General features: G+C 58.6%; 38 protein-coding genes. 10 read left to right on the forward strand and 28 right to left on the reverse strand.

Going from position 1 to position 45,576, the window contains the following annotated elements; translation table 11 throughout:
* Nucleotides 1-517: 517 nt before the first annotated feature.
* The 6 genes from ACSQ25_RS25720 to ACSQ25_RS25745 all read right to left on the reverse strand — a co-directional run bounded on the left by ACSQ25_RS25720 (nt 518) and on the right by ACSQ25_RS25745 (nt 6,787).
* Nucleotides 518-1,123 (reverse strand): hypothetical protein, encoded by a 606-nt coding sequence (locus ACSQ25_RS25720; RefSeq protein WP_436108577.1) that lies wholly within the window; start codon nt 1,121-1,123, stop codon nt 518-520.
* A 180-nt stretch (nt 1,124-1,303) separates the two neighbouring features.
* A complete protein-coding gene (locus ACSQ25_RS25725; protein ID WP_436108578.1) occupies nt 1,304-1,891 on the reverse strand; it encodes a flavodoxin in 588 nt (195 codons plus the stop codon).
* A gap of 13 nt (nt 1,892-1,904) precedes the next feature.
* Nucleotides 1,905-4,112, reverse strand: a complete 2,208-nt coding sequence (paoC, locus tag ACSQ25_RS25730; protein ID WP_436108579.1) for an aldehyde oxidoreductase molybdenum-binding subunit PaoC — start codon at nt 4,110-4,112, stop codon at nt 1,905-1,907.
* Entirely contained in the window at nt 4,109-5,068 is a 960-nt protein-coding gene (locus ACSQ25_RS25735; protein WP_436108580.1) for an FAD binding domain-containing protein, read from the reverse strand. The genes paoC and ACSQ25_RS25735 overlap by 4 nt, the downstream gene beginning before the upstream one ends.
* Entirely contained in the window at nt 5,065-5,697 is a 633-nt protein-coding gene (paoA, locus tag ACSQ25_RS25740) for an aldehyde dehydrogenase iron-sulfur subunit PaoA (RefSeq protein ID WP_436108581.1), read from the reverse strand. The genes ACSQ25_RS25735 and paoA overlap by 4 nt, the downstream gene beginning before the upstream one ends.
* A gap of 139 nt (nt 5,698-5,836) precedes the next feature.
* Nucleotides 5,837-6,787, reverse strand: a complete 951-nt coding sequence (locus tag ACSQ25_RS25745; protein ID WP_436108582.1) for an aldo/keto reductase — start codon at nt 6,785-6,787, stop codon at nt 5,837-5,839.
* Between ACSQ25_RS25745 and ACSQ25_RS25750 the strand changes: the two genes are divergently transcribed.
* From ACSQ25_RS25750 to ACSQ25_RS25760, 3 genes are all read left to right on the forward strand, one after another.
* A complete protein-coding gene (locus ACSQ25_RS25750; RefSeq protein ID WP_436108583.1) occupies nt 6,786-7,118 on the forward strand; it encodes a hypothetical protein in 333 nt (110 codons plus the stop codon). The two genes, ACSQ25_RS25745 and ACSQ25_RS25750, sit on opposite strands and share 2 nt — an antisense overlap.
* Nucleotides 7,119-7,514: 396 nt before the next feature.
* Nucleotides 7,515-8,597: an alpha/beta hydrolase gene (locus ACSQ25_RS25755; protein WP_436108584.1), complete on the forward strand. Its 1,083-nt coding sequence runs from the start codon at nt 7,515-7,517 to the stop codon at nt 8,595-8,597.
* Between the two features lie 125 nt (nt 8,598-8,722).
* The gene (locus ACSQ25_RS25760) at nt 8,723-9,748 is read left to right on the forward strand and encodes an alpha/beta hydrolase (RefSeq protein WP_436108614.1); all 1,026 of its coding nucleotides are present in this window, start codon (nt 8,723-8,725) and stop codon (nt 9,746-9,748) included.
* Nucleotides 9,749-10,001: 253 nt separating this feature from the next.
* On the opposite strand, the gene ACSQ25_RS25765 is transcribed toward ACSQ25_RS25760, so the two are convergent.
* The 3 genes from ACSQ25_RS25765 to ACSQ25_RS25775 form a co-directional block, all read right to left on the reverse strand.
* Nucleotides 10,002-10,313, reverse strand: a complete 312-nt coding sequence (locus ACSQ25_RS25765; protein ID WP_436108585.1) for a putative quinol monooxygenase — start codon at nt 10,311-10,313, stop codon at nt 10,002-10,004.
* Nucleotides 10,314-10,323: 10 nt separating this feature from the next.
* Nucleotides 10,324-11,097 (reverse strand): SDR family oxidoreductase, encoded by a 774-nt coding sequence (locus ACSQ25_RS25770; RefSeq protein ID WP_436108586.1) that lies wholly within the window; start codon nt 11,095-11,097, stop codon nt 10,324-10,326.
* A gap of 78 nt (nt 11,098-11,175) precedes the next feature.
* Nucleotides 11,176-12,156 (reverse strand): aldo/keto reductase, encoded by a 981-nt coding sequence (locus ACSQ25_RS25775; RefSeq protein WP_436108587.1) that lies wholly within the window; start codon nt 12,154-12,156, stop codon nt 11,176-11,178.
* Between the two features lie 129 nt (nt 12,157-12,285).
* Between ACSQ25_RS25775 and ACSQ25_RS25780 the strand changes: the two genes are divergently transcribed.
* The gene (locus ACSQ25_RS25780) at nt 12,286-13,179 is read left to right on the forward strand and encodes a LysR family transcriptional regulator (protein WP_436108588.1); all 894 of its coding nucleotides are present in this window, start codon (nt 12,286-12,288) and stop codon (nt 13,177-13,179) included.
* Nucleotides 13,180-13,673: 494 nt separating this feature from the next.
* Here the strand turns inward: ACSQ25_RS25780 and ACSQ25_RS25785 are convergent, their stop codons facing one another.
* The 5 genes from ACSQ25_RS25785 to ACSQ25_RS25805 form a co-directional block, all read right to left on the reverse strand.
* Nucleotides 13,674-14,213 carry a nuclear transport factor 2 family protein gene (locus tag ACSQ25_RS25785; RefSeq protein WP_436108589.1) on the reverse strand — a complete coding sequence of 180 codons (540 nt, stop codon included), beginning with the start codon at nt 14,211-14,213 and terminating at the stop codon, nt 13,674-13,676.
* A gap of 46 nt (nt 14,214-14,259) precedes the next feature.
* Nucleotides 14,260-14,697 carry a carboxymuconolactone decarboxylase family protein gene (locus tag ACSQ25_RS25790; protein WP_436108590.1) on the reverse strand — a complete coding sequence of 146 codons (438 nt, stop codon included), beginning with the start codon at nt 14,695-14,697 and terminating at the stop codon, nt 14,260-14,262.
* Between the two features lie 80 nt (nt 14,698-14,777).
* Nucleotides 14,778-15,254 (reverse strand): (R)-mandelonitrile lyase, encoded by a 477-nt coding sequence (locus tag ACSQ25_RS25795; protein ID WP_436108591.1) that lies wholly within the window; start codon nt 15,252-15,254, stop codon nt 14,778-14,780.
* Between the two features lie 5 nt (nt 15,255-15,259).
* The gene (locus ACSQ25_RS25800) at nt 15,260-16,111 is read right to left on the reverse strand and encodes an aldo/keto reductase (RefSeq protein ID WP_436108592.1); all 852 of its coding nucleotides are present in this window, start codon (nt 16,109-16,111) and stop codon (nt 15,260-15,262) included.
* 221 nt (nt 16,112-16,332) lie between these two features.
* Nucleotides 16,333-17,310 (reverse strand): aldo/keto reductase, encoded by a 978-nt coding sequence (locus tag ACSQ25_RS25805; protein WP_436108593.1) that lies wholly within the window; start codon nt 17,308-17,310, stop codon nt 16,333-16,335.
* A gap of 139 nt (nt 17,311-17,449) precedes the next feature.
* Between ACSQ25_RS25805 and ACSQ25_RS25810 the strand changes: the two genes are divergently transcribed.
* The gene (locus ACSQ25_RS25810; protein WP_436108594.1) at nt 17,450-18,361 is read left to right on the forward strand and encodes a LysR substrate-binding domain-containing protein; all 912 of its coding nucleotides are present in this window, start codon (nt 17,450-17,452) and stop codon (nt 18,359-18,361) included.
* A 33-nt stretch (nt 18,362-18,394) separates the two neighbouring features.
* Here the strand turns inward: ACSQ25_RS25810 and kynA are convergent, their stop codons facing one another.
* The 11 genes from kynA to ACSQ25_RS25865 form a co-directional block, all read right to left on the reverse strand.
* A complete protein-coding gene (gene kynA / locus ACSQ25_RS25815) occupies nt 18,395-19,276 on the reverse strand; it encodes a tryptophan 2,3-dioxygenase (protein ID WP_436108595.1) in 882 nt (293 codons plus the stop codon).
* A 9-nt stretch (nt 19,277-19,285) separates the two neighbouring features.
* The gene (kynU, locus tag ACSQ25_RS25820; protein ID WP_436108596.1) at nt 19,286-20,545 is read right to left on the reverse strand and encodes a kynureninase; all 1,260 of its coding nucleotides are present in this window, start codon (nt 20,543-20,545) and stop codon (nt 19,286-19,288) included.
* A 79-nt stretch (nt 20,546-20,624) separates the two neighbouring features.
* Nucleotides 20,625-22,445 (reverse strand): aminopeptidase P family protein, encoded by a 1,821-nt coding sequence (locus ACSQ25_RS25825; protein WP_436108597.1) that lies wholly within the window; start codon nt 22,443-22,445, stop codon nt 20,625-20,627.
* Between the two features lie 80 nt (nt 22,446-22,525).
* Complete coding sequence (locus tag ACSQ25_RS25830; RefSeq protein WP_436108598.1) at nt 22,526-22,954, reverse strand: Fis family transcriptional regulator; 429 nt, start codon at nt 22,952-22,954, stop codon at nt 22,526-22,528.
* Nucleotides 22,955-23,064: 110 nt separating this feature from the next.
* The gene (locus ACSQ25_RS25835) at nt 23,065-23,766 is read right to left on the reverse strand and encodes an MBL fold metallo-hydrolase (protein ID WP_436108599.1); all 702 of its coding nucleotides are present in this window, start codon (nt 23,764-23,766) and stop codon (nt 23,065-23,067) included.
* A gap of 21 nt (nt 23,767-23,787) precedes the next feature.
* Complete coding sequence (locus ACSQ25_RS25840) at nt 23,788-24,591, reverse strand: sulfite exporter TauE/SafE family protein (RefSeq protein WP_436108600.1); 804 nt, start codon at nt 24,589-24,591, stop codon at nt 23,788-23,790.
* A gap of 82 nt (nt 24,592-24,673) precedes the next feature.
* Entirely contained in the window at nt 24,674-27,568 is a 2,895-nt protein-coding gene (locus ACSQ25_RS25845) for an insulinase family protein (protein ID WP_436108601.1), read from the reverse strand.
* Between the two features lie 48 nt (nt 27,569-27,616).
* Nucleotides 27,617-28,480 (reverse strand): hypothetical protein, encoded by an 864-nt coding sequence (locus ACSQ25_RS25850; RefSeq protein WP_436108602.1) that lies wholly within the window; start codon nt 28,478-28,480, stop codon nt 27,617-27,619.
* Nucleotides 28,480-28,812: a thioredoxin gene (trxA, locus tag ACSQ25_RS25855; protein WP_436108603.1), complete on the reverse strand. Its 333-nt coding sequence runs from the start codon at nt 28,810-28,812 to the stop codon at nt 28,480-28,482. The genes ACSQ25_RS25850 and trxA overlap by 1 nt, the downstream gene beginning before the upstream one ends.
* A gap of 96 nt (nt 28,813-28,908) precedes the next feature.
* Nucleotides 28,909-30,639, reverse strand: coding sequence for an ABC transporter ATP-binding protein/permease (locus ACSQ25_RS25860; protein ID WP_436108604.1), 1,731 nt, complete (start codon nt 30,637-30,639; stop codon nt 28,909-28,911).
* A 27-nt stretch (nt 30,640-30,666) separates the two neighbouring features.
* Nucleotides 30,667-33,042, reverse strand: a complete 2,376-nt coding sequence (locus ACSQ25_RS25865; RefSeq protein WP_436108605.1) for a TonB-dependent siderophore receptor — start codon at nt 33,040-33,042, stop codon at nt 30,667-30,669.
* A 156-nt stretch (nt 33,043-33,198) separates the two neighbouring features.
* On the opposite strand from ACSQ25_RS25865, the gene ACSQ25_RS25870 reads away from it, so the two are divergent.
* Complete coding sequence (locus ACSQ25_RS25870) at nt 33,199-34,683, forward strand: PLP-dependent aminotransferase family protein (RefSeq protein ID WP_436108606.1); 1,485 nt, start codon at nt 33,199-33,201, stop codon at nt 34,681-34,683.
* Nucleotides 34,684-34,704: 21 nt separating this feature from the next.
* On the opposite strand, the gene ACSQ25_RS25875 is transcribed toward ACSQ25_RS25870, so the two are convergent.
* Nucleotides 34,705-36,738 carry a M3 family metallopeptidase gene (locus tag ACSQ25_RS25875; protein ID WP_436108607.1) on the reverse strand — a complete coding sequence of 678 codons (2,034 nt, stop codon included), beginning with the start codon at nt 36,736-36,738 and terminating at the stop codon, nt 34,705-34,707.
* A gap of 236 nt (nt 36,739-36,974) precedes the next feature.
* Here ACSQ25_RS25875 and ACSQ25_RS25880 point away from each other — a divergent pair, with 236 nt between their 5' ends.
* From ACSQ25_RS25880 to ACSQ25_RS25895, 4 genes are all read left to right on the forward strand, one after another.
* Nucleotides 36,975-38,492, forward strand: coding sequence for a leucyl aminopeptidase (locus tag ACSQ25_RS25880; protein ID WP_436108608.1), 1,518 nt, complete (start codon nt 36,975-36,977; stop codon nt 38,490-38,492).
* Between the two features lie 10 nt (nt 38,493-38,502).
* Complete coding sequence (gene trxB / locus ACSQ25_RS25885) at nt 38,503-39,480, forward strand: thioredoxin-disulfide reductase (protein ID WP_436108609.1); 978 nt, start codon at nt 38,503-38,505, stop codon at nt 39,478-39,480.
* A gap of 45 nt (nt 39,481-39,525) precedes the next feature.
* On the forward strand, nt 39,526-41,487 hold the full coding sequence (locus ACSQ25_RS25890) for an aminotransferase class V-fold PLP-dependent enzyme (protein ID WP_436108610.1): 1,962 nt from the start codon (nt 39,526-39,528) through the stop codon (nt 41,485-41,487).
* A 141-nt stretch (nt 41,488-41,628) separates the two neighbouring features.
* Nucleotides 41,629-42,630, forward strand: a complete 1,002-nt coding sequence (locus ACSQ25_RS25895) for a DUF2891 domain-containing protein (protein ID WP_436108611.1) — start codon at nt 41,629-41,631, stop codon at nt 42,628-42,630.
* A gap of 285 nt (nt 42,631-42,915) precedes the next feature.
* Here the strand turns inward: ACSQ25_RS25895 and ACSQ25_RS25900 are convergent, their stop codons facing one another.
* Both ACSQ25_RS25900 and ACSQ25_RS25905 read right to left on the reverse strand, forming a co-directional pair.
* Nucleotides 42,916-44,091, reverse strand: a complete 1,176-nt coding sequence (locus tag ACSQ25_RS25900; RefSeq protein ID WP_436108612.1) for a hypothetical protein — start codon at nt 44,089-44,091, stop codon at nt 42,916-42,918.
* Nucleotides 44,091-45,092: a nucleoid-associated protein gene (locus ACSQ25_RS25905; protein ID WP_436108613.1), complete on the reverse strand. Its 1,002-nt coding sequence runs from the start codon at nt 45,090-45,092 to the stop codon at nt 44,091-44,093. Before ACSQ25_RS25905 ends, ACSQ25_RS25900 begins: the two co-directional genes overlap by 1 nt.
* Between the last annotated feature and the right edge of the window lie 484 nt (nt 45,093-45,576).

The raw sequence follows: 45,576 nt of genomic DNA on the forward strand, positions 1-45,576 counted from the left end.
GAAAGGCCGCTATAGAAGCGGCCTTTGAACAGTAGAAGATTTCTTGGATGCTTTATAACGTCCTAGCGCCTTAACGCTCCAAGAAGGCCTTAATAGCAACAAATATCCAGAAATGATTGAATTAAATGGCATGATCGGCACCTTAACAAATACTGTATAAATTGACAGTACCTGGCGGGCATGCTACCCTCAGAGCGTTTTTCAAACTATGCAGCAAACGGAACGCTCTGAGGGTAGCATGCCCGCCATCAGTAGCTCGATTTTTCCGGATTTTTGCTCGCTTCACAGTACCGTTTTTCCGCTTCATTTTGGGTCTCCTAGAGAGGTTAGTCTTAGCCTCCATTATACAGGAATTACCCTTTAAAATCAGCGACTTATGGAAATAAACAACGTCCTGAGCGCCCGTGCCAGTCTTGTCATCATCAAGTGGCCGTCTATTTCCAACGTTGGAAACTGTGGCCGTCTGCAGCGCACGACGGCACTAGTCCGGCAAGCCGACAATATGGGCATGAGCGCTTCAGCGCGGCATCAGCCGCCGCGTCACCGTACGTAATTCAACCGCCTCGACAAGGCCGACATAGGGCGGCGACTGTCGCAGGCGGTTACACCCCTCATCAGTCCCAGTCATCACAGCGATAATTTCCTCATCAGTCCCGTGCTCCATTAGCGCTCGCCACTCGTCGTGCGCTGATACCCACGTACCCTTGCTGTTCCAGCGCTCAATATTTTCTAAACTCTTGCGCCGAATTTCGTCGACCGTGCAGCATTGGACGACGCGTACGGCCGAGGCAAGTTTTTTCGCATCGAGCAGGGTTTGTGGGTTCGGCCGCTCTCGAGTGTCGCCCAGAGCGACCGTCACGCCAGAGATGGTTACAAGGCGCCGCGCGCGGGGCCCAAGCCGATCGCGGATGGCACGTATCGCATTCTCTAGCGTCATTGTGTTTGGTCGCAGGTAAAGGCCGTAGCCGGCATGCTCAATGATTCCCTCATCCTGCAGCATGGCCAAGCATCGGCTCAGCTGCCGAGCACTGCCCAAGTGCGCGAAATCGCGACGCAGGAACGTCTGCGTCGACGCCGCCTCAATGCACGCTCGTAAGCGCTGGATGATGGTTTGCTGATCCATGGTGGCCGATCGTGGCATACGTCCGACTTGATGAGCAAGTCATGTTTTTGCAAGCGACCGCAATCTAGAGACCCACGTTCAGCAAATGCGTACCGGGACATAGTGTAGAAGAGCTACGCTCCAAGCAGCAAACTACTTCTCTCACGCGAGACTCAATGCTAGCGTTTTTATCTCCTCGCTTTATGTAAAAGCACTTAACCACCGTGTGACCTGCTCAAGCGTTTGCCGCTCCTGATCAGCTTGCATAACAAGACCACGGTCAAGCAATCGGCCACCCGGAACGTCGGCGGCGAGGATGGTTAGGCTGTTACCAATGCCATAACCCCCATGCGTGATGAAAGGAATGATCGTCTTACCTTTGAAGTCATGTGCCGCTAGGAACGCGCGGATCACTGGCGGCACTGTTCCGCCCCAGATTGGGAAACCAAGGTAGATGGTCTGGTAGCGCGCAAAGTCTGCCACCGTCGCCTTCAACGGCGGCCGGTATCCGCGGTCGCGCTCCCGCCGAGCCTGTTCGACCGTCTCAAGGTAATCGTCCGGGTAAGGCTGAGCCGGTTGAATCTCGAACAGCACGGCCTTCTGGGCGCGGTGGATCTGTCCAGCAATCACCCGTGTATTCCCACTACGCGAAAAGTAGGCTACAAGCGCTGTACTTCCCTTGCGACTTGTTGTGTCCGGAGCGGCGAGTGCGGGATACCTCGCTGCCAGTCCCGACAACACCGCTGCCGCCATGAATTTTCTACGCAACACGGAAGTCGACCTATTCATGTTGTTCTCCCGCTCAAGCCATCTTGGGCAGCTTCGGTAGCAGCTTGTCGAGCGTGATCGGATACTCCCTGACACGGATGCCAGTGGCGTTGTAGATCGCATTTGCAACAGCGGCCGGTGCCCCACTAATGCCGAGCTCACCCACACCCTTGGCCTTCAACGGTCCGACCGTCGGGTCGACTTCGTCGAGGAAAATCACCTCCTGCTCTGGAATGTCCGCATGCACCGGCACTTCGTAACTGGCCAGGTCGTGATTGACGAAGAAACCAACCCCCTTGTCGACTACCAGGTCTTCCATCAGCGCGGCACCCACGCCCATGGTCATGCCGCCGATGATCTGGCTGCGTGCCGCGGTCGGGTTGATGATGCGCCCGGCGGCGCAAACGGCCAGCATGCGACGAACTCGGATTTCACCCGTACCCGCATGCACGCCGACTTCCACGAAATGCGCGGCAAAGGTCTGCTGGGCAAAGCGCTTGCCGAGGTCGCCGGTTTCCATGACGTCCTCCGCCACCAGTTCGCCTCCAGCGACCGCATCGAGCAAAGACCTGCTGTTGCCGCCCGCCCGCACGCGACCACCGGTGAATTCGATATCGGCGCCACTCATCCCGAGCCGATTAGCCACCATGTCGCGCAGCTTGACGCAGGCGGCGTAGACGCCAGCCGTGGATGAGGCAGCGCCGTACTGGCCGCCGGAGCCTGCACTTTCTGGCGAAGCGGAATCGCCAAGCAGCACAGTGACCTTGTCCAGGCCAACGCCCATCATCTCGGCCGCTGTCTGGGCAATGATCGTATAGCTGCCGGTGCCGATGTCGGTCATGTCGGTTTCGACCGTGACCTGACCTTTGCGGTCCAGTCGAACACGGGCCGCCGACTTCATGAGCCTGCCGCCCCGTATGCCCGCCGCCATGCCGGTTCCGATCAGCCAATGGCCTTCGCGCCGGGCACCAGGCTTCTTGTTGCGCCGCTCCCATCCGAAACGCTCGGCGCCGGTTTGCAGGCATTGGACGAGCTGGCGTTTCGAGAACGGCCTCCCTGGCGACTCAGGGTCGACTTGTGTGTCGTTCAAGATGCGGAAGTCAACCGGGTCGAGTCCCAGTTTTTCCGCCATCTCGTCCATCGCCACCTCGAGTGCCATCAAGCCCGGCGTTTCACCAGGAGCGCGCATGGCGTTCCCCTCCGGCAGGTCGAGATGTGCAACGCGCAGCCGCGTCATCCGGTTCTCGCCGGCATACAGGAGGCGCGTAGGCACTGTCGCGCTTTCAGGCCGCGTACCCAGGTTCCCGGACCAGCTCTCGTGGCCAATCGCCGTGATCCGGCCATCCCGCGTCGCCCCGATGCGAATCCGCTGAATGGTCGCCGGACGATGCGAGGTATTGTTGAACATGAGGTGGCGGTGCAGTGCCACCTTGACCGGCCGCCCCGTCAGGCGGGCAGCGATGGCAGCCAGTACGGCATCGGACTGGATCGAGCCTTTCCCGCCAAAACCGCCGCCGACGTAGGGCGCGATGATGCGGATGTTCTCACGCGGGATGCCAAGCGTGAGGGCGAGGTCGCGCGTGCCCCAGCTCACCAGCTGGATCGCATTCCACAGCGTCAGCTTGTCGCCTTTCCACGCTGCGATGCTTGCGTGCGGCTCCATCATCGCGTGGGAGTGGTCTGGCGTGGTGTATTTTTCATCCAGCGTCACCGGTGCTGACGCAAACGCGGCCTCGAAATTGCCAGCAGCCGTGTCCATTGTCGGTCCAGGCTGCAAAGGCTGCGGTGCAGGAGCATTACCCCGTTCTTCCTCGAGGTTGAAGCTGCCACGGGCGCGTGCGTATTCCACTCGCACCAGCTGGGCGGCCGCACGTGCCTGCTCGAAGGTTTCGGCCACAACGATCGCCACCGCCTGGTGGTAATGCTGGACCTCCGGACCGGCGAGTGCTCTGGCCACATAAAATTGGCCGACACCCAGCTTGCCAGCGTTTTCCGCCGTCGCGATCGCGATTACGCCCGGCGCCGCTTTGGCTTGGGTAAGGTCGATCGATACGATGCGCCCTTTGGCGATGCCGGCGCCGACGATATAGCCATAGGCTGCATCAGGTACCGGCGCATGATGCTCGTACGCGTAGGTTGCGGTCCCGGTCGTCTTGAGGCGTCCTTCGATACGCGAGGTAGGTTTGCCCACTACCTTCAGCCGGTCGATCGGATTGCGCACTGCAGGTGTCGTAAATTTCATGGCGTGACCGTCCTTGCGTCGGAAAGCAGCGTGGCGAGCGTGCGCTCAACCAGTGGCAGTTTGAAGGCGTTCTGCTCTGTCGGTTTCGCGTCGGCGAGCAGGCGTGCGACGACCGGCGCGGCGCCACGTGGCATCTCGGCCTCGGCCGCTTCGACCCGCCACGGCATGTGGGCCACTCCGCCCACGGCAACCCGGCCGCTGCCGTCGGGCTGGATGATGGTCGCCACTGACACCAGTGCAAACGCATACGATGCCCGGTCGCGTACCTTGTGGTAGGCCTGTTTGCCACTGACGGGTCGAGGCAGGGTCACCGCCGTAATGAGCTCGCCCTGTTCGAGATTGGTGTCGATATGCGGCGTGCGCCCGGGAAGTCGATAGAAGTCCGCAATCGGGATGGTTCGCGTCGTTCCGTTCGGCCGCGCTGTTTCGACTGTCGCGTCTAGCACGCGCATGGCGACGGCCATGTCGCTCGGATGGGTTGCGATGCACATTTCGCTGGAGCCGATTACAGCATGGGGCCGGTTGAACCCCTTGAGGGCGCCGCATCCGCTACCCGGCTGACGCTTGTTGCACTGCTGGGCGGTGTCATAGAAGTACGGGCAGCGGGTGCGCTGTAAGAGATTACCGGCAGTCGTTGCCTTGTTGCGCAGCTGGCCCGACGCGCCTGCCAGCAGAGCGCGAGACAGCACGGCGTAGTAGCGTCGTACCCGCAGATCACTTGCCAGGTCAGTGTTGCGCACTAGCGCGCCGATGCGCAGGCCACCATCCGCAGTCGGCTCAATCCTGTCCAGGCCGATGCCGTTAACGTCGATGAGATGGCCCGGTGTCTCGATCTGCAGCTTCATCAGGTCGAGCAGGTTCGTACCGCCGGCGATGAAACGGGCGCCAGGGGTGCGCCGCATCGCCTCGGCCGCCTCGGCGGGTGAGCGGACGCGTTCATAGGTGAAGGACTTCATGCTTTTCCTCCCGCGACTTCGGTCATCGCTGCGATGATGTTGAGATAGGCGCCGCAACGGCAGATATTCCCGCTCATGCGCTCACGCAGCTCGGCACTCGATAGCAGTGGCCGGGCCGTCAGGTCGGCACTTGCATGGCTTGGGATTCCACTCTTGATCTCGGATAGCACCGCGACGGCCGAGCAGATCTGGCCGGGTGTGCAATAACCGCACTGGTAGCCGTCGTGCTTGACGAAGGCAGCCTGCATCGGATGCAGTTTCGACGGATTGCCGAGACCTTCGATCGTCGTAATGCGGTCGCCCTCGTGCATGACGGCCAGGCTCAGGCATGAATTGATGCGGCGACCGTTGACCAATACTGTGCATGCGCCGCACTGCCCCTGGTCGCACCCCTTTTTGCTGCCGGTGAGGTGCAGGTGCTCACGCAACGCGTCGAGCAGCGTGGTGCGGGTGTCGAGCTGGAGCTGATGACGCTTGCCGTTTACCTCGAAGCTCACTGCCGAGCTTGACGCAGCCTCAGGTGCCGCCTGCGCTGCGCCGTTGAGTGGTACCGCCAGTGCCGCGGCCGTGCCGGCACTGGTCGCCATGAAGCCGCGCCGCGATACTTTTACGCTGTCGTTATCGTCCATCGTGTACTCCAGTCAGGTCGCCGTCGATGCCAACAGCGATGCATGTCGATCACGAAGCCGCGACTGATGTGGTGCTACTACATGATCGAAAGCGTGTTTGAAACCGCCGGCGCGAAAACGATCGTGCCGCCATGAAGCATCAAGTCTTGGCGGAAGCCTCGACGCCGGAGAACGCCAGCACTGCGTCTGGCAGGCGGGCGCCGCGAACCTGGATCGCCGAGACAGCCCGATTCAGTTCGGAAAGCTCGGCGGGGGTAAAGCGCACGGTGCTCGCACCGATGTTCTCGATCATGTGCGCCATCTGTGTCGTGCCGGGGATCGGGACGATCCAGGGCTTTTGCGCCATCAGCCAGGCAAGCGAGATCTGGGCAGGTGTGGCCTGCTTGCGTGCGGCCCAGGTCTTCAGCAGCTCGACCAGGGCAAGGTTATGCGTCAGGTTTTCGGGAGCGAACCTGGACTCGACTTTGCGGATGTCCCCATCGGCAAAGCGTGTGTTTGCATCGATCGCACCGGTAAGGAACTGGACGCCAAGCGGGCTCCACGGGACAAAGCCGATGCCGAGCTCCTGGCAGGTCGGAATGACGCTCTCTTCCGGACCACGCCAGAGCATGGAATATTCGTTCTGCACGGCGCTGACCGGTAGCGCAGCGTGAGCGCGGCGCAAGGTCTTCAGTCCCATCTCCGACAGTCCCCAGTGCAGGACTTTGCCTTGCTTCATCAAGTCCTGTACGGCGCCCGCGACATCTTCGATTGGAACCTGTGGGTCGACACGATGCTGGTACAGGAGGTCGATGCGATCTGTCCGCAGGCGCTTCAGCATGCCCTCGACAGCCTGCTTGATGTGGGCAGGCCGGCTGTTCAGTCCAGGCAGGCGCTTTCCAGTCTCGAGATCGATGTTCCATCCAAACTTGGACGCGATCACGACCTTGTTTCGAAATGGCGCAATGCCTTCGCCGAGAATGCGTTCGACTTCATGCGGGCCATATGCCTCGGCGGCGTCGTAGAAGGTCACGCCGCGGTCGAAGGCGGTCCGGATGATGTTGTGCATCTCAGGCCGGCTGGGAATTGTCGTCTGGTAGGTACGGCTCATGTTCTGGACGCCCAGGCCCACACTGGATACCTCCAGTGCGCCCAACTTGCGGCGGCCAGAAACGCTGACAGCCGAAGCATTCGGCCCGGCCGCTGCTCTGGATCCTCCTTGGGCAAGTGCGCTACCTGCAAATGGCGCCGCAGCCAGGCCTCCCGCCGCTGCCAAAAAGTTGCGACGGCCTGCTTCCGATCCATTCTTCGTCGTCGACTTCGACATTTCCAGCCTCTTTTCAAAATTGCGTCAATTGGGCACCACGCTTGCAAAGCAGGCGACGTTTCTAGCCTGCAAATCCGGTACGAATGAAGTGATGTCATCTGCGATCACAACCTGATCTAAGCCACTTCACCTCTGGCCAAACTCTACTGAGCACTATTGGAATTGAATAGATAGCAAAAACCGCAAGAAGTTATTAGCACAGCTTATTAATCCGCCCGCTGCGGATCGCATGCGTGGGCAGATCTGCGATTGAATGCGTTGTCGACCGATCAGTAAGACAGGGGCCGGACTCACCGCATACAGGCACTGAATTTATAAGTTGAGCTAATTAGTCTATGTGGATTTCACCGGCTTATCAGCCATAGTCAGCACAGCTACACTCGATGCTGTTGTAAAGGACATAGCGAACTCGCCCGGACTCGAGAAGTGAGTCGCGATGGCAACAGTAGGCCTTGTTCGGCAGCGCCGCGCAGAAAAATACCAAGACGCCCCTCAACCTCAGGAGATTGAAATGAAGAATTCGAAGCCCCTGCTCGCCATTACGTTGCTTGCCTTGCTTTCCGCTTGCTCAACGCTTGGTAGCGGCCCGGACAGTTCAACCGGTCCGCTACACATCAAGAAGCAGGGTAGCTTCGCCGCCGGCGGCACGGTAGCTACCGCGCCGGGAACCTTCAATCCACGCAAGCCGATGATGCCGGATGGGCAGACCTACCATGGCGACCATGCCTACGCCTTTTATCAAATTCCAGTCAACGCGCGAAAGCTGCCCATCGTCATGTGGCATGGCGCGGGTCAGTTCTCCAAAACTTGGGAGACCACGGCCGATGGCCGCGAAGGCTTCCAGAATATTTTCCTGCGTCGCCGCTTCGGGGTATATCTGATCGATCAGCCACGACGTGGCAATGCCGGCCGCAGCATGGTCGAGGCCACCATCAAGCCAACCCCGGACGAGCAGCTCTGGTTCAATCAGTTCCGTATTGGACTATGGCCAAACTACTTCGGGGGTGTGCAATTCGCCCAGGATGCTCAAACCCGTGAGCAGTTTTTCCGTGCGATGACACCGAACACAGGACCCTTCGATATGGGCGTTGTGTCCGATGGTGTGTCGGCAGTGTTCGACAAGGTGGGTCCCGGCATCCTGTTCACCCATTCGCAAGGTGGTGGACCGGGCTGGCTGACCGCAATCAAGAACAACAAGGTCAAGGCGATCGTCGCGTTCGAGCCTGGCAGCAGTTTCGTCTTCCCCGAAGGCGAAGTGCCTGCACCGATCCCGAGTGCCTTCGACACGGTGCAAGGTGCTGCCGTGCCGATGTCGCAATTCATGGCCCTGACTCGCATTCCGATTCTGGTCCTCTATGGCGACAACATCCCGGCCCAGGTCGTCGACCTGCCTGCCCAGGACAGCTGGCGTGCCCGACTGACGATGGCCCGGCACTGGCGTGACACGGTCAACAAGCACGGCGGGAACGTGACCTTGGTGCATCTCCCGGAGATCGGCATCAAGGGCAACACGCACTTCCCGATGTCCGACCTGAACAATGTGCAGATCGCAGATCTGGTGTCGAAGTTCCTGGCAGAGAAAGGCCTCGACTGACGAGAGCGCCCCCCTATGGGCAAAAGCAAGGGGTACCGGATGCAAAGCCGATGGTCGTCCCCCTCGGAACTATTTTTGACTTACGGAGCATTCCTGTGAAACACCTCGTTTTAAAGACTACCTTGATGGCGGCAATGGTTGGACTCTCGACCGGCGCGGCCCAAGCGGCTGACTACAAGAAGAATCCCTTCACCCTAGCCTACGATGGCGCGATCACGAAGAATGAGCCGGGCAAGGTCAACATCCATCCCGTCACCTACAAACTGAATGGCCTGGATATCGCCGCCAACGTGTACACCCCCGCCAACTACGATCCGGCGAAAGCCTATCCGGCTGTCGTGGTCGCTCACCCGAACGGTGGCGTGAAGGAGCAGGTCGCCGGCCTGTACGCACAGCGCCTGGCGGAACTGGGCTACATCACGATTGCAGCGGACGCGGCCTATCAGGGCGCAAGCGGAGGACAGCCACGCAATGTCGACAAGCCTTCGTATCGCATCGAGGACATTCACGGCATGGCCGACTTCATCGCCGGGTTCGCCGGCGTCGACGGAAAACGCCTGGGCTTGCTCGGTCTTTGCGGTGGCGGTGGATATTCGCTGGCTGCGGCGCAAACCGACAAGCGATTCAAGGCGGTTGCAACGGTCAGCATGTTCAACTCTGGACGGGTGCGTCGCAATGGCTACGTCGACTCGCAACTGGCTACTATCCAGGACCGCCTGCAGCAGGCTTCCGCGGCCCGTGCGCAGGAAATGGCCGGTGGCGAAGTGCTGTACTCGGGTGACGCGAACCTGACGGACGAGCAGATCGCCAAGCTGCCGTTTGATCTGTACCGCCAGGGTTACGAGTACTACTGGAAAACGCACGCACACCCGAACTCGACCTTCAAGTACACCACGAGCAGCTTGTTGGACCTGATGCGCTTTGACGCCACCAACCAGATCAAACTCGTCAATCAGCCTTTGCTCCTGATCGCGGGCACCAAAGCCGATAGCCTGTACATGAGCGAGGATGCTTTTGCCAAGGCGACTGGCACGAAGGACAAGGAACTGTTCAGGATCGAGGGAGCGACACATATCGAAACCTATTGGGTCCCCAAATATGTGAACGCTGCGATCGGCAAGCTGACTACGTTCTACGCAAGAACCCTTTGATGCAGATGCATGCTTAACGCCCTTGTCCAGAGGGCTAACGAATACTGCTCGGCCAAAGTACCAGCCCGAGCTGAAGGGAAGATATTGTGAGCGAGCAGATCAACAAAGTGCTGGTCGTCGGTGCGACCGGTAGCATAGGGCGGTGACCGAAGGTTACGGTTTGCAGTCCTGCTGAGGTACTCTGTTCTGGGCGAAGTTCCGGTTTCGGGCACAAGCGCTTTCAGCCAGAAGTGGACATACACCGCTGAGATGCTTAATCGCTAGTTCGTGTCGTCAAAGTTATCAATGGCCCAAATGTCAGCAGCGGCCCAAGTTCTTTCATCACTTCGGCGACATGGGGATGCGCAGCGTGACTGTCGACGGCCGCCTGATCGATCCAACCGTCCAGGATGAAAAAGGTGTCGGGTGCATCGACCCGCTGGTACAGGTCGTAATACAGGCAGCCCGGTTCTGCGCGTGCCGGCTCAACGAATCGCAGGATCAGGCCGCGCACGCGGTCGCGATCCTTCGATTCACAGCGCAGCTCGCAAATGATGTGACGTTCGTTCCCCTTGGCATTGTTCATGGCCCGCTCCTTAATTCTTCCCGGCGTAGACGCGCGTCATTCCGCCATCGACGATCAGGTCGATCCCGCGAATGTAACTGCTCGCATCGGACGCCAGGAACACGACTGCATTGCCGATATCGCGCGTGGCGCCGACGCGCCCGGCCGGAATCTCCTTGGATACGCGGGCCACGTAATCGGCCACGTCCTGGTCGCTCATCTTTTGTTCCTTGCCGTAGCCTTCGGTTGGTACGACGCCAGGGCTGATGGTGTTGACGCGGATATCGCGGTCGCGCAAATCCGTGGTCCAGCTGCGAGCGAGCGAACGTACCGCGGCCTTGGTGGCGGCGTAGACGCCAAAGCCTTTCAGACCCATGTCGGCAGTGATGGAGGCGTTCAGGATGATCGAAGCGCCGTCACGCAGGACCGACAAGGCGGTCTGCACCGTCAGCACGACGCCTTTGACATTGATCGATAGCTCGCTGTCGATCTGCTCTTCTGTAATTTGTTCCAATGGGGTGGCATGCCCGCCGCCGGCGTTGGCGAACAGGATGTCGAGCTGGCCGTGAGCCTGCTTGATGGTGTCGGCCACGCGCTGCATGTCCGCCTTGACGGATGCATCGGCCTGGACGCCAATGGCACCCTTGCCCAGTTTTGCCACGGCGGCATCGAGCACTTCGCGACGGCGGCCGGTGATGTAGACGGTTGCGCCTGCTTCCAGCAGGCACTGTGCTGCGCCGAAGCCGATGCCCGTCGTGCCGCCGGTGACGAGCGCAACCCGCCCGTTGAGAGTATTTGCAATCATGACAATTCCTGAATTGAAGAGAACGGTGCGCGTCGTCCAGCAAGTGCAACCGGACAGACGCGCGGAAAATGAAGCGGCTTAGCGGTTGACGGTTTTCATCTGCTGCGCGTTGTAGCGCTCGCCTTGTACCGGCACCCGTGCCAGAACGTCTGCGAGCGCTCGGAGGTCCTCCGCAGTCAGGACAACATCGGCGCCGCCGATGTTTTCTTCCAGGCGGTGCAGCTTGGTCGTACCGGGGATCGGCGCAATCCACGGCTTCTGGGCTAGCAGCCAGGCCAGTGCCACCTGGGCCGGCGTGGCATTCTTGCGGGCTGCGACTTCGCCGATCAGGGTCACCAGGTTGTGGTTGGCCTCACGGGCTTCGTCGGCAAAGCGTGGCAAGGTATTGCGAATATCACCCGCCGCGAAGCTCGTGCCGGCGTCGATCTTGCCGGTCAAGAAACCTTTACCGAGCGGGCTGAACGGAATGAAACCAATGCCCAGCTTTTCCAGCAGCGGCAGGATTTCCTGCTCCGGCTCGCGGGTGAACATCGAGTATTCGCTTTGCAGGGCCGACAGCGGCTGCACGGCATGGGCACAGGTGATGGCCTCGACACCGGCTTCGCACATACCGAAGTATTTGACTTTGCCTGCAGCAATCAGGTCGCGAACGGCGCCGGCCACATCTTCCATCGGCACGTTCGGATCGACACGGTGCTGGTAGAAGAGGTCGATGCAATCAGTTTTCAGGCGCTTGAGCGACTGTTCCGCGACCTGCCGGATACGTTCAGGACGGCTGTCCAGACCGGCTTTCGCATCGCCGTCTTTGAAGCCGAACTTGGTGGCGATAACGATCTTGTCGCGGAACGGTGCCACCGCTTCGCCGACCATTTCTTCGCTCGCTTGGCCATAGGCTTCGGCGGAGTCGAATAAGGTGACACCGCGCTCGTAGGCGGCGCGGATCAAGGCGATACCATCACGCTTGTCAGTAGCCGGGCCGTAGCCAAACGTCAAACCCATGCAACCGAGTCCGATTGCCGAAACTTCCAAACCACTATTTCCCAATTTACGTTGTTGCATGCTGTGCTCCCAAAAGCGCCGGCTAAGGATGTGTGAGGCAGCCAGCTGAACCTGTTGACGAACTATAGGCGCGCATGGTTAGTGCGAGAAGCCATATACTCCGAATACCGATATGCAGAATTTCGATAAATGGAACGAATCAATCTCAACAACGTGGCGGCGTTTGTCGTCGTCGCGCGGGAGCGCAGCTTTACTCGGGCGGCCGCACAACTCGGGCTGTCGCAGTCATCTCTGAGCCATACGATCAGCGCACTCGAAGCCAAGCTGGGGATGCGGCTGCTGACCAGGACGACGCGCGGCGTGTCGCCCACCGAGGCCGGGGAGCGGTTATTGGCCACCGTTGGTCCCTACTGCGAAGGCATCGAGGCCGAACTGGCATCGCTGAGCGAGGATCGCGACAAGCCGGCTGGCACGGTCAGGATTAGTTCGCACGATCACGCAGTCCGAACGATCCTGTGGCCGAAGCTGTCCAGACTGCTTCCCGTTTATCCTGATTTGAAAATCGAGTTTTCAATCCACTACGGATTGATCGACATCGTTGCGGAACGATTCGATGCGGGCGTGCGGGTTGGCGACCAGGTGGCCAAGGACATGATCGCAATGCGCATCAGCCCGGATTTCCACATGACTGTGGTCGGTGCCCCTTCTTACTTCTCGACGCGCAAGGCGCCGGCAGTTCCTCAAGACCTGACTGAACACAACTGCATCAATTTGCGATTGCCGACCCACGGTGGCTTGTATGGGTGGGAGTTCGAGAAGGACGGTCAGGAGATGAGCGTGCACGTCCAAGGGCAGGTGATTCTGAATACATCGGCGGAACTGGTGACAGCTGCACTGGAAGGCTATGGGCTGGCTTACGTACCCCAGGACGTGGCCGATCGGCACATTGCAGCTGGTGACCTAGTGCAGGTGCTCGATGACTGGCGCCCAACCTATCCCGGCTACCACTTGTACTATCCAAGTCGACGCAATGCGTCCCCAGCATTTTTGCTTGTGCTGGACGCGCTGCGCCTGAGGGCCTGATGACTAGGATGGGGAACGTCGACCGGTTGAATGCGCAGGCGAAAGCGGTCTGTCACGCAATGGCTTCCAGCAGAGTCCAACTGATTTGCAATCGGAACGCCTTAATCTAGTCGCTCAGTTTGATGTGTATGTGTCACTGATCGCGGCGTTTCGCAGAAGCAATCGCTCAATTTGATGTAGCTCCGTTCGCGGCAACCGCTCGCCAGTTGCCTTAATGGATGGAATTGACAGCAACGGTTGTCACGGCCTATACCGGTCATTCCGACGTGCGCCCGGTTAGAACCGCCAACCTTTGTTGTCGTTGGTGAGCATGATGGATTGCGCCTCTATCAGCTATGTAGCGGCGTGTGGATGCACTCAAAAAAGCTCGAATAGGTCCAAAAGGCGATCCGACTGCGGGCTAAGAACCTCGAGTAAGTAGTGCAATCAAGGTTTCAAATATCCCTTCCGCACCAGATCAACAACGTCGAGGCTGAATCGGGGCTCAACACTCGTTAGTCACCAACAAGACGCGTGAACGCAAGCGAAGCCAGTGTCCAGGTTTCGCCTTGCCGCACATACACTTCGGTAACCATGAATGGATTAGTGACCTCGTTGTCACGCACAACCGCACCCAATCTCATCTTGGTTAGCACAACAGCGGTACTGCCTACCAGCCGAACGGAAGACTCCTGTATGTCGACTTTTTTGTATTGGATATTGCCACTGCGAATTACGTCGAGCTCTGCACTTTTTGTTAGCGTTCTACTCATGTGGACAAACATGGCCTTGTCGTTGAAAAGCTTACTTAGACCATCGACGTTCCGCTCGGACATCCAACGCCACATTTGCTGAGACAAGGCCAAAACTTCCCGCTCAGTTTTAGAAAGAGTTACGCTTGAAGAGCTCGTTCCCACTATGGACGTTTGAGGCGATCCAGTTGGAGGTGCCTGGGTTTGCTGCGCGGCACTCGTAAGCAGTGGCCCTGCTGAAATGCATCCAACCGCCAGGGTACAAACAAGTCGAAATATTTTGGATTTGTAATCGTCATTCATGCTGTGTCTCCTAGGTTAATCAGTACTACCATGCCAATCCGAAGCTTCACTTTTTCTTGAACACATCCTTGGCGATGGCAATCGCCGTCACGGCATTCGGCCAGCCGCCATAGAACGCCAGGTGGGTAATGGTTTCGACCAGCTCGGCTTCGGTCACACCGTTGTCGCGGGCACGCTGTAAGTGCGAACGCAGTTGGTCGGGGCGGTTCATGGCGATTAGCGCGCTGACGGTGATCAGGCTGCGGTCACGCTTGGACAGTCCGGGACGCTCCCACACGTCTGCATAGAGCACTTGATCCGTCAGGTCGGCAAGCTTTGGTGCGATGTCGCCGTACATCCGTTGCGCCGGCGTCTGAGTACCTGCGCTGGCTGGCTTAGCCGCTTGCGGGCTTGCTGGCTGCACTTGGGCATGTGCGGAAAGCATGGACAGTGCACCTGCCATGACAAGAGCACCGACCAAGTTTTTTTGTGAGAAGACGTTCATATAAGCTTTCTGAAGAGGCAAGTTCAAGTTACCGGCTGAGCCATGGATGAGCGTCATCCGGGAGTAAAAGACGCTATGACTCAGTGCTGATACTGCTCGTCGCTGACCTTCTCCATCCAGTTCGTCGATTTGCCGTCCAGGGATTCCGAGATCGCTACATGACTCATTCCGATAGTTCGGCTCGCACCATGCCAGTGCTTTACGCCTGCGGGAATCCAAACGACATCGCCAGACCGTATTTCCTCAGCCGGGCTGCCCCATTGCTGAACCCGGCCAACTCCGGCGGTGACGATCAGCGTCTGTCCCAACGGATGCGCGTGCCAGGCCGTGCGTGCTCCAGGCTCGAAGGTGACGATGCCGCCACCCACGCGGCCGGGCGCTTCCGCCCTGAACGATGAATCGACGCGCACGGTGCCCGTAAAATTCTGCTGCGGCCCGGCGGTCGACGGCTGGGAGCCGATCCGGGTTACCTTCACCTTGGATGCAGGCGGATCGGCAGCAATGACGGCGCCGGTCGCAAGGAAGATGGCAGAGGCCATCAATGTGGTTTTGATCATGGTGCTCAGATCTCCAGTCGACGTTCGCTCATCCACTTGACCATCGCAGGGTCGCGGTGCGAGAAGAAGCTGCTGTTACCGGTCTCCAGCTGTGCGATGACGGCCATGTCGCCTTCGTCCAGTACAAAGTCGAATACGTCGCGGTTCTCCACCATCCGTTCGCGGCGCACGGTCTTGGCGAGGGCCACGACATTGCGCTGGACCAGCCAGCGAAGCACGACCTGGCCGACCGATTTGCCATATTTGGCCGCAATCGCGGTCAGCGCTTCGTTCTGGAACAGATTGTTTCGGCCTTCCGCAAAGGGAGCCCACGCCTCGGCCTGAACGCCGTTGGTTGCCATGAAGGAAACGCTTTCATCCTGCTGATGGAAGGGATTCACCTCGATCTGGTTGACCATCGGCTTGACCTCATTGAAGGCCATGATGTCCATCAGGCGGTCAGGCTGAAAATTGCTCAGGCCGATTGCACGAAGTTTGCCGTCCCGATAAGCCTCTTCCATCGCGCGCCAGGATCCATGGACATCGCCGAACGGCTGATGGATCAGGTACAAGTCCAGATAGTCCAGCTGCAGGCGCTGGAGCGACTTGTCGATGGCCTCCCGGGTAGCCTCGTAGCCCGCGTGCTGGACCCACAGCTTGCTCGTGATGAACAAGTCTTCCCTTGCAAGGCCACTGCTCTTGACGCCCTTGCCGACCGACTCTTCATTCAAATAGGACGCCGCCGTATCGATCAGGCGGTAGCCCGACTCGATTGCATCGATCACGGCGCGTTCGCACTCTTTGGGGTCCGGAATTTGGAAGACACCGAATCCCAGGATGGGCATCCTTAGCCCGTTGTTAAGCGTCACATACTGCATGTGGAATTCCTTTGACTGAAGACTCGACAGCTGCTGTCGGGACAGGCCGAATGCCGGGCCATGTTGAATTGGCCCAAAATTCCGCACCAGATGCTGACCCCGCTATTTTCCTGACAACTCTACCGAGCACGATTGAGATTGAGTAGCCGGTAAATTCGGCATGGTCTTATAAGCTTGGCTAATCAATCACCAAGCCTGCTTGTGCCATCGTCCTGAGACCGTCATCGACCAACCATCTTCTGACTGTCGGCCGAATAGCGGTGTCCCTGCACAGGGATGCGCGCAATCACAGCATTGACTTCGCTGAGTTCGTCAGGTGCGAGGTGGACCTTCGCTGCGCCGATGTTCTCTTCCAAGCGGTGCAGTTTCGTGGTCCCGGGAATCGGAACGATCCACGGCTTCTGTGTCAGCAGCCATGCCAATGCAACTTGAGCCGGGGTCGCTCCTTTGCCTCTGGCGATCTCCAGGAGGAGGTCGACGAGTGCGGTGTTGGCTGCTCGTGCTTCCTGGGTAAAACGCGGCACCGTATTACGGAAGTCGCTCGCATCGAACTGGGTGGACTTGCTGATGGCACCTGTGAGGAAACCTTTGCCGAGTGGACTGAACGGCACGAAACCGATTCCGAGTTCTTCCAGCAGCGGCAGGATCTCCGTTTCCGGCTCGCGCCACCACATCGAGTATTCGCTTTGCAGCGCAGTGACCGGCTGCACTGCATGTGCACGACGAATCGTTTCGGCCCCCGCTTCGGACAGGCCAAAGTGCTTCACCTTGCCCTGTTTGATCAGATCCTGGACCGCACCAGCGACGTCTTCGATCGGCACGTTCGGATCGGGTCGATGTTGATAGAACAGCTCGATGCAATCGGTCCTGAGCCGTTTGAGTGACTGCTCCGCCACTTCCCGGATACGTTCAGGCCTGCTGTCCAGGCCGGCACGTACATCGCCATTGCGAAAACCGAACTTCGTTGCAATCACCACCCGGCCGCGGAACGGCGCCAATGCCTCTCCCACCAACTCCTCGTTGGATCCATAGACTTCCGCGGTATCGAAAAAGGTAACTCCGTGCTCAACGGCCGCACGAATCACACTGATAGCGCTTTGCCGTTCCGTTGCAGGGCCATAGCCATGACTCAGGCCCATGCAGCCAAAGCCGATACTCGATACCTGCAGGCCACTCTTTCCAAGTTCACGCTGTTGCATTGCTCTCTCCTTCGCATTAAATGAAGCGCGAGAGCTCAAGTCGCGCACTTCGTCATCGATAGCGACTACTGTACCGGCAAGGACATTACTTGATTAGCCGATATAATCGGCAAGACCCTATTAGCTCACCTAATGAATAATGCGAGAAAACCTCAATGACCTGGTAGCGTTCGTGACGGTTGCGCGCGAGGGCAGTTTCACGCGCGCGGCGGCACAACTGCGCGTCTCGCAGTCTGCGCTCAGCCAGACGATCCGCGGACTGGAAGAGCGTTTGGGACTACGCTTGCTGACCCGGACTACCCGACGGGTCGCCCCTACGGATGCCGGTGAACGCCTGCTGGCAACAATTAGTCCCCGCCTCGAAGGGATCGAGCAGGATCTCGCTGCACTGAGCGACCTTCGCGACAAGCCCGCTGGAACCATACGAATCACGGCCTCGGAACATGCAGCCAGCTCGATCCTGCTGCCGCGGCTGGCGGCGCTGCTGCCCAGCTATCCGGACATCAAGGTCGAAATCAATACCGACTATCGGATGGTCGACATCGTTGAACAACGGTTCGACGCCGGCGTACGGCTTGGTGAGCATCTGCAAAAGGACATGATCGCGGTTCGCGTCGGGCCGGATGTGCGGATGGCGGTCGTTGGGGCGCCAGATTATTTCGCCAAGCGCACGGCACCCGAAAAACCTCAGGATTTAACCGCACATGACTGTATCAACGTACGTCTGCCCACGCACGGAGGCCTGCTCCCATGGGATTTCAAGAAAGGAACGCGGGAACTGAACGTGCGAGTCGAAGGACAAATGACCTTCAACGGCTTTCCGCAAGTGGTCGATGCGGCGCTCGCAGGGATGGGACTGGCATTCGTGCTGGAGGATGTAGTGAGGCAGCACATTGCAGACGGGAAGCTCATTCGCGTGCTGGAAGACTGGTGCGAGGTGTTCCCTGGGTATCACCTCTATTACCCGAGCAGGCGTCAGCCCTCGCCAGCCTTCGCACTCGTGGTTGATGCTCTGCGTTACCGCGACATGTTTCGAATTCAGGGCAGCTGACATGATGCTTATATGGACCGCAACCCGCAGCTGTTATAGCTCAGTACGCAGCGCGAACAGTTCCGGGAACAGCACGACGTCGAGCATCTTGCGCAGGTAGCTGGCGCCCTCGGTGCCGCCGGTGCCTTGCTTGAAGCCGATGATGCGCTCGACCGTGGTTACGTGACGGAAGCGCCAGAATCGGAACGCGGTTTCCAGGTCCACCAACTTTTCAGCAAGTTCGTACAGTGCCCAGTGTTGCTCTGTATCCTGATAGACCCCGAGCCAGGCGGCCTGGACGCTGTCGTCGGCTTCGGCCGGCCGGGTCCAGTCGCGCGCCAGGCGTCCAGGAGCAACCGCAAAGCCGCTGCGCGCCAGCAGCATCACCGCCTCGTCATACACCGAAGGCGCATGTAGCTCGCGCTCGAGGATCCCGTGCGCCTCGGGCGTCTTTTCATGCACCGCCAGCAGGTTCGGGTTCTTGTTCCCGAGGATGAACTCGAGCTCGCGGTACAGGAAGGACTGGAAGCCCGACGAGGCGCCGAGGTACGGCCGTATCGCCGTGTACTCGGGCGGCGTCATGGTGGCCAGCACGTCCCAGGCGTGCACTAGCTGCTCCATGATGCGCGCCACCCGCGCCAGCATCTTGAAGGCAGGAGGCAAGTTGTCGTCGCGGATGTTCTGGCGCACCGCCTGTAGCTCGTGCAGCATCAGCTTGATCCACAGCTCGCTGGTCTGGTGCTGGATAATGAACAGCATCTCGTTGTGGTTGGGCGAGAGCGGGTGCTGGGCCGACAGGATCTGGTCCAGGCCCAGGTAGTCGCCGTAGCTCATCGATTCCTTGAAATCGAGTTTCGCGCCGTGCCATTCGGCCGGCTTGGCTGCGGCGGCCGCGTGCATCGGGCAGCCCGGGGTGGTATTCGCTTTGTCGTTCATTCCGACTCCTCAGGTGACTGCGCTGCGCTCGGCCCCCACGTCGTAGGCGCTGCGGTCAAGGATGTCCTTCAGGATCCCGACAGCATCCCACACGTCCGCATAGCCCGTGTACAAGGGCGTGAAGCCGAAGCGCATGATCTCCGGCTCACGATAGTCGCCGATCACGCCGCGCTCGATCAGCGCCGCCATCACGGCATAGCCGTGCGGATGGTTGAAGCTGGCCTGGCTGCCGCGTCGCGCATGTTCGCGCGGCGTCACCAGGCCGAGCGGGTGACTAGCGCAGCGCGATTCCACCAGTTCGATGAACAGGTCGGTCAGTGCCAGCGATTTCTCGCGGATCGCTGCCATCGTGGTCTGCTCGAACACATCCAGCCCGCACTCGACCAGGGCCAGCGACACCACCGGCTGGGTGCCGCACAGCGCGCGGCCGATCCCGTCGCAGGGCGAGAAGCCGTGCGCCATGGCGAACGGCCTGGCATGGCTCCACCAGCCGGTAAGCGGATGGGCAAAGTGTTCCTGATGGTGCTGCGGCACCCAGATGAAGGCCGGCGCGCCAGGACCGCCGTTCAGGTATTTATAGGTGCAGCCGACCGCGAAGTCAGCCTCCGCCGCGTGCAGGTCGACCGGCACCGCGCCGGCCGAATGGGCCAGATCCCACACCGTCAGCGCGCCGTTGGCATGGGCATGCCGGGTCAGGTGAGCCATGTCGTGCTGGTAGCCGGTGCGGTAGTTCACGTGGGTGAGCATTAGCACGGCGCAATCCTCGTCCACGGCGGCTGGCAGCTCCTCGGTTGAATCGACCAGGCGCACGCGGTAGCCCTGCTGCAGCCACTGCGCCAGGCCTTCGGCCATGTAGATATCGGTCGGGAAGTTGCTGCGTTCGGTAACAATGGTACGCCGAGCCGCGTTCGGGCCGCCGGCCTGCAGGTGCAGGGCGGCGGCCAGGGCCTTGAACAGATTGAGCGAGGTGGTATCGGTGACCACCACTTCGCCCTCGCGCGCGCCGATCAACGGGGCCAGCCGGTTGCCGAGGCGCTTGGGCAGGTCGAACCAGCTCGCCGTGTTCCAGCTCCTGATCAGGTCTTCGCCCCATTCGCGGGCGACCACGTCCTGGGCGCGCTGCAGGGCGGCCTTCGGGCGGGCGCCGAGCGAATTACCGTCCAGGTAAATCACACCGTCGGGCAGGTCGAAGCGCTCGCGCAAGGCGCGCAGTGGATCGCGTTCGTCGCGCGCCACACAGGCTTCGCGGGAGATGTTAATTGCTGTCATTTAGGGCCCTTACCGAAAGAGGAGCAGGATGGCGCGCACCGGCTAGTATCCATGCGAGCGCATTTTGGTAGCTTGGAGATTAAATTGCCTCCGTGCGCAGTATCAGCCAGTCAAGTGCTGCGCCACTCACGTGAGGGGACAAGCGATCGCGCACGACCGCGTGATAGCCGTTCAACCAATTGATTTCGTCAGGACGTAGCAGCGTCAGATCAAGGCAGCGTGTATCGATCGGACATAGGGTGAGAGTCTCAAAGCTCAGGTATTCGCCGAATTCAGTGCTCACCAGCGGCCGGTTGAGGACCAGGTTTTCGATTCGAATACCCCAGTGGCCTGGCCTGTAGATGCCCGGTTCGATCGATGTAATCATGCCCGGCTCCATGGCCGTGTGCGGTCCCGGGGGCGCCCAAGGCGAAATGGAGTGTGGACCTTCGTGAACGTTGAGGAAGTAACCGACGCCGTGGCCGGTACCGTGGCCGTAGTCGATGCCGGCGGCCCAGATTGGCGCGCGCGCGATCGCGTCCAGCAACGGGGCACGGGTACCGCGCGGGAAACGCGTGGACGACAGGTTGATCAGGCCTTTAAGCACCAGAGTGTAATCGCGCCTCTGCTCATCCGACGGGCTACCCACGGGGATCACGCGCGTGATGTCGGTCGTGCCACCCAGGTACTGTCCGCCCGAATCGATCAGCAACAGACCGTTACCCTCGATCGCAGCACAGGACTCCTGGGCGGCGCGGTAGTGCATGATCGCACCGTTCCCGTTGAAGCCGGCAATGGTTGCAAAGCTCGGGCTAACGAAATTCGGTCGGCGTGCACGCGCAGCCGTGATATGGGTGTCGATATCGAACTCATTGAGCGGTGTACGGCTCTGGTCGGCGAGCTGTGGCTCGAGCCACGAGAGAAACTCGCACAGCGCGGCCCCGTCCTGTTCCATGGCGGCCCGCACGTGGACCGCTTCCGATTCCAGCTTTCGCGACTTGGCAAAGGTAGTCGGGTTGATGGCTTCGACAACGCGCACACCGTCGGGAACCGCAGCTCGCATGCCGGCCGTTACGCGGTTGGGATCGATCAGCAAAACCGCGTTTTTTGGCAACGCGGCCAATGCTTCGGCGGCGTCTGAATACGGAGCCAGGTCCACCCCATCGGCTTCCAGCCGCTCCCGTACGCCGGTTGGAATCTTGCCGCTGCCTACGAATAAGCGTGTTCGTTCCGGTGTAACGAGCGCATGCGCAAGAAACACCGGATTGAAGCTCACATCCGTGCCGCGCAGGTTGAGCAGGTAGGCAATGTCATCCAAGCTCGAAATGAAGTGATGCGTGGCGCCCAGCTTCGCTAATTCTGCACGGGTCGCCTTGAGCTTGTCGAGACGCACCATGGTGGCATATGGCGGCAAGTGTTCGAAGACCGGCTCCGCCGGCAGTGCCGGACGGCTGGTCCAGACTTCGTCAAGAAGATCAATGTCGGTGCGTAGCGCGATTCCACGCGCAGCCAGCGTATCGGACAGCAGCCGCGCTGCGGCCAAGCCCAGTACGCGCGCGTCGACCGCCACTGTGAAGCCCGCAGGCACGTTGGCGGCAAGCCAGTCCACGTGCATCCGCCCTGCGGCGGCGCCCGAAATCTTCATCAGTACAGTCTCCGTGCCGGCGAGTTCATTCTCGGCCTGGGTCCAATACCGGCCGTCGGTCCACACCCCCGCGAAATCCAAGGTAGCGATAAACGTGCCGACTGACCCGGTGAAGCCGGACAGCCATTCGCGTCCCTTCCAGTGTGCCGGAAGATATTCGGACAGGTGGGGGTCACTCGACGGCACGATATAAGCATCGATACCGTGACGCTTCATTGCTTGACGCAACTGTGCAAGATTTGCCGCAATGGCGGATGGGTTATCGATGATGCACATGGCTCAGTAAATCGTTCGGGAAAAAGGAGGAAACCTTGATGTTTGGTTTGAACAAACAAAAGCACGAGTGATGCAAGGACTTACGCAGCTTTACTGTATTGCCGCAATTTTTCCTCGACATAAGCGAGTGCTTTGATTGGCACGGCGTTGAGTTGTTGATCGTGGTTGGTGAGCAGGCGCGCGAACAATTGGAAAGCCGCTTGATCAAATTGAAAGCTGCCATCTGAGCCAGTGCCAAGTGCCGCAGCCGCCGCCGCTTCATATTCTTCGATTGGCTGGTTGGGCGAATTGCCATAGCCGAGTTGCTGCAATACTGCTGTTGCCAGTGCAACCCGCATGAGAAGCTGAAGTGACATAAGCGATCCGTTACCCGTCCGCAAAGCCTCCAGCTGAAGGTGGCACTGCAGGGAAAAGCCATCGCGAACAGGCTTTGGTAAGGGTAGAAGCTCAACCCTGTCTGCTTTTCGTTGGATATGCGATTGACGCAAACGCAAGGTCCAATTGTTCACATCATCTCCATTGATTTTCTTGGTTAATTCAACGCCATGACATCAGGAAGGCCGCCGGGCCTCTCGATGAAAACTACCCTCTTGCGTGGTCAGTCGTCCGTCAGCCGCATTCAGCTTTCATGCCGCAAGCCGAGTTCTCGGTTTGCAGGTACGGCGACGTCGATTAACTTCGGCTTCGGCAAGTCGAGACGTTTCATCAGCTCAACAAAGTCGTCGGCGTTGCGATTGGACAGGCGCCGGTTACAGCGCTTTTCCCAGCCAATGGTCGAGACACAGCGGCCTTGATAGTCGTGACCTGGCCATACCCTTGTCGTCTCCGGCAAGGAAAACAATTTGGTGGTGATGCTTGTATACAAGGCTTGGGGGTCGCCACCCTGGAAGTCGGTTCTTCCACAGCCATCAATCAGAAGGGTGTCGCCGGTGAAGACATTGCCGCGCCAGAGATAGCACATGCTTCCCGCAGTGTGCCCAGGCGTATGCAAGGCGAGGATCTCTTCATCCGCGCCGAACCGGATGGTGCTGCCGTCCTCCAACTGGACGTCCGCGCCGGCGATGCCACATCCCCCAGGGACGGCAGCGCTGGCGCCTGTACGTTCACGCAATCGTCCAGCCGAGGTGACGTGATCCGCGTGAGTATGCGTCTCGAGTACATAGGCAAGCGTCAGACCCAGGCGCTCGAGGTGCTGCAAGTCGCGTTCGAGGTGACGTGCCACCGGATCGATAATGACCGCCTGGGTGTCTCCAGGAGCGATGAGGATATACGTAAAGGTGGATGACTCAGTGTCGAACAGCTGTATTGGAATGGTGTTCATGTAAAGCTCCTCAAATGCGACTTACGCAATTCCCGCCATAGGAAGCCAGGCGCGCACCAGCATGGCCAAGGCAACAAGCGCGGCGAGGCCGGCAAAGCATTGTTGAATACGGGCGCCTGCAATGCGGGAGGCAATGGCCCGTCCTCCCAGCATCCCTGCGAGCGTTCCTGTGCAAAACGGTAGCGCGACCGTCCACTCCATATTTCCACTCGCAACGTTGATCCCCACCGCATACAGCGAAACCAGGAAAATCACCGCCAGCGAGGTGGCAACCGTTGAACTCATCGGTAAGTCCGTATGTCGCTGAAGTGCGGGGACGATCACGAAGCCGCCACCGACACCGAGCAGGCCGGAGAGCAGGCCAGCCGCTCCGCCTGTACGCGCCAGCGCGCGTGCACAGGAGGTAGTCCAGATGAAGCGTCCGCTGCATGTACTGCGTATGCAAACCGGCATTCGGACCTTGTCGCTGCTGCCGCCGCGGGATTTCTGGTAGCTCTTCCAGGCCACATCGAGCAGCACGAAGGCGAACAGGACGACGAGCCAGCGATTATCGATACGTTGCGCCAGCCAGAGTCCGAGCGGGGCAAGCAGCATTCCCGCTCCGGCGATCAGGAGCGCTGCCCGATAGCGCACTATCTGCACCCTGAGCCCAAGCATGGCACCCAGACCAGCGCTCAAGCCGACGGCGACCAGACCGATCGGTGCCGCTTGTGCCATGCTGATTCCCGTGAAAAAAACCAGTAGCGGCACGGCAAGGATGCCGCCTCCAGCACCAGTGAGCGCGAGGACCAGTCCAACTGCAAGGCCTAGGACAATGGCGATCATGGACCGCTTCGCCACTTCGTCGGCAAAAGCACGCCGCGCCTGGGCTCGCGATGAACCCGGCGCAGGCAAAGCGGGGCACTGTTCAAGCTGCTGCCTTCTCAGCGTCGAACAGGGGAAGGAGTTCGACGACGTCGAGCCCTGCCAGGTCCTGGTTCACATTACCGACGAAGGCCGCCCGATGCCCCGGGTTCCGGCTCAGCCATTTATCCACTGCAGCCTTGACGTCAGCTTCCGTGCAGGTGAGCACAGCCTTCCGGAAACGCGAGCGGTCGACTGGATCGATTCCGCGGCGCTGCAGATTAACTGCAGCAAGGACCGCGTCGAAGGGTGACAGCGGGCGGTCCAGGCCTTTGATAACCGAGATGATTGCTTCCTCCACCTGTTCGGTCGAAAGCTCGGTTTCAAGAAGTGCCTCGACCGCACTTGAAAAGTCGGCATAGGTTCCCGCCAGCCGAGGGTCGCGGTACGACCTCATCGTAAAGATTCCGGCACTGTAGGCATAGCCGGCTGCGCCACCATAAGCGCCTCCCTTTTCGCGGATGGCGGTATGCAGGAAGCGCTGCGTCAACAGTTCGGCTGCCACGGCCAGAGCGCCAGCATCGGCGTGGCTTTCATCGGGTACTGGCCAGGCGATATTGCAATGATTGACCTGGCTTGGCGCATGCAGGGCATATTCTTTGCCTTGCTGACCAGTGCACAAGACGCGGGACGGTGCGACGTCTGAGCCCATCTCGCGTGAAATCGTGGAGCCAGGAACGTTAATCAATTCAGCCAGTCGTTCCGCATCGTCGCCGCTTCCTGCGCAAATCACGGAAACGGGGCATGCCGTCACGAACGCATGGATTCTCTCCAGTTGCCGGGCAACCTGTGCAATTCCATCGTCCGTTGCGACCTGACGCTGGATACGTGCCACGAAAGGTAGGTAGCCAATGCCTGCGGTGGCGTTTTCGAAGTAGCGCAATTCGGACCCGGATGCGGCAGCCATCAGGCCGGCATATTGATCGCCTGCTTGCGCCAGGTTCTTCAGTCGCTGTTGGCCGGTCTGCGTACACAGGAACGCGATCCGCGGGAATTCATCGAAACGCGGGCTGCCAATGTAGGCGTCGAGTACCTCGGTAATGCCCGTGTGTTCTTCGCGCAACCCGCTAGCCTGGAAACTGAGCGCCAATTTGAGGGAGCCGTCCGACAGCGCTGGTGCAAGATGCAAGCTGAATGCAGGCGTGCGTTGTTTGCGCCAGGCATCGGCTTCGTCATAACTGCGGTTTGCCACTCCAAGGTCGCGGCGCAAATCGACATACAGCTGCAGCCACGGCCAATCATGCTCTGGCAGGGAAGAGACATCGTATTGCACGCGAGCATACGAAATGCCATTGGAAGCGATTGAAATCGCCTGCTTGTATCCCAAGCCTGCGGCGACGTCAGGGAGCAGCCGCGGCTCAGTCGAAACGTCGCATGGCCGGATGCGGGGGAGCAGCGATGTATCGGTCTGCTGGCGCTGCTGCTCCAGCAAAGCAGCGTTTTCGGCATCGATGCGGCGCCGTTCCTCGTCGTTCAGGCTTGCCGCAGCGCGCGCCAGGCGCTCCGTTTCTGCGAGCTCGCGCTTGGCAAAATATTCCGGATCAGGCACGATCGTTGCAGTCAGGCGGGCTGGTGAATCGATCAGCGCGCGCACCATGTTTTTGAAGAAATCGGGTTCGGCAATCTGCCGGTCGAGCTCGACAAGCGCGCGTTCGCTGTCGAATGCACTCTGCACATCACCGCCGCGCATCGCCACCGGCACTGCTTCCAGCATGCGGGCCAGGACGTTCGGCATCCGGTTGCTCGAGGTGTCGCGTTGGCGATAACGCGTGTCGCGGAGCGCTGCGCGTAGCACCGCCTCCGGTACGCCTCTTTTCGCAGCTTGCTCCAGCGCTTCCCAGATACGGATCTGGGCGTCGGCTACCTGATGTTGTTTCAGGCCTTCCATTCCAAGGTGGAACATCAGCTGCCGAGGGTTTGGATCCATGCCGTTGATTCGGGAAGGGCGGCCATAACCGGCCGATTCCATGGCCTTGCGTACCGGCGCCGACGCATCGCCAAGCAGGCCGGCTTGCAGCAGTCCCGCTTGATGGTAGTCCGCGCTGTGTCCGGACTCGCCGATAATCCAGGCGAACTGCACACCGTACCCGTCATCACGCCCCGCTTGGGCGGGAACCTTGACCGAGGCCTGGCGCGGCGATTCAACGCTGGCCAGTTGAGGAGTTTTTAGCGGAGCGATGCCAGTCAGCCTGCTCAGGACGCGTTCGCCGATGCGCTGCTGGATTTCAGTTGCAGGGATCGGGCCAGCCGTCATGAATACCGCTTGGGACGGATGATAGTGCTCGGCATGGAATTTCTTGAGCTCAGTATGGGACAGGTCCGGGATGGCGAGCGGGTCACCGCCCGAAACCACTTCATAAGTCGTCCCCTGAAGCAAGCCAGTGAGAATCCCCTGGTATAGCGCACGCCCAGGATCGGCAAACGCGCCCTTCATCTCGTTGAACACCACGCCCTGGTAGGTCAGCTTGTCCCCGTCGAGACTATGGCGCCATCCCTCTTGCAGAAACGTCAGGTAATCAAGCTTCGGGAAGAAGGTCGCGTCCAGGTAGACGTCGAGCAAATTGAAGAAATCACTGGAATCCGTACTGGCGAACGGATAGACGGTGCGGTCGGCATAGGTCATCGCATTCATGAAGCTCGCTGTGGAGCGTCGCATCATCGAAAAGAAGGGATTGCGGACCGGATAGCGTTCCGAGCCCGACAAGGCCAGGTGCTCGAGGATATGAGCGCGTCCATCACTGTTCTCTGGAACAGTCGGGAAAGCAACAAGGAAGGCCATGTCGTTCTGATCGGTTGCCAAATGGACATGGCGGGCACCGGTCGAGGAATCGCGGTATTCCTCCAGGTTTGCCTGGAGCGAGGGGATGGAATGGGTGCGTAATAGTTCGAATGGGCTCATGATCGCTCGTTGATGGCGGCGCGGCGGCACGAGCCGCCGGCAAGTTACTCAGGCAGCTTGCAGCAGTTCTAACAGAATGTTTGCCGCGTACGGATAGGAGGCTTTATCGGCGTCGCGATCGATGCCGTTCTTCAGGCGGACCAGGCGGTCGTCTTCCGGATAGTGCTCGGCAAGCAGCTCAAATACAGTCAAGGTCTTCTGTAGTTCCGGCTTATCTTTGAGATATTTGTCGAATAGTTCTTTCAGGTGGGCCCGCAATGTCGGTTCGTACTCGGGACGCCAGCCGGCATCGAGCGCCGCCAGCTCTTTGCGTGCGACAGCCCAAGTTCGGAGGACGTCATACACTGCAGCCGGTGATGTTGCAGGATTCCATGCCGCAGTTTCAGCGCAGGTTGATAAAGCTCGCGGCATCGCATCGACCACCTCATCGGTGGCAGCTGTCGCGGCGCGGCGCGCGGCGCGCCAATCCTGCGGAGTCACTGGCTGTTTCGTTGCCACACAATGATGAAGCCGTTCCACTTCGGCAAGCGCTTCCGAAGCAGCGCCGGCTGGCAGCGCAATGCGCCCCTTCAGGTCGCCCAGCAAACGGAGAATGAACTGGCTGCCCAGCGGTTCCAGATCCGCGCCAGGGGAAATGGCCGAAATGAATCGCGCGCCGAATGCTGCGGCAGTTTCCACATCGCCTGAATGCTGTGCGATTTTATCGGCGACCACAGCCAACCATTGTGGCAGGCCCAGTTCGGATTCCCATTGTGATGCGTCCGGGCTTTCGAGCAGGCAGCCTACGAGGCTGCCTTTTTCGCCTGTCCACGCGAAGGCGCTCGGGACGATGCTTTTAGCTTGTTCATGCTTGCCCAGCCTTGCGAGCAGTCGTGACTGCATGTCACTGCTTCCGTGGAGTGCTGCAATCATTATTGCGACTCCAGATGTTGGTCGATCAGGGCAGCCAAGCGCGTTTTGGACGTCAGGCCCAGCAAACGCTCGCGCTCGACACCGTCGATAAACAGTACCAGGCTGGGCAGACCGCGCACGTTGATTCTCTTCGAGAGGTCAGGATTTTCGTCGGCGTTCACTTTGACGACGCGGATCTCCGGATACTCGGCAGCGACATCGTCAAGGATAGGGGCAAGCGCGCGGCATGGAGCGCACCACTCGGCCCAGAAATCCACCAACACCAAGCCGCGTTGTTGGAGCACATCGGCGTCGAACGATGCTTCGGTTGCGGTAAGGATAGTTGAATTCATTGAATGCTTTCTCATTATGAACGGATGTACGAAACCAGCCAGGGCAGAATAGCAGCCCGGGCCAGGTGAGATCAGGACGGAAATGGCGGGATTCTGTCAGGCGTTCTGACAGATTTTTTCAGTACGGATATCGGTGTGCGGCTGGACGTCCAGCACGTGGTTATGGAACCTGCTCAGTTCGGCACGATGCGCCACGCTGATGATTGCTGCCTTCGGCAATCGTTCAGTCAACGCCATATACAGGCGCGTTTCCAGGATTGGGTCGAGAGCACTGGTCGCTTCGTCAAGGAACACGAAGTCAGGGCAGTGCAGTAAGACACGCGCAAACGCCACCCGTTGCTGTTCGCCGCCAGAAAGCTGCTGCTGCCAGTTATCGTATGCGTTCAGGTCAGGAATCCGTTGGTCGAGTCCGCAATAGGCAAGCACCTGACGACAATGCGCGTCGTCGTAGGCGTCCGGTGCTTCTGGATAACACATTGCAGCCTTAAATGAGCCTGTGGGGAGATAACTACGTTGTGGCACAAACATTACCTTTGCGCCTTGCGGAATTGTCACACTCCCAGAACCATAGGGCCACAAGCCAGCCAATACGCGCAATAGGGTGCTCTTGCCAGCGCCTGAAGGCCCGCGCACCATCCAGCGCTCACCAGGAGCGAAGCGCAAGGAGCCGACTTCAGTCAGCGGGCGCATCAATGGATCGAGTACCGCCAGCGGCCCAGTCGTGAGTGCTGCAGACGGCTTCCGCATGACGGCGAACCCGCTCTTGCGCTGCTGGGCCTTGTGAATCGCCCATTGCAGGTCGCGCACCCGGTTAGCATAAGCCAACCAGTTGGCATAGCTCTGGTAGGCCTGGCTAAAGTAGCTCAACGAACTACTCAACATCCCATAGGCGCCGGCGACTCGAGTAATTCCGCCCATTGTGAGTTCGCCTGCCAGGTAGCGCGGCAGCGCGGCAAGCACTGGCAGGCCGGTAAACAGGTGACTATAAACGGATGAGGTCATCATCACTTTGGCTTGACGCTCAATGAGCGAAACCGTATTGGCGCGAATGCGCGCGAATAGCTTGGTGAGCCGTGAGCGCTCGGTCGCGGCGCCTCCGTAGAACGCGATCTGTTCAGCGTTCTCTCTCACCTGCATTGCGCCGAAGCGGTAGTCGGCTTCAACCCCTTGCCGTTCCATATTCAAGCCGATCAGGCGCTTGCCGACCCAGTGGATCAGGGTAAGGCTGCCGATGTTGTACGCGAACGCGATGAACACCATGTAGCCAGGAATCGCAAATGCAGTACTACCAACGTTGAATTTCATAATCCCAGACAAGCCCCACAGAAGAGCTGAATAGGTCACGACGTTCACGATCACATTAATGAAACTGAGTGACAGCGTGAGAGTCTGGTCGGTGAACAACTTGACGTCTTCCGCGATCCGCTGGTCGGCATTCGACAACACCCCTTCACGTTCGATATCGTAGAAGGCGTGCGCCTCAAGCCATTCGTTCTGCAGTTTGTCCGTCAGCCACGTACGCCACTTCAGGTCGATCAGGTTCTGGATTGCGGTATTAATGACCATAATCATCCCGATACTTACACCGGCAGCAACACTGAGCGCAAGAACTGGCCAAATTTTTTCCCAACTCATAGTGAGCAAGGCGTCGGTAACCTGGCCAGAAAGCTTGTTTGCCCAAACGTGCAGCGATACCCCCCCGAACATGATCGCCAACACCATGCCGAGCATCAAATAGGCCTGCCAGCTCCCGGATTCGCGCCAGAAGCCGAAGATCAGAGTCCTCAGCGGCGGCCGGGGAGGTTCATGCTTGTTGTGGTCGTCCATATATACTTTCCGCTACTGAGGGCGTTCTTATTTAAAGCTATGTTTTACGGTTAACATGAATTCACGTCCGGGCAATACCGGCACGAATGCGTTACTGACCGTGGTTGCGTACAGGGTGCGGTCAGCCAGATTCTTTACGCCCAAGGTCATGACCCATGGGCCGCGCTTGTAGTTAACGCTGGCATCGATCTGGGCCTGGCCAGGAACAATGAACTGCTCGGTTGCATTTGTGTTTCCGTATGCCCAGCTATTTGCACTAAGGCCCACGCCGATGCCGAGTCCTTTCAGGGCGGGAGACTGGAAATCATAAATCGTCCACATACTCATCTTGTGCTTGGGTTGCCCAGCGAACGCCGTTGTCGTAAGGGTGACATCCTTGCTTCGGGTGTAGGTGTAATTGAATACAGTTTCCAGGCCTGGCGCCAGACGACCCTGGGCGTCGATTTCCAATCCCTTGGTGCGCTGCGCTTCCCGCACGTCATAGCAGTTTCCAGCACGGAAGAAAACAAGGCGATTGGACTCCTGCATCGAGAACACGCTGGTGGTCAACGCCAGGCGACTGTCGAGCAGGTCGAATTTTGCCCCGAGTTCGCGGCTACGCGTCTCTCGCGGTGGCACGATACCCCCACCACAGCGCAGCGAAGTCTGCGGCAAGAAGCCTTCCCCATAGCTGGCATATAAGGCAGTCTGGTCGTTAAGCTGATAGACCAGGCCGGCGCCAGGAGTGGTCGAGTAGGACTTCGAGCCGGGTTGGAACGAAACCAGATTGGATGGATAGAACGTGCTTGAGCTGTCGTCCAAGGTGTACCGATTACGCCGCAGATTGACCAGCAAGTTCCACTTCTCGTAAGACATCAGATCCTGCAGATAGGCTGCTTGCTGTCCCAAGCCGTTGTTCCCATCGCTGCTTGGATTCGCTGCCCGGTCACGCATATCCTGAAATTCGAATGGCGTGGATTCGTACACTGGAACGGAATACGAGGTTCCCGTTCGTGCATGCTGCTTGAAAGCGAAACTTGTATGGTTGAGTCCAACGGAAAGTTTGTGACGTACCGGACCTGTTTGAAGGGCGAGTCGCAAATAGTGGTCGCCGCTCGTCGTTTCGTCTTCTCGGATAGTACGTCCCGAAAAGAAGGTCATGTTTGGCCGCGGGGCATTGGGTTGGGCGCCTGGCGCATAGCTCAAGCCGGCAGGCGTCGGCACGTGGAGATCGAATTCACTGCGTGTGTACTGCGTGCGGCTGATCAAGGTCGCATTGTTAGAGAGGCGCTGCTCGAGCTGGTAGGATACTTTGCGGTTGAGGGCATCGAAGCCATCGTCCGGATGGCCCAACAGGCGGTCCGGAACCGGCAGGATGACCCCGTCGCGGCGTGCAAAGGTGTATCGCATCAGAGGCGTATGGCCTTTGTTGAATTCGGCATTAACGATGAGATCGGTGTTCTTGTCCTTCCATCGCATCGCCTGCATGAATGACTTTTCGTTGCGACCATTCATTCCAGCGTCGCTGCTGCTCGCATCGGCAATGCTGGCAACCGTACGGTAAGTCAAGCGCTTGTCAGCCGTGATCGCGCCCGACAGGTCGACTGCGGCCGTTTTGTCATTGTGCGTGCCATATTGCAGCGTCACGTCCCTGATCGGCTCGGCCTGAGGCTTTTTTACAACGATGTTCACGCTGCCACCGAGCGAGCCCGAGCCTGACAGGATCGCTTGCGGCCCCTTCAGCACTTCGATACGTTCAACAGCATAGACTCCGCGAGTTGTTGCAGTGCTGTCAGTTACACCATTCGAGTTGCTGGTGGCGGCGAAACCACGAATTGTGAAGGTAGTGGTGCTTTGCGGCGACTGGTTCAAATACATTCCGCTCACATTGCGCAGTGAGTCGGTCAGGTTGGTCGCCTGCTGGGTTTCAAGCACCTTGCCGGTAATCAGAGTGACACCGCCGGGAACAAGATGCAGACTCGTGCCGCTTCGTGTTGCGGTGTCGGAGCGGCTCGCTTTGAAACTGGTTTCTGCTTCGTCGCGTTTTGCTGTCACGACGACTTGGGTGGCAGGGGTCACCGCCAAGGTGCCCACGCCATCCTCGTTCAGGATATAGCCGGTTCCTGCCACTGCCTGGGCGATCGCAGCCGATGCACTCAAATTCCCGCGCACCGCGTTGGCGCGCCCCTGCTCGACATCCTTACGGATAAAAGCGATGGGCCGGCCACTGGTTGCGGCAATTGCGTCAAGCGTCCGCGCCAGGGACCCTGACGACAGGTCATACCAGTGCACGGACTTCGAAGCAGGCGCTTCCACAGTCGATTGCGCGTAAGCGGGGAGCGCTCCAGTCAGGGCAAATGCACTGGCGAGGGCAGCAGGAAGAATCAACATGCGGGGGGCGAAACTTGAATCCGTGCGATACATGGTAGACGCCTTGTCGTGGGTGGTTAGTGTTTCCTAATATAATTCGATAATTTCTGTCATACTAGCGTCATATCAGTACAGTCACGACGCATATTCGCCGTCGCGTACTGATGTATTTATCAGTACGGAATTTAAAGATCCAGCGCAGGAGCTCGCATGCCCCGGGGACGTCCCAGTCATCATCCCGTTGTCACCCTAAACAAACAGGCGCTAGACCAAATCACGGACCAGCATGACCGCTTATCGCTGGTCGACCGCATTTTCGACATGGTGGTCGCCCAGATACAGGCAGGCAGGCTGACCGCGGGCCAGCGTCTTCATTCGGTTCGACAGCTTGCCGATGCCTGCGAGGTCAGCCGCGATACCGTGGCGCGCTCTTATGACAAGCTGGTAGCACACGGTCATCTGGAATCGCGGCCCGGTTCGGGTTTTTTCGTAAAGCTCAAGGGACGGCCGGCGCGCAGCAACGTCGAAAGCCCAGTCTCCCAGCCCTTACCGGAATGGTGGCGCTTCCGGCTGGTACAGCCTGTTAGCGGACTGATCAGCACTAGTGGAGTTGGCTCCTTGCCGCCGGAATGGCTGGACGAGTCAGGTTTGGGCAAGGCAATGCGTGCCGTAGCGCGCGCGAGCGTGCGTAATTTGACAGGGTATAACGATCCCCTTGGCTATCTGCCCCTTCGCCAACAATTACAGGCGAAACTGCGTGACGTGCAAATCGAGGCGCCGGTATCGCGCATTATGGTCACGTCTGGAGCCACCCATGCACTTCACCTGGTCGTGCTGTCGCACTTGCGTCAGGCCGGCGAGTTCGTGCTGGTCGAGGATCCAGGGCCCTTCCTCACACTCGACCGTCTGCTTGCTGCCGGCTTGAATGTGCTGTACGTGCCACGCGAGGCGGACGGCCCCAATATCGAAACGCTGCGCGAGCACTGCGTACAGCATCGACCGAAATTCTATTTCTGCAGTTCTGTACTGCACAGTCCAACGTCAAGCCATATCTCACCCTACAAAGCCTACCAAATCTTACGGCTTGCAGAGGAGTTTGACTTTACGATCGTTGAGGATGATACCTATTCCGACCTGATGCCAATCGGAGCCGCGGCTGGAGCGGGGGCTACCCGTTTGGCCAGCCTCGACCAGCTCGAGCGGGTGATTTACGTTGGTAGTTTTTCCAAGACAATCGCTCCGGGTTTACGCCTTGGGTATCTATGCGCAAGCCAAAAAATCATCGATTGGCTGCTCATCTACCGGACGGTGACTGAAATTGCCGGGGCTTCCGCCAACGAACGCGTCGTCTATCAGCTCCTGTCGCAGGGAGGGTATCGCCATCATTGTGCTCAACTGCGTGGCCGGCTGGACGAATGCCGCCAGCCGGTAATGGATCAACTGTCCGCGATTGGCTGCACGTTCGATCAGCAGCCGAACAGCGGCATGTATGTGTGGGCTACGCTTCCCGGCGAACCCAACGCCCTGACGATAGCCGACGAGTTGTCGAAGTCCGGCCACCTGACGGCGCCGGGTGAGCTTTTTTCGCGCAAAGCGGGCAACCGGTCCAAGATGCGTTTCAACGTTAGCCGTACCCTGCACAGCCCGCTCCTGCCGGCCTTGGATCACTTATTGCAGGTGCACAGGAGACGCTAATTCCGCCCGGGTGGATCGGTTTCAGGCACTTGATGTCGCACCACCGCTCACATGGATGCCGCGCTTTTGCACCAACGCATCCTGAGTGGGCGCTCGCCCTCTGAATTGGAAAAAATTCTCGTCAGCAGGGCGGCTGCCTCCCACTTCCAGTACCGCACGGCGGAAGCGTTCCCAAGTTTGATCGTGGAGGACGCCTGCTTCTTCGAAGACACTCCAGGCGTCGGAGGAGAGCACCTCCGCCCACAGGTAGCTGTAATAGCCGGCCGCGTAGCCGCCTGCAAAAATATGAGAAAACGTGTTGGCGAAGCGGTTATAGCCCGGCACCGGCATCGGTGCGACCTCAGCGCGTACCACGTCCAGCAGCGCCCGGACATCATTCGCGGGGACCGGCTGGGCGTGCAGCATTATGTCGAAGAGTGCGAATTCGATCTGGCGCAGTAGCGTCAGGCCACTCTGGAAGTTCTTCGCTGCCAACATCTTGTCGAACAAGGAACGTGGCAGGCTGTTGCCGTTATCGACGTGCATGCTCAAGCTTTCGATCACCTCCCATTCCCAGGCAAGGTTCTCCATCAGCTGGCTGGGTAACTCGATGGCGTCCCATTCCACTCCAGAAAACCCTGATATGCCACGCTCGTCCACGGTCGACAACATGAAATGCAGCTTATGCCCGAATTCGTGGAACAAGGTGACCAGTTCTTCATGGCTGATCGAAGCAAGGCCTTGCTCGTTCGGAGTGGCAAAGTTGCACACCACTGAAGCGAGGGCGGTGCGGACCTGCGCGCCCTGACGCCAGCGCGCCTGCAAACCGTTCACCCATGCTCCGCCCCGCTTGCCCGGCCGCGCATACAGGTCGAGATAGAACACCCCTAGTTCGTCGCCATGCCGGAACATGCGGTAGGCGCGAACACTATCGTGCCATGTCGGCACGTCGTCGCGAACGATACACACATCGAACAGGCGCTGTATGAGTGCCAGCAGGCCGTCCAGCACATGCTCGACGGAAAAGTAGCGCTTGACCTCGTGCTGGCTGAAGTTGTAGCGAGCCTGGCGCAAACGCTCGCTGACGAAGGGCAGGTCCCAGGCTTCCAGTTGATTGAGCTGCAGCTCATTACGGGCGAATACGCGCAACTCCTCGATTTCCCGATCAGCCGACCCGCCGACTGATCTGGCGAGCGCGTGCAGGAAAGCGATCACCTGTTCTGAATCCTGCGCCATCTTCGGCGCGAGCGATACCTGGGCATGGTTTTCCATCCCCAAAAGGAGGGCCCTTTCATGCCGCAGTGCCAGCAGCTCGCGCATCAGGTCCGTGTTGTCGAGTTCATGCGGGCCAAACTCACTGGCACGCGTGGTATAGGCGTGGTAAAGCTTTTCGCGCAAGGATCGATTGGAGGCGTGCCGCATGACCGTGTTGTACATGGAGGCTTGAAGCCCAAGCTTGCAACCCTCCCGGCCGTCTGCGGAAGCCGCCCGGCGTGCCGCCTCGAAGACGTCCGTAGGCACACCGTCGAGCTCACTCGCTTGCACGTAGCAGGCGAAGCGGTCAGTCGCATCCAGTACATTGGTCGCAAAGCGTTGCGACAAGGCGGCGCTGCGATCGGCGATCGCGCCGAAGCGTTGCTTGTCGGCTCTCGTCAGCTCCGCGCCTGACAGCTGCGCTGACTGTACCGCTAAGAAGCACACCCTGGCACGCTGTGGCGACAGTTCTGTATCAGCTGCAATGGCGCGATATTTCCTGCATAAATCCTGGTCACTGCCCAGAGCCGTGTAGAAAGCGGTCACTTTCGGCAGGTAAGCCCGGTAGCTTTCCCTGAGCGCCGGGCTATCTGCGACCATCTGTAGGTGCGTTACCAGGTTCCAGCCGAAGTTGAGGCGTTCTACAGGAGCATCGAGTGCTGTAGATACACTCTCGTAGTCGGGCGGAACCGCGTCACCGCGGACGAATGCCAATGCATCGTAAGCGCCTGCAAGCAAGGTCTCGATCGCTGGTCCAATCGATACAGGATCGATAGCGCGGAAATCGGGCAGGCCGTCGAGGGCCAGCAGCGGATTCGTCATGGCAATGGATGGGTAAAGGAATATGACATCTTAGAATCATTTATTCTTTACGATCGGTACAGAAAGCACGACTTCCTGGCCACTGTACGGCGCGATGCTGCGGGACGGTTGGTACGGGCCCGCTCTACACATCCGTACTGCTATTCCTGTCGACACAGGCTGACGGATTTCTCTCAGGGCGTACCGTCAGCGCAGTCCAGCAGGCACTAGCATTAATGCCTCACAAGGAGGCAGCATTGAACATCACATTGAAACCAATTTCGCAGCCAGATGGGCGATCGGAATTATCAGGGACCGCCGCGGGCTGCATCGCAGTGGGCATCCACGAGGGTGGCGTGCTCACACAGGAAGCACGGTCGCTCGACGCTGAAGGCGCCATCACCCTGGCCGTCGAATCGGGGGACATCAGCGGCAAAACTGGCTCGACCCTGATGCTGCGCCAACCTCCTGGCGTCTCAGCGCAGCGGGTACTGCTGGTTGGATTGGGAAAGAGCGGATCGCTCGGTGAGAAAGCTTTTAGGAGCGGCGTACGTGACGCGCTGCACTGTTTTTCCAAGATTGGTGCGCGCGATGCCGTGCTCGCCCTGCCATTTGAACAGGTCGAAGGCCGCGACCTTCATTGGGCCTTGCGCCATGTTGTGCAGGCAGTGCACGACATGGATTATCGGCCTGACAGCCTGAAAAGCGAGAAGGACGCACGGCCGGCCGGGATACGCGATCTTGTTCTCCCGTTGACGCCGACAGATGCGGCCCGCCAAACCCTGGCACAGGCCGAAGCAATGGCCAAGGGCAGCATATACGCTCGCGAGCTGGGCGATCTGCCTCCCAATATCTGTACTCCTACCTACCTGGTCGGACGCGCCCAGGCGCTTGCTCAGGAGTACGGCTTTGGCCTCCAGGTTCTTGGACCCAAAGAAATGGCCGAATTGAAAATGCACAGCTTCCTGGCGGTCGCCGGCGGTAGCGAAGAACAACCCGCGCTGGCGGTGCTGCAGCACCGCGGCGGAGAAACGGGGGATGCGCCGATCGTCCTGGTCGGGAAGGGATTGACTTTCGATTCAGGCGGCATCTCGCTCAAACCCGGCGCATCGATGGATGAAATGAAGTACGACATGTGCGGTGCGGCGGCGGTTCTCGGTGTGTTCCGTGCACTCGGAGAACTGAATCTCCCACTGAACGTGATCGGCATGATCGCAGTATGCGAGAACATGCCCTCCGGTCGCGCGGTCAAACCCGGCGATATCGTGACGTCGATGAGCGGTTTGAGTATCGAGGTGCTGAATACCGATGCAGAAGGTCGTCTGGTGTTGTGCGATGCGCTCAGTTATGCGGCGCGCTTCAAGCCGCGCGCCTTGATCGATATCGCCACCCTCACCGGAGCATGCGTCGTCGCCTTGGGACACCACAACAGTGGTCTGTTCACCCGGGCAGATGCCCCGCACGAGGAGTTGGCGGCCGATCTGCTTCAGGCTGGTCGCGAAACCGGTGATCCCGCATGGCGCATGCCGCTCGACGATGTGTACGCCGAGCAGCTCAAATCCAATTTTGCCGACCTTGCCAATATCGGCAGCCCTGGTGGCGGCGCCGTAGTGGCAGCAGCCTTTCTCGAGCGCTTTACGCGTGGCCAGTTGTGGGCGCACCTAGACATCGCAGGAACCGCCTGGCGCACCGGCAAGGACAAAGGAGCGACCGGGCGTCCGGTGCCTATGCTGACTCACTACCTCTGCACGCGCGCGGGCGGGCAGTCCACTTGAGGAAATAACGATGACGAAAGCGACGAAACACGCCAGGCTCCTGATCCTTGGTTCCGGCCCAGCCGGCTACAGCGCCGCGATTTATGCCGCGCGTGCGAACCTGCAGCCAATGCTGGTGACGGGGATGGAGACCGGTGGGCAACTGATGACCACCACGGATGTCGAGAACTGGCCTGGCGATCCCATGGGAGTACAAGGGCCGGAGCTGATGCAGCGCCTTCAGCAGCACGCGCTGCGCTTCGGGACCGAACTCGTGGTCGACCATATCCAGACTGCTTTGTTGAACGAGACGCCATTCCGCCTCATTGGCGAAACCGGAATCTATACGTGCGACGCATTGGTCATCGCGACCGGCGCTTCGGCGCAATATCTCGGCCTGCCTAGCGAGCAGGCTTACCTGGGGCGTGGCGTGTCGGCATGCGCAACCTGCGATGGCTTCTTTTACCGCGGCCAGGATGTCGCCGTCATCGGTGGCGGCAACACGGCTGTTGAGGAAGCACTCTACCTGAGCCAGATCGCACGTCAGGTCACCCTCGTGCATCGGCGCGACACCTTCCGCGCAGAGCCGATCCTGGTCGACCGCCTCCATGCGAAAGTCGCGGAAGGTAAGGTGAGACTGATCCTCGACAGCCAGCTGCACGAGGTCCACGGTGACGATCAGGGCGTCACAGGGCTCACCCTGCGTTCGAATCTTGGGCAGCTGACCTCGCTCCCGGTGCATGGCGTGTTCGTCGCGATCGGGCACAAGCCGCAGACGACGCTGTTCGCGGGGCAGCTGGATATGGTCGGTGGCTATCTGAAGACCCAGTCAGGCAGCGAGGGCATGGCCACTGCGACATCGAAGCCGGGCGTGTTCGCCGCCGGCGATGTACAAGACTCGGTCTACCGCCAGGCGATCACGAGTGCAGCTTCCGGATGCATGGCCGCGCTCGACGCACAGCGTTATCTGGAAGCGTTCGTGCCGCGTCCAGCCATGGCGCTGGCTTGATGGCACATGGCACGTAGTGACCCTATTTCTCAGCAATCTACTTCGATGAATACTGATATCTCTCTTGATAGCAATGCGACTACCACCGTCTTGCCCACCGTAGTGAACGCGGTCGTGCGGGCCTTAACTGAAGTCTATGGAAATCCGAGCAGCGCCCATTCCATCGGCTTGAGAGCGCGGACTTTGTTGACTGCCGTGCGAACCCGGGCGCGACGAGTGGTCGGAGCAGGCGCCGGCAAGCTAGTGTTCAATAGCGGCGCGACGGAAGGCATACAAACCGCCGTTCTGTCGGCACTTTGTTCAATCAAGGAACAGCGTGAGCGCGGCCTGCCTGCGGGAAGCTTACTCCTGTATGGTGCAACGGAGCACAAGGCGGTACCTGAAAGTCTCACCCACTGGAACCGGGTGCTCGGACTGAACCTCGATATACGCACCATTCCAGTCAATATCGACGGCAGGCACGACCTGGAGACGTTGCGCCGCCTGACTCCCGACGCAGCTCTCGTATGCACCATGGCAGCCAATAATGAGACCGGCGTCATCTCGGATATTGAAGGCATTGGTGCGATACTCGAAGGCAGCAACGCCTTGTGGCTGGTGGACTGTGTGCAGGCCTTGGGCAAGCTTCCTTTGAACCTGGCCTCAACGCGTATCGACTACGCACCGTTCTCCGGTCATAAGTTATATGCGCCGAAGGGGATCGGTATGTTATACGTGCGGTCCGGGGCTCCTTACACTCCACTGATGATCGGCGGTGGCCAGGAAAACGGGGAGCGTTCCGGTACCGAGAACATGTCCGGGATAGCCGCACTTGGTGAGGTGCTCGCTGAACTCGAAAACGGCACCGTATTCCGGGACCATACCGCGTTGGAAAAACTCCGTGGTCTTCTCATTGACACCTTGTCGACGAGTTTCCCTGGCATCGTGTTCAATACCCCCCTCGACAAATCGCTGCCGACCACGTTGAACGTCGCGGTGCCAGGCCTGTCGAGCGCAGACTTGGTCGATGCCCTGGATGCGGCTGGCGTGTGCGTATCAGCGGGCAGTGCCTGTTCAGCCGCAAAAGCCCTGCCATCGTATGTGCTCCAGGCGATGGGACTGCCCGAGTGGCGCACTACCAATGCGTTGCGGATCTCGTTTGGTCCCGCTACGGACGAAGCAACAATTGTTGAGGCTTGTCGCCGCATCCGGCATTGTGGTGAAGCGTTGCGTAGGGCCGGCATGTTGGCTGGTGCCCCTGAATCGCCTCTCAATGGTGTTGTTCAGGTGGCGGCAGGGAAAGTGAATTCCTGGCTGCTCCTGGACGCTGAGCAAGGAATGGCCGTCATCATCGATTCTCGCCCAGAAACCCGGGAACGGATCGCAACGATACTGCTTCGGCACCGTTATGAACACGTCATTGAACTTTCCACCAAAGACGCTGTGACCTGGCCATATTCGGACGACCGCATCACCGTCGGCGGGTCAAGACTACGGCGGATCGTCATCGGCGCGCAAGGTGTTTGCTATGTCCTCGAGACAGCGGATGGTCAGCCGCGGCTGGCCTTTACCGGAGAACTTGGTCGCGCTGAACTTGCCAGCGTATTACCTTCCAATACCATTCTGTGTGGGGGCGAGAGCGAAGCGACTTATTCGACAGTCAAGGTACAACAAGCAAGCGACGTGGATCGATCCCATGACATTCATCTCGACAGATGCGGACTGCAGGTTCTGTTACGCGAACAACCATCCACTGCGCTAGTGGACGTTCGTGAAGCATTCGAACATTTCGCTAGCGCGCACACTGACTTCATGGAGTTCACAGTCAATGTGCCGGTGACGCAACTGGCCAACGCTTTGCCTGCCTGGCTGGCCGACACCGATCGCACTCCGATCGTTTTTGTCTGTCGAAGCGGCAACCGTAGCGAACGCGCCGCACGACACCTGCGCAAGCTTGGCTATGAACAGGCGTTTCATCTTTCCGGAGGGATTGCGTTGACGCCGCCAGTACCGCTGACCGGCTCCTGATTGAATATCCGTGAACTGGCCCGGCCCCGGTCTGCCGGGTCAACGCCCCGCTTGAGTGTGCTATCTGCAACTGCCGTCAGCCGTTTCTTCACCAGATCGTTGTTCTCCACTTGTCCTAAGATGAAAAATTTTGATGGTGCCATGACACTGGCATTGGCACGCCGCTATGTGCAAATCACGCTTGGCCACGTGTCCCGTGAATTTCCGCATAAAGCGGACCACGTGATGGATGGTGCGTACGACCTTTACAGGCCTCGAAGCATTCATCCGGTTTTCTTCGGAAGTTTTGACTGGCATTCATGCGTCCATGGTTTTTGGCAACTCGTGCGCTTGCGTCGTCTTTTCCCATCCATGCCTGAGGCTGGTGCAATCGAAGCATTAATGAATGATCGGCTGACGCGGAGAAATGTCGACGTTGAACTTACCTATCTCCAGCGTGCATCGAGCCGTGGATTCGAACGTCCCTATGGATGGGCCTGGATTTTGAAACTGCAGGCGGAGCTATGCCTCGATGAATCATCCTCGGCGCAGGTCTGGCGAGACGATCTTGAACCGTTAGCGCTTGCGTTTGCGGACCGCTTTAAAAAATTCTTGCCCTTACAGACATATCCGGTTCGTGCTGGGGCGCATGGCAATTCGGCTTTCGCGTTGACACTGGTGAGTGATTTTGCCACCTGCTGCGGCGATACCGAGCTCCGCGCAATGCTGGCAGAGAAGACATTACAGTGGTTTGGTTCAGATACGAATGCTGTGGCGTGGGAACCCTCGGGTGAAGACTTCCTATCACCCACGTTATGCACGGCTCAGGCCATGAAACGCCTGCTCCCCCAGCCTGACTTTCAATCGTGGTTCGAACGCTATTTGCCTGGCCTGGCGCAGCGGGAGCCATCCTCACTGTTTGAGCCGGCACATGTCAGCGATCGGAGTGACGGTCGGATTGCTCATCTTGACGGACTCAATCTATCTCGTGCGTGGGCGTGGCGTGAGCTCGCCTCTTCCTTGGATGGACCGGCCAGAGAAATAGTCGAGAAGAGTGCAAACCAGCATCTGGCTGCCGCATTGCCACACATCGCCGACCATTACATGGGAGAGCATTGGCTTGCTACATTTGCCGTGCTGGCGATGACTGACTCGCCTTCGTAGCGATGGCGGCGGTGGGTTCGGCTGGAATACATGAAACGCCAGTGGGGTACGGCGTTCGCGACGCCATAGATATGTCCTGCTGCAAGAAATGTGTCACCTGAAACACCACCAGAGCCTTCCACTAACCTGGACAGGTATATGCTGAACTGGCAGGAGATCAAGGAACAGCTATACGAGCGAACGGCAACACACACGCAGGAGTCGCCATAGTGAAACGTTGTGGATTCAAGTGCAGCAGGTCCGTATAGTGGCCAGGGATACTTACTTGACTTTCGCGCGTAAGAATCAGTGTGTGATCCAGTACTTCAGCCAGTGATACTCACCTGTCGAATACCAATAATAAATCCCCACACAGCACAAGAACATCGCTGCCACTAAGGCGTCGACGATTCTGATCAGCCAGCGCTGATGGGCGTGACGCTTCTCCAGGTCCTCATAGGGATCTTTGAATTTGGGCACGAGGGCAGCGTGCTTGCTGATGAGCAAATCCGTCTGCTTGCGGATCTCGTCAAGGATCGCCGTTAACGTGTTGTACTGGTTCCGTACCAACAGGTCCATGAGCGCCACGAAGATCACACATCCGAGCATTGTGAGCGAGTTCTGCCACTCGACAAACCCTTTCGGCGTTAGCTTGCTGCCGATTAGGATCAGGGCGGCCGGGATCGCCAAGAGCTGATTCTGGATGTCGGAGAAGACTTTGTTCAACTTGATTGTGTAATCGAGCTTGTGCGCTTTTACCTCGTCAAGTACCTTTTCGAACGAGAACTCGGCGATGTAGAGGTCGTAGCTGTCCCTGTATCGCTGAGTAAAGATCGTGAAGTCGGAGAGCAGCTTGGTGAATCGTGCATCTTCTGCTATGTCCTTCAACAGCTCGTTCAAAATCACCTTAATGATTACCTGACGCTGCCCTTTGTGCTTAGACGAAGTCTCAAACATATCGTGTTCAAGATCCTTCACTTTAGGCACGTCGCGCAGGTCGGCGGCATCGTACTTTACTGGCAACTCCAACTTCGTCTTATTCAAAAACACGAACTTCAAGCCAGACAGCGACTCGTCGCAGTAGTCAGCAACCTCCCGCAGGACTTTCAGGAGAGATAAGATCGCTGCATAGCGTCGCGAGTTAACGGTGTTTATTTTCTCTGCACTAAAATAATCATCTTCGGCTACGTAATAGACTTCCGGAGGCGCATACTTGAAGTTGTGGCTCGCCAGCAAATGCGCCCACGTTGGAGAGAAAAATGCTGACTGGCCTACACCGACTTTGATTTCGACTTCGATCTCTGCATCATTGACCACCTTCTTCATCGTAGGGGCCAGCAACCAATCGAGCTCAGCCAGTTTGACCAGACTAGGCATTAGCGCGTCCGTAACTTTCAGCGTCCCCCGGAAGAACCCGCCAGCAAACTCTGGCCTGCCCAATGCACGGTAAACTTTGACGGCATGATCAAAGGCTGTGGTCATTACATTTCAGCTTCAATTGCAGCGATAAGCGCTGGAGGAAGGTTTGTGATGCGCAGCTCTCTTGTGATTTTATCGTAACGCACACGGTTACCTATCAAGCCGATGTCAAAGTTAATAGTGATGTCTGCATCCTTACCACCGATGCGCATCAGCCTTTTGAACGTGTTTTTGTGCGGCTCGAAACCGTCACCAATCTCGATTGCACTTCGCTCGATGTATTCCTTGAATGCGGTCGGTTTTTGATCGTCGAAGCGCATCGATAGTGCTACCAGACTTACACCCTTGCCGTCGCGTGCCTGTTCCGAGAAATAGTTGAAGGCCTTTTCTTTCATCTTCTTTGCGTCGTCTGCGTCTAACTTCTCTGCAACGCAATAATCGCGGATCGCCTGGATCAACAGACTTGTTTGCTCCTTGGACTCGACGAACTCGGCGCAACCTAGGAAGTTACGGAAGTAGTCTGTGAAGTCCGCATCGGATTTCCCCTTTTTGGCGAACGAAATGTAGTTACCATCCGCAGCACTCCAGTTAGCGACATTGATTCGCGCCGCTTCATGAAGCTTGTCTACGTCCAAGGAGAAGTTCGGGCTCAAAGTCAAAGTAGTCTGATCAATACCGACTCCGCCACGCAATTTCAGCAATACGACCATGAAATAGGTCTTAGCGTGCTCCTCGTAGCGGACAAAAAGCGCGTAGCCACCAGTAGCTAAGGCCTGCTTGTCCATCTCGCGCACCAGCATAGTCATTGCTTGACCGGAGAACTTAAGCATATCTAGTTTGCCAGCCAGGTAGTCGCTCAGCAGACCGCTGAATGGGAATAGGCGAACGTTTGCCTCGAAGGTACCGAACGCACGGCTGGCCGTAGTGCCGTACGTTTTTCGGGCCTTCGCGACGGCTTCCGTCAGGACTGGATCAATCTCAAGGCAAGCTGGTGCAAGAGTGAGCTTGCCATTCCCGTGACGGTCTTTGTCAATGCGATGGACGATCGCTTCTTCGATTTGCATGATGAGTTAGTATATTGGCAATAACAATTAATTGTATCGCTATATCTCATTGATGCATAGAGGAAACTATGCGACGTCATCCGACCTCGCACTCAAGCATTTATTCTCGACAGTGGACCGCCAGGCATAGACGGGCTTTTCGTTACTTGTATAAACGGTCGCTTACCACAAGTTGCTGCGCTAGACAAAATAGTCAGCGAGAAACGATGTATCTCTGTGTGTCGGCGCGACAGGCCAATTAATGCCGATATGTGTCCACAGTAGCGCGATTGGGAAGTATCCGTCGCGCTTAGAGACTACCTTAGCCAGTTAGCGCCACGCTCAGCCGCCGATGCACACCATCCCACAGGTATTGCTGTGCACAACGGCCGGCTTGCCTATAATTAAAAGTAATGCGTATGGTGCTAGTCAGTTAAGATTGACAAACGTAATTCACATTTGACACACATAATCGGCAGTTGACGAACATAATTCCATCTGTTCA

This window comes from Massilia sp. LjRoot122, from assembly GCF_964252725.1.
In the GTDB taxonomy this organism is placed as follows: Bacteria; Pseudomonadota; Gammaproteobacteria; order Burkholderiales; family Burkholderiaceae_D; genus Telluria.

Coding starts and splice junctions, on each gene's coding strand:
- ACSQ25_RS25720 (WP_436108577.1), bottom strand. CDS start 1,123: ATGGATCAGCAAACCATCATCCAGCGCTTACGAGCGTGCATTGAGGCG.
- ACSQ25_RS25725 (WP_436108578.1), bottom strand. CDS start 1,891: ATGAATAGGTCGACTTCCGTGTTGCGTAGAAAATTCATGGCGGCAGCG.
- paoC (WP_436108579.1), bottom strand. CDS start 4,112: ATGAAATTTACGACACCTGCAGTGCGCAATCCGATCGACCGGCTGAAG.
- ACSQ25_RS25735 (WP_436108580.1), bottom strand. CDS start 5,068: ATGAAGTCCTTCACCTATGAACGCGTCCGCTCACCCGCCGAGGCGGCC.
- paoA (WP_436108581.1), bottom strand. CDS start 5,697: ATGGACGATAACGACAGCGTAAAAGTATCGCGGCGCGGCTTCATGGCG.
- ACSQ25_RS25750 (WP_436108583.1), top strand. CDS start 6,786: ATGTTCTGGACGCCCAGGCCCACACTGGATACCTCCAGTGCGCCCAAC.
- ACSQ25_RS25745 (WP_436108582.1), bottom strand. CDS start 6,787: ATGAGCCGTACCTACCAGACGACAATTCCCAGCCGGCCTGAGATGCAC.
- ACSQ25_RS25755 (WP_436108584.1), top strand. CDS start 7,515: ATGAAGAATTCGAAGCCCCTGCTCGCCATTACGTTGCTTGCCTTGCTT.
- ACSQ25_RS25760 (WP_436108614.1), top strand. CDS start 8,723: ATGGCGGCAATGGTTGGACTCTCGACCGGCGCGGCCCAAGCGGCTGAC.
- ACSQ25_RS25765 (WP_436108585.1), bottom strand. CDS start 10,313: ATGAACAATGCCAAGGGGAACGAACGTCACATCATTTGCGAGCTGCGC.
- ACSQ25_RS25770 (WP_436108586.1), bottom strand. CDS start 11,097: ATGATTGCAAATACTCTCAACGGGCGGGTTGCGCTCGTCACCGGCGGC.
- ACSQ25_RS25775 (WP_436108587.1), bottom strand. CDS start 12,156: ATGCAACAACGTAAATTGGGAAATAGTGGTTTGGAAGTTTCGGCAATC.
- ACSQ25_RS25780 (WP_436108588.1), top strand. CDS start 12,286: ATGGAACGAATCAATCTCAACAACGTGGCGGCGTTTGTCGTCGTCGCG.
- ACSQ25_RS25785 (WP_436108589.1), bottom strand. CDS start 14,213: ATGAATGACGATTACAAATCCAAAATATTTCGACTTGTTTGTACCCTG.
- ACSQ25_RS25790 (WP_436108590.1), bottom strand. CDS start 14,697: ATGAACGTCTTCTCACAAAAAAACTTGGTCGGTGCTCTTGTCATGGCA.
- ACSQ25_RS25795 (WP_436108591.1), bottom strand. CDS start 15,254: ATGATCAAAACCACATTGATGGCCTCTGCCATCTTCCTTGCGACCGGC.
- ACSQ25_RS25800 (WP_436108592.1), bottom strand. CDS start 16,111: ATGCAGTATGTGACGCTTAACAACGGGCTAAGGATGCCCATCCTGGGA.
- ACSQ25_RS25805 (WP_436108593.1), bottom strand. CDS start 17,310: ATGCAACAGCGTGAACTTGGAAAGAGTGGCCTGCAGGTATCGAGTATC.
- ACSQ25_RS25810 (WP_436108594.1), top strand. CDS start 17,450: ATGCGAGAAAACCTCAATGACCTGGTAGCGTTCGTGACGGTTGCGCGC.
- kynA (WP_436108595.1), bottom strand. CDS start 19,276: ATGAACGACAAAGCGAATACCACCCCGGGCTGCCCGATGCACGCGGCC.
- kynU (WP_436108596.1), bottom strand. CDS start 20,545: ATGACAGCAATTAACATCTCCCGCGAAGCCTGTGTGGCGCGCGACGAA.
- ACSQ25_RS25825 (WP_436108597.1), bottom strand. CDS start 22,445: ATGTGCATCATCGATAACCCATCCGCCATTGCGGCAAATCTTGCACAG.
- ACSQ25_RS25835 (WP_436108599.1), bottom strand. CDS start 23,766: ATGAACACCATTCCAATACAGCTGTTCGACACTGAGTCATCCACCTTT.
- ACSQ25_RS25840 (WP_436108600.1), bottom strand. CDS start 24,591: ATGATCGCCATTGTCCTAGGCCTTGCAGTTGGACTGGTCCTCGCGCTC.
- ACSQ25_RS25845 (WP_436108601.1), bottom strand. CDS start 27,568: ATGAGCCCATTCGAACTATTACGCACCCATTCCATCCCCTCGCTCCAG.
- ACSQ25_RS25850 (WP_436108602.1), bottom strand. CDS start 28,480: ATGATTGCAGCACTCCACGGAAGCAGTGACATGCAGTCACGACTGCTC.
- trxA (WP_436108603.1), bottom strand. CDS start 28,812: ATGAATTCAACTATCCTTACCGCAACCGAAGCATCGTTCGACGCCGAT.
- ACSQ25_RS25860 (WP_436108604.1), bottom strand. CDS start 30,639: ATGGACGACCACAACAAGCATGAACCTCCCCGGCCGCCGCTGAGGACT.
- ACSQ25_RS25865 (WP_436108605.1), bottom strand. CDS start 33,042: ATGTATCGCACGGATTCAAGTTTCGCCCCCCGCATGTTGATTCTTCCT.
- ACSQ25_RS25870 (WP_436108606.1), top strand. CDS start 33,199: ATGCCCCGGGGACGTCCCAGTCATCATCCCGTTGTCACCCTAAACAAA.
- ACSQ25_RS25875 (WP_436108607.1), bottom strand. CDS start 36,738: ATGACGAATCCGCTGCTGGCCCTCGACGGCCTGCCCGATTTCCGCGCT.
- trxB (WP_436108609.1), top strand. CDS start 38,503: ATGACGAAAGCGACGAAACACGCCAGGCTCCTGATCCTTGGTTCCGGC.
- ACSQ25_RS25890 (WP_436108610.1), top strand. CDS start 39,526: ATGAATACTGATATCTCTCTTGATAGCAATGCGACTACCACCGTCTTG.
- ACSQ25_RS25895 (WP_436108611.1), top strand. CDS start 41,629: ATGACACTGGCATTGGCACGCCGCTATGTGCAAATCACGCTTGGCCAC.
- ACSQ25_RS25900 (WP_436108612.1), bottom strand. CDS start 44,091: ATGACCACAGCCTTTGATCATGCCGTCAAAGTTTACCGTGCATTGGGC.
- ACSQ25_RS25905 (WP_436108613.1), bottom strand. CDS start 45,092: ATGCAAATCGAAGAAGCGATCGTCCATCGCATTGACAAAGACCGTCAC.